At 62.1% G+C, this 49,666-nt stretch carries 48 protein-coding genes; 20 read left to right on the plus strand and 28 right to left on the minus strand.

The genetic code is table 11. The features are described 5' to 3' along the window. Positions 1 to 36: 36 nt before the first annotated feature. The 7 genes from EGN72_RS03490 to EGN72_RS03520 all read right to left on the minus strand — a co-directional run bounded on the left by EGN72_RS03490 (position 37) and on the right by EGN72_RS03520 (position 6,070). Complete coding sequence (locus tag EGN72_RS03490; protein WP_127045263.1) at positions 37 to 1,374, minus strand: glutamine synthetase family protein; 1,338 nt, start codon at positions 1,372 to 1,374, stop codon at positions 37 to 39. Between the two features lie 3 nt (positions 1,375 to 1,377). Further along, positions 1,378 to 2,205, minus strand: a complete 828-nt coding sequence (locus EGN72_RS03495; RefSeq protein WP_127045264.1) for an ABC transporter permease — start codon at positions 2,203 to 2,205, stop codon at positions 1,378 to 1,380. Next, on the minus strand, positions 2,202 to 3,083 hold the full coding sequence (locus tag EGN72_RS03500; protein WP_127045265.1) for an ABC transporter permease: 882 nt from the start codon (positions 3,081 to 3,083) through the stop codon (positions 2,202 to 2,204). The genes EGN72_RS03495 and EGN72_RS03500 overlap by 4 nt, the downstream gene beginning before the upstream one ends. Positions 3,084 to 3,181: 98 nt before the next feature. Then, positions 3,182 to 3,904 carry a transporter substrate-binding domain-containing protein gene (locus EGN72_RS03505; protein ID WP_127045266.1) on the minus strand — a complete coding sequence of 241 codons (723 nt, stop codon included), beginning with the start codon at positions 3,902 to 3,904 and terminating at the stop codon, positions 3,182 to 3,184. Between the two features lie 45 nt (positions 3,905 to 3,949). Further along, the gene (locus tag EGN72_RS03510; protein WP_305000503.1) at positions 3,950 to 4,756 is read right to left on the minus strand and encodes an ABC transporter ATP-binding protein; all 807 of its coding nucleotides are present in this window, start codon (positions 4,754 to 4,756) and stop codon (positions 3,950 to 3,952) included. A gap of 133 nt (positions 4,757 to 4,889) precedes the next feature. Continuing rightward, a complete protein-coding gene (locus EGN72_RS03515) occupies positions 4,890 to 5,636 on the minus strand; it encodes a phosphate/phosphite/phosphonate ABC transporter substrate-binding protein (RefSeq protein ID WP_127045267.1) in 747 nt (248 codons plus the stop codon). Next, entirely contained in the window at positions 5,633 to 6,070 is a 438-nt protein-coding gene (locus EGN72_RS03520) for a TerB family tellurite resistance protein (protein ID WP_127045268.1), read from the minus strand. Before EGN72_RS03520 ends, EGN72_RS03515 begins: the two co-directional genes overlap by 4 nt. Before the next feature lie 158 nt (positions 6,071 to 6,228). Here EGN72_RS03520 and dprA point away from each other — a divergent pair, with 158 nt between their 5' ends. Beyond that, complete coding sequence (gene dprA / locus EGN72_RS03525) at positions 6,229 to 7,398, plus strand: DNA-processing protein DprA (RefSeq protein WP_127045269.1); 1,170 nt, start codon at positions 6,229 to 6,231, stop codon at positions 7,396 to 7,398. Here the strand turns inward: dprA and EGN72_RS03530 are convergent. Continuing rightward, a complete protein-coding gene (locus EGN72_RS03530; RefSeq protein ID WP_127045270.1) occupies positions 7,395 to 7,832 on the minus strand; it encodes a hypothetical protein in 438 nt (145 codons plus the stop codon). The two genes, dprA and EGN72_RS03530, sit on opposite strands and share 4 nt — an antisense overlap. 149 nt (positions 7,833 to 7,981) lie before the next feature. Between EGN72_RS03530 and topA the strand changes: the two genes are divergently transcribed. Then, positions 7,982 to 10,684: a type I DNA topoisomerase gene (gene topA, locus EGN72_RS03535; protein ID WP_127045271.1), complete on the plus strand. Its 2,703-nt coding sequence runs from the start codon at positions 7,982 to 7,984 to the stop codon at positions 10,682 to 10,684. A 141-nt stretch (positions 10,685 to 10,825) separates the two neighbouring features. Here the strand turns inward: topA and choV are convergent, their stop codons facing one another. Genes choV through choX form a run of 3 tightly spaced genes read right to left on the minus strand, consistent with a single transcriptional unit; the run spans position 10,826 to position 13,684 of the window. Further along, a complete protein-coding gene (choV, locus tag EGN72_RS03540) occupies positions 10,826 to 11,851 on the minus strand; it encodes a choline ABC transporter ATP-binding protein (RefSeq protein WP_127045272.1) in 1,026 nt (341 codons plus the stop codon). Beyond that, a complete protein-coding gene (gene choW / locus EGN72_RS03545) occupies positions 11,848 to 12,702 on the minus strand; it encodes a choline ABC transporter permease subunit (protein WP_127045273.1) in 855 nt (284 codons plus the stop codon). Before choW ends, choV begins: the two co-directional genes overlap by 4 nt. Positions 12,703 to 12,751: 49 nt before the next feature. Beyond that, entirely contained in the window at positions 12,752 to 13,684 is a 933-nt protein-coding gene (choX, locus tag EGN72_RS03550; protein WP_127045274.1) for a choline ABC transporter substrate-binding protein, read from the minus strand. A gap of 90 nt (positions 13,685 to 13,774) precedes the next feature. Between choX and betI the strand changes: the two genes are divergently transcribed. The 5 genes from betI (at position 13,775) to EGN72_RS03575 (ending at position 18,579) form a co-directional block, all read left to right on the plus strand. Next, the gene (gene betI / locus EGN72_RS03555) at positions 13,775 to 14,383 is read left to right on the plus strand and encodes a transcriptional regulator BetI (RefSeq protein WP_127045275.1); all 609 of its coding nucleotides are present in this window, start codon (positions 13,775 to 13,777) and stop codon (positions 14,381 to 14,383) included. Further along, a complete protein-coding gene (gene betB / locus EGN72_RS03560) occupies positions 14,380 to 15,822 on the plus strand; it encodes a betaine-aldehyde dehydrogenase (protein WP_127045276.1) in 1,443 nt (480 codons plus the stop codon). Before betI ends, betB begins: the two co-directional genes overlap by 4 nt. A 33-nt stretch (positions 15,823 to 15,855) precedes the next feature. Beyond that, the gene (gene betA, locus EGN72_RS03565; protein WP_127045277.1) at positions 15,856 to 17,502 is read left to right on the plus strand and encodes a choline dehydrogenase; all 1,647 of its coding nucleotides are present in this window, start codon (positions 15,856 to 15,858) and stop codon (positions 17,500 to 17,502) included. Positions 17,503 to 17,596: 94 nt separating this feature from the next. Next, complete coding sequence (locus EGN72_RS03570; RefSeq protein WP_127045278.1) at positions 17,597 to 18,250, plus strand: thermonuclease family protein; 654 nt, start codon at positions 17,597 to 17,599, stop codon at positions 18,248 to 18,250. A gap of 89 nt (positions 18,251 to 18,339) precedes the next feature. Beyond that, the gene (locus EGN72_RS03575) at positions 18,340 to 18,579 is read left to right on the plus strand and encodes a YdcH family protein (protein WP_127045279.1); all 240 of its coding nucleotides are present in this window, start codon (positions 18,340 to 18,342) and stop codon (positions 18,577 to 18,579) included. Here the strand turns inward: EGN72_RS03575 and EGN72_RS03580 are convergent. From EGN72_RS03580 to EGN72_RS03590, 3 genes are all read right to left on the minus strand, one after another. Next, entirely contained in the window at positions 18,576 to 19,979 is a 1,404-nt protein-coding gene (locus EGN72_RS03580; protein ID WP_127045280.1) for a short-chain fatty acyl-CoA regulator family protein, read from the minus strand. The genes EGN72_RS03575 and EGN72_RS03580 overlap by 4 nt on opposite strands. A 60-nt stretch (positions 19,980 to 20,039) precedes the next feature. Further along, positions 20,040 to 21,248, minus strand: a complete 1,209-nt coding sequence (locus EGN72_RS03585; protein WP_127045281.1) for a multidrug effflux MFS transporter — start codon at positions 21,246 to 21,248, stop codon at positions 20,040 to 20,042. Between the two features lie 79 nt (positions 21,249 to 21,327). Further along, entirely contained in the window at positions 21,328 to 21,681 is a 354-nt protein-coding gene (locus EGN72_RS03590) for a DMT family protein (RefSeq protein WP_127045282.1), read from the minus strand. Positions 21,682 to 21,867: 186 nt separating this feature from the next. On the opposite strand from EGN72_RS03590, the gene EGN72_RS03595 reads away from it, so the two are divergent. From EGN72_RS03595 to EGN72_RS03620, 6 genes are all read left to right on the plus strand, one after another. Beyond that, positions 21,868 to 23,394, plus strand: a complete 1,527-nt coding sequence (locus tag EGN72_RS03595; RefSeq protein WP_127045283.1) for an acyl-CoA carboxylase subunit beta — start codon at positions 21,868 to 21,870, stop codon at positions 23,392 to 23,394. 21 nt (positions 23,395 to 23,415) lie between these two features. Beyond that, complete coding sequence (locus EGN72_RS03600) at positions 23,416 to 24,174, plus strand: cyclopropane-fatty-acyl-phospholipid synthase family protein (protein WP_127045284.1); 759 nt, start codon at positions 23,416 to 23,418, stop codon at positions 24,172 to 24,174. After that, the gene (locus EGN72_RS03605) at positions 24,171 to 24,554 is read left to right on the plus strand and encodes a DUF6497 family protein (protein WP_127045285.1); all 384 of its coding nucleotides are present in this window, start codon (positions 24,171 to 24,173) and stop codon (positions 24,552 to 24,554) included. The genes EGN72_RS03600 and EGN72_RS03605 overlap by 4 nt, the downstream gene beginning before the upstream one ends. 463 nt (positions 24,555 to 25,017) lie before the next feature. Continuing rightward, a complete protein-coding gene (locus tag EGN72_RS03610; protein ID WP_127045286.1) occupies positions 25,018 to 25,419 on the plus strand; it encodes a hypothetical protein in 402 nt (133 codons plus the stop codon). Between the two features lie 367 nt (positions 25,420 to 25,786). Then, positions 25,787 to 26,017, plus strand: a complete 231-nt coding sequence (locus EGN72_RS03615; RefSeq protein WP_127045287.1) for a hypothetical protein — start codon at positions 25,787 to 25,789, stop codon at positions 26,015 to 26,017. A gap of 125 nt (positions 26,018 to 26,142) precedes the next feature. Then, positions 26,143 to 28,146: an acetyl/propionyl/methylcrotonyl-CoA carboxylase subunit alpha gene (locus EGN72_RS03620; protein WP_127045288.1), complete on the plus strand. Its 2,004-nt coding sequence runs from the start codon at positions 26,143 to 26,145 to the stop codon at positions 28,144 to 28,146. Between the two features lie 60 nt (positions 28,147 to 28,206). Here the strand turns inward: EGN72_RS03620 and EGN72_RS03625 are convergent, their stop codons facing one another. Beyond that, complete coding sequence (locus EGN72_RS03625) at positions 28,207 to 28,644, minus strand: DUF4174 domain-containing protein (protein ID WP_127045289.1); 438 nt, start codon at positions 28,642 to 28,644, stop codon at positions 28,207 to 28,209. A 95-nt stretch (positions 28,645 to 28,739) separates the two neighbouring features. On the opposite strand from EGN72_RS03625, the gene scpA reads away from it, so the two are divergent. Next, the gene (scpA, locus tag EGN72_RS03630; protein ID WP_127045290.1) at positions 28,740 to 30,869 is read left to right on the plus strand and encodes a methylmalonyl-CoA mutase; all 2,130 of its coding nucleotides are present in this window, start codon (positions 28,740 to 28,742) and stop codon (positions 30,867 to 30,869) included. Between the two features lie 208 nt (positions 30,870 to 31,077). On the opposite strand, the gene EGN72_RS03635 is transcribed toward scpA, so the two are convergent. The 9 genes from EGN72_RS03635 to EGN72_RS03675 form a co-directional block, all read right to left on the minus strand. Then, the gene (locus tag EGN72_RS03635; protein ID WP_127045291.1) at positions 31,078 to 31,452 is read right to left on the minus strand and encodes an AAA+ family ATPase; all 375 of its coding nucleotides are present in this window, start codon (positions 31,450 to 31,452) and stop codon (positions 31,078 to 31,080) included. Positions 31,453 to 31,484: 32 nt separating this feature from the next. Further along, on the minus strand, positions 31,485 to 32,576 hold the full coding sequence (locus EGN72_RS03640; RefSeq protein WP_127045292.1) for an endonuclease/exonuclease/phosphatase family protein: 1,092 nt from the start codon (positions 32,574 to 32,576) through the stop codon (positions 31,485 to 31,487). Further along, positions 32,557 to 33,255, minus strand: a complete 699-nt coding sequence (locus EGN72_RS03645) for a molecular chaperone DjiA (RefSeq protein WP_127045293.1) — start codon at positions 33,253 to 33,255, stop codon at positions 32,557 to 32,559. The genes EGN72_RS03640 and EGN72_RS03645 overlap by 20 nt, the downstream gene beginning before the upstream one ends. Positions 33,256 to 33,286: 31 nt before the next feature. Further along, positions 33,287 to 33,775: a GNAT family N-acetyltransferase gene (locus EGN72_RS03650; protein WP_127045294.1), complete on the minus strand. Its 489-nt coding sequence runs from the start codon at positions 33,773 to 33,775 to the stop codon at positions 33,287 to 33,289. Next, positions 33,772 to 34,386, minus strand: coding sequence for a VOC family protein (locus EGN72_RS03655; RefSeq protein ID WP_127045295.1), 615 nt, complete (start codon positions 34,384 to 34,386; stop codon positions 33,772 to 33,774). Before EGN72_RS03655 ends, EGN72_RS03650 begins: the two co-directional genes overlap by 4 nt. Then, entirely contained in the window at positions 34,373 to 35,947 is a 1,575-nt protein-coding gene (locus EGN72_RS03660) for a Ppx/GppA family phosphatase (RefSeq protein WP_233587020.1), read from the minus strand. The genes EGN72_RS03655 and EGN72_RS03660 overlap by 14 nt, the downstream gene beginning before the upstream one ends. Before the next feature lie 71 nt (positions 35,948 to 36,018). Further along, a complete protein-coding gene (locus EGN72_RS03665) occupies positions 36,019 to 38,205 on the minus strand; it encodes an RNA degradosome polyphosphate kinase (protein WP_127045296.1) in 2,187 nt (728 codons plus the stop codon). 55 nt (positions 38,206 to 38,260) lie between these two features. Beyond that, positions 38,261 to 38,932: a DnaA ATPase domain-containing protein gene (locus tag EGN72_RS03670; RefSeq protein WP_127045297.1), complete on the minus strand. Its 672-nt coding sequence runs from the start codon at positions 38,930 to 38,932 to the stop codon at positions 38,261 to 38,263. Beyond that, positions 38,929 to 40,029: an AI-2E family transporter gene (locus EGN72_RS03675; RefSeq protein WP_127045298.1), complete on the minus strand. Its 1,101-nt coding sequence runs from the start codon at positions 40,027 to 40,029 to the stop codon at positions 38,929 to 38,931. The genes EGN72_RS03670 and EGN72_RS03675 overlap by 4 nt, the downstream gene beginning before the upstream one ends. A 187-nt stretch (positions 40,030 to 40,216) precedes the next feature. Here EGN72_RS03675 and proS point away from each other — a divergent pair, with 187 nt between their 5' ends. The 3 genes from proS to EGN72_RS03690 are packed head-to-tail and all read left to right on the plus strand — an operon-like array spanning position 40,217 to position 43,066. Continuing rightward, positions 40,217 to 41,554, plus strand: coding sequence for a proline--tRNA ligase (gene proS / locus EGN72_RS03680; protein WP_127045299.1), 1,338 nt, complete (start codon positions 40,217 to 40,219; stop codon positions 41,552 to 41,554). Between the two features lie 15 nt (positions 41,555 to 41,569). Beyond that, positions 41,570 to 42,547 carry an SMI1/KNR4 family protein gene (locus EGN72_RS03685; RefSeq protein WP_127045300.1) on the plus strand — a complete coding sequence of 326 codons (978 nt, stop codon included), beginning with the start codon at positions 41,570 to 41,572 and terminating at the stop codon, positions 42,545 to 42,547. A 9-nt stretch (positions 42,548 to 42,556) separates the two neighbouring features. Beyond that, the gene (locus EGN72_RS03690) at positions 42,557 to 43,066 is read left to right on the plus strand and encodes a DUF2937 family protein (RefSeq protein ID WP_127045301.1); all 510 of its coding nucleotides are present in this window, start codon (positions 42,557 to 42,559) and stop codon (positions 43,064 to 43,066) included. On the opposite strand, the gene EGN72_RS03695 is transcribed toward EGN72_RS03690, so the two are convergent. Next, positions 43,036 to 44,697 (minus strand): SDR family oxidoreductase, encoded by a 1,662-nt coding sequence (locus EGN72_RS03695; protein ID WP_127045302.1) that lies wholly within the window; start codon positions 44,695 to 44,697, stop codon positions 43,036 to 43,038. The genes EGN72_RS03690 and EGN72_RS03695 overlap by 31 nt on opposite strands. Before the next feature lie 192 nt (positions 44,698 to 44,889). Here EGN72_RS03695 and EGN72_RS03700 point away from each other — a divergent pair, with 192 nt between their 5' ends. From EGN72_RS03700 to EGN72_RS03710, 3 genes are all read left to right on the plus strand, one after another. Next, positions 44,890 to 46,137 carry a lipoprotein-releasing ABC transporter permease subunit gene (locus EGN72_RS03700; protein ID WP_127045309.1) on the plus strand — a complete coding sequence of 416 codons (1,248 nt, stop codon included), beginning with the start codon at positions 44,890 to 44,892 and terminating at the stop codon, positions 46,135 to 46,137. Beyond that, a complete protein-coding gene (locus EGN72_RS03705; RefSeq protein WP_127045303.1) occupies positions 46,130 to 46,810 on the plus strand; it encodes an ABC transporter ATP-binding protein in 681 nt (226 codons plus the stop codon). Before EGN72_RS03700 ends, EGN72_RS03705 begins: the two co-directional genes overlap by 8 nt. Positions 46,811 to 46,893: 83 nt before the next feature. Beyond that, on the plus strand, positions 46,894 to 47,544 hold the full coding sequence (locus EGN72_RS03710; RefSeq protein WP_127045304.1) for a DUF3047 domain-containing protein: 651 nt from the start codon (positions 46,894 to 46,896) through the stop codon (positions 47,542 to 47,544). On the opposite strand, the gene EGN72_RS03715 is transcribed toward EGN72_RS03710, so the two are convergent. From EGN72_RS03715 to EGN72_RS19565, 3 genes are all read right to left on the minus strand, one after another. Next, complete coding sequence (locus EGN72_RS03715) at positions 47,522 to 47,986, minus strand: DMT family transporter (protein WP_127045305.1); 465 nt, start codon at positions 47,984 to 47,986, stop codon at positions 47,522 to 47,524. The genes EGN72_RS03710 and EGN72_RS03715 overlap by 23 nt on opposite strands. 56 nt (positions 47,987 to 48,042) lie before the next feature. Next, positions 48,043 to 49,041 (minus strand): acyltransferase family protein, encoded by a 999-nt coding sequence (locus EGN72_RS03720; protein WP_233587021.1) that lies wholly within the window; start codon positions 49,039 to 49,041, stop codon positions 48,043 to 48,045. 136 nt (positions 49,042 to 49,177) lie between these two features. Further along, the gene (locus EGN72_RS19565; protein ID WP_255417414.1) at positions 49,178 to 49,309 is read right to left on the minus strand and encodes a hypothetical protein; all 132 of its coding nucleotides are present in this window, start codon (positions 49,307 to 49,309) and stop codon (positions 49,178 to 49,180) included. Positions 49,310 to 49,666 lie beyond the last annotated feature (357 nt).

Below are 49,666 nucleotides of genomic sequence, written 5' to 3' on the forward strand. Positions count from 1 at the left end.
ACGAGGGGGCTGGGGGGGGGGAGGTAGGGTGGGGGGTTAGACGGTGTCGAGATAGAGTTCGAGTTGCTCTTCGATGCTGAGTTCTGCGAGGTAGTGCATTTCCTGCCGTTTTGTCAGCGCATAGTTGCGGATCAGGTCGCGGCTGAAGATGCGAGGCAGGATGGTGGAGTTTTCGAAGGCGTCGATCGCTGCGGCCCAATCGGTCGGGATCTGGTCCAGACCTTCGGTGGCATAGGCATTGCCTGCGATGGGGGCAGGCGGTTCTACCGCGTCCTCGATGCCATTCAGAGCTGCGCCAAGGATGACGGCCAGCATCAGATAGGGGTTCACATCGCCGCCCGCGACGCGGTGTTCGATCCGGCGTGCGGCGGGGCTGCCGGCCGGAATGCGGATTGCGGCGGTGCGATTTTCATAACCCCAGCACACCATGGTCGGGGCATGGGCGTCGGGCACCAGCCGTTCATAGCTGTTGGCATGTGGGGCGAAAAGCAGGGTGGAATCGCTCATCGCGGACAAGCAGCCTGCAACGGCGTGGCGCAGGGCTGCGGTGCCCTTTGGCCCACCGGAATCAAAGATATTGTCGCCTTTTTCATCGAGGATCGAGAAATGCGTGTGCAGGCCAGAGCCGGAATATTCCGGGTAGGGTTTGGCCATGAAAGAGGCCGCAAAACCATGTCTGCGGGCCAGCCCCTTGACCAGCATCTTGAACAGCCATGCATCATCGGCGGCGCGCAGGGCATCGTCGCAATGCATCAGGTTCACCTCAAATTGTCCAAGCCCGGTTTCCGAGGTGGAGGTATCGGCAGGGATATCCATCGCCTCGCAGGCGTCATAGAGATCGGTGAAGAAAGTATCGAACGCGTCCAGCGCCCGGATCGACAGGGTTTCGGCGGCCTTGCGGCGTTTGCCAGAGCGGGGCGAGGCGGGCACCTGCATCTTTTTGCCAGAGTCGTCGATCAGAAAGAATTCCAGTTCCATTGCGCAGACCGGGGTCAGGCCGCGTGCCTTGTAGCGGGCGACCACGGCGGCCAGCGCCTGACGCGGATCGCCATCATAGGGTTGGCCGTTTTCGCGGAACATCCAGATCGGCAGCAAGGCGGTTGGCGCCTCCAGCCAAGGCATCGGCATGAAGCCGCGCTCGGTCGGTTTCAGCACGCCATCGGCATCGCCTTGTTCGAACACCAGCGGGCTGTCGTCGATATCTTCGCCCCAGATGTCAAGGTTCAGCACCGAGAAAGGAAAGCGGATGCCATCCTTGACCGCCTTATCGGCAAAGCGGGACGGGATACGTTTGCCCCGCGCCTGCCCATTCAGGTCGGCCGCTGCGACACGGATCGTGCGGACTTCGGGATGTTTGCGTAGCCAGTCTTTCATAACTCACCTGATGATCTGCGGGCGCAGCTTGACGCGGCTCCGCTCGTTTGAGGGCAAATGCCTGTTCAGTCGTTTGTTGATGGCCCCAAAGACCCAGATCACCGCCAAGGTCAGCAGGATGAAATAGAAGGCAACGATGGGGTAGGGGACGAAGGGGTTGAAGGTTTTGTCGACGAAATAACTGGCGTAATACAGCGCGTCACCTTCCTGCCGGAAGGCCGGAAAGCCGGAAAAGAACACCAGTGTCGTTGCGTGGAACAGAAAGATCGCCTCATTGGTATAGGCGGGCCAGCCCAGCCGCAGCATGGTCGGCCATTGGATACGGCGAAACCGCGCCCAGCCGGTGATGCCATAGGCATCCGCCGCCTCCAGATCGCCCTTGGGGATGGACCGCAGCGCGCCGTAGAAAATCTCGGCGGAATAGGCGGCGGTGTTCAAAAACAGCACGATCAGCGCCCCGGCCCAAGCGCGCGACAGCCAGCTGACCTCGGCGGTGATGCCGAACAGCTCGATCCCGTTGCGCGGCAGCAGCACCAATGCTTCATAGGCCAGAAAGAACTGAATGAACAAAGGCGAGCCGCGGAACACAAAGATGAACCATTCTGCCGGCTTGCGCGCCAGTTTGAAGCGGGACGCCTTGGCCAGCGCCAGCGCATTGGCCAGCACAAAGCCGAACAGCAGCGCCAGCGCGCCGAAATAGATGTTCCAGATCAGGCCAGAGCCGATCAGCGTGAATTGCTGGCACAGGGTGAAATCGGCCTTGGGCAGCAGGCGTTCACCATAACCAAGCGACCGCAAGCCATAATCGGCAATGGTTTGCAGGCAACTCATGTGGCAGCCTTTCTTTGGGCTTCACCCGATGCGGTGGCTTGCCCAAGGCTCAGGCGGTTCTGGATGCGCGTCAGCACCAGTTCTGATACCCGCGTCATGCACAGGTAAAACACCAGCAGGAACAAGAAGTAATACAGCCGCCAATCGGGGTGCGGATAGGCATAGGCGCTGGTTTTCGCGCCGCCCAATTCCCGCGCCCAATAAACGATATCCTGCACCCCCAGCAAGAACAGCAAAGGCGTGGCCTTGATCAAGATCATCCACAGGTTCGACAGGCCGGGCAGGGCATAGACCCACATCTGCGGCACCAGAACCCGGCGGAACACCTGGCGCGCGTTCATGCCATAAGCTTCGGCGGTTTCCAACTGCGCGCGCGGCACAGCCTGCATCGCGCCGTAAATCACATTGGCGGCAAAGGCCCCGAACACCAGCGCGAATGTCACCACCGCCAGCACAAAGCCATAGGCCGAATGCCAGACCTGCGCCGAGGCGTTCTGCGGCACTTTCGCCTCGGGGCAGACCCGGAATTCCAAGCCGTTGCGAATAGGGTCTGTCCAGTCCGGGCAGCGGACCTGATGCATCAACCACTCGATCCCCTGATCCAGCGCGATGACGAAAAACAGAAAGAACACGATATCCGGCACGCCGCGCACCATGGCGGTATAGCCTTTGCCGATGATCCGCAGCGGCAGGATATGCGACCGCGACATCATCGCGCCGCCAAAACCAAAGGCAAGCGCCGTGGGGGCGGTGACCGCCAGCAGCGTCAGCACGGTCAGAAAAGAGAAATAGAAATCAAGATGCTTGCCCGTGGTCAGGTAGCACAAAAGCCAGTTCAGGCCTTGCAGGGTCGAAGGGTCGGCGCAACTGGAAAACATGAATATTCCGTAAGGGCAGCGCGCGTATTTTCCGCGGAAAAGGTTTGGAAAAACCGCGCGCTGCCCAAGAGTGGGTTACCTCGCCAAACTTTGGCGTCTTAGAACGGGGCGACCGTATCGCCGAACCATTTCTTGATCAGCTCATTCAAGGAACCATCGGCCTTCATGGCCGCGATGCCTGCATCGAACTTGTCGCGCAATTCGGTGTCGGATTTGCGCAGGCCCATGCCAACACCACCGCCCAATTGCACATCTTCACCCGCCCAGACGAACTGGCCGTTCGATTCCGCCAGAATCGGTGCCAGATATTCCTTATCCGCGAAAACGGCATCGGCCTCGCCATTGCGCACGGCGGCCACGGTTTCATCCGGGGTGGCGAATTCGATCAAAGTGGCACCGCTGGATTGCACATAGCCTGCCTGAATCGTGCCGGTCTGTGCCGAAACAGCCCCGCCCTTGATATCGGCGCCCGCGTCCAGCGCCATATAGGCCGAGGAGGCCGGCGGCACATAGTTTTGCGTGAAGTCGATGACTTCCTTACGCTCATCCGTGATGCTCATCCCTGCGATGATCACATCATAGTTGCCGGACTGAAGGTTGGGGATGATACCATCCCAATCGGTCGTCACCCATTCACAGGTCAGGCCCGCCATTTCGCACAGCTTGTCGCCCAGTTCGCGCTCAAACCCGTCCACTTCGCCCGCGTCATTGATGAAGTTATAGGGAGGGTAGGCGCCCTCGGTCCCCATGCGCACGGTTTGTGCCAGCGATGCGCTAGCGGTCAGCGCCAGCAGCGCGGTGGTCAGAATCAGCTTTTTCATTTGGTTGCTCCCTATTGCAAAGCTTTTGTGATGGTTCTTTGTGCCTTACCCGCCCGCCGAAAGGAAGCCACGCAAACGCTCTGATTGCGGGTTTCCGAACAACGCGCCGGGGGGGCCTTCTTCTTCGGTGCGGCCTTGGTGCAGGAACACGACGTGATCCGACACATCGGCCGCCAGTTTCATATCATGCGTCACCAAAAGCATGGTGCGCCCTTCTTCGGCCAAGGCCTTGATGACCTTGACAACCTCTTGTTCCAATTCCGGGTCCAGCGCGGATGTCGGTTCATCGAACAACAGCGCGCGGGGTTCCATGCACAGCGCGCGCGCAATCGCCGCGCGTTGCTGCTGGCCGCCCGACAACATCGCAGGCCAAGCGTCGGCCTTGTCGCCAATGCCCACCTTCTCCAGATACTGCCGCGCCTTGGCCTCTACCTCGACCGGATCGCGTTTCAGCACCGTCACCGGTGCCTCCATCACGTTTTGCAGGATGGTCATATGGGACCACAGGTTGAACTGCTGAAACACCATCGACAGATTTGTGCGGATGCGCGTGACCTGCGCGCGGTCGGCGGGGTGGCGGTTCAAACCTTCGCCGCGCCATTGCACCGCCTCGCCTTCGAACTTGATGACCCCTTGCTGGCTGTCCTCCAACAGGTTGCAACAGCGCAGCAGCGTCGATTTGCCCGACCCGGAAGACCCGATCAGCGAGATCACATGCCCCTTGGGCGCAACCATATCAATGCCTTTCAGCACCTCCAGATTGCCATAGCTTTTGTGCAGGTCCCGGATTTCGATGACAGGCACCGCGCTGTCGGTGTCATCGGATCGGAGGGCTTGGGTATTCTGGGTCACGAAGGCTCACTGCGTTGGTGGGGCGTTGGGGTTGTTGCGCAAATTAGGGCGTATAATTTGCCCTATTGCAACGGGCATTATGGCCATTCGTCACGTCACACGGCCATTTTGCGCAAAGGGCCTGCGCCTTTTGTCAGGGCGGTGGCGGATTGGGCACCGCCAGATAATCCGCGGCGGGCAGGCGCACCAGCCCGCGCAAGCCAAGGCTGTATCGCGCGCTGTCGGGCAGGGCTGTGATGGCGGCAGCGGTGATGTCGAACAGCAGCGCCGCCTTGTCCTGCTGCGCCGTGATAAGGGGCAGGCCGGGGGTGGGGGCGGTGCGCGCCACAACCCGCAAGCCATCGCTCACCCGGTCCAGCCGTCGCAAATGCCGCCAAGTCACCGCATCCAGCGCACCCAGATCGGCGCGGCCTTCGGCAATGGCTTGGGCTGTGGCCCGGTGCGCACCTGTCCGCAGCCCTGCGGGGAATCGCAGCCCCAAACGGGCGGCCTCTGTCTGCGGGGCGGCCCAGCCCGATTGCGACATCGGCTCATTATAGGCCAAGGCCGTGCCGTCAAATTCCGCCAGCGTGGCGCGCGGATCATCGGCGCGGGCGACAAAGACGCTGCAATACTGGCCGGGGCCGCAGCCCTCCAGCCCATAATCCGGCGTGCCGACCAAGGCGACCTTGGGGTGCAGCCGCGCCCGGAACGGATAGCCACAGGTCTGCGCCAGCAGCAGGTCAGGGGCCTGCCAAATCTCCCACAGATCGGGGCCGCGCAGCAGGGTCGCTGGGGCCTCCAGCCCGGCCTTGGCGGCCCCTTCGCGGATCAAGTGCCAAAGCGTGTCATTCGCGGCGGTCAGATCGCCGAAGTCATACATCGGCAGCGCGGCGATCATGCTTTGGCGGCCCGTTGCCGTGCCATGGCCGATTGCTGATCGGTCAGCCCCAGCAGGTTCACCACCAGCCGCATAAGCTGATCTTCGGCGGCATCACGGCTGTCATCGGCCAGAACCACAGACCACATCGCCTGCACCACTGCCTCACGATCCTCCAGCGCGGTGGCCTCTTTCAGCGCCCGGGTAAAGCGGACGGTGTCTGGGGCCTCCTGCTCCAACACCTCGGCCTGCGCGCGCAGATCGGCGGCGGCTTGCGGTGTCAGGTGGTGGCGGGTGGCCAGCACGCGGTCAATCCGCGCCATCTCCACGCGGGCATAATCGCCATCGGCGCGGGCCAGCCGCACAAGCAAAGCCGCCAAGGCCAGATCGGCATCCGGTTCAGGCAGGCGGTCAGGGGTCGGGGCCGTCAGGCGGCGCAGCAATGCATCAAACATACCCCCGATATAGGGGCAGTTCCCGCGCCTGCCAATGTCTGAAACGCGCGGCCATTGCATCACGTTCGGGCGATCACATCGGCAAAAGCGCGGATTTCTTCACGAAGCATTAACTTTCCCCGACGAAAGCTAAAACTTGAACAACCCCGAGGCTTGCGATGGATTCGGACCTTTTTGACCCTGAACGCCCCGCCACCGGCCCCTTGCCGGGTGAGGAGGTGGATTGGCTGCGCCTGATCCGCTCTCGCCGGGTGGGGCCGGTGACCTTTCATCGCCTGATCGCTGAACATGGCAGCGCTGCGGCGGCGCTTGCGGCCTTGCCCGGCATCGCCGCCGCGGCAGGGGTGGACCATTACAGCATCTGCCCGATGGAAGTGGCGCAGCACGAAATGTCGCTGGGCCGTGTGGCGGGGGCGAAACTGCTGTGCTGGGGCGGGCCGGACTATCCGGCGGCGCTGTATGATCTGCCCGATGCGCCGCCGGTGCTGTGGGCGCTGGGCGATGTGTCGCTGCTCAACCGGCCTGCGCTGGCGATGGTGGGGGCGCGCAATGCCTCCAGCCTTGGGCTGCGCATGGCAACCCGGCTGGCCGAGACGATGGGCGAAAACGGCTTTGTGATCGTGTCGGGGCTGGCCCGGGGCATTGACGCCGCCGCCCATAAGGCCGCGCTGGCGCTGGGCACGGTTGCGGTGCAGGCGGGCGGGGTCGATGTGATCTATCCCGAAGAAAACACCCTTCTGGCGGGCGAGATTGCCGCGAAAGGCTGCCGCATATCAGAGCAACCCATGGGCCTTGCCCCACAGGCGCGGCATTTTCCCCTGCGCAACCGTCTGGTGTCCGGCCTTGCCCGCGCGGTGGTGGTGGTCGAGGCGGCGGCGCGCTCTGGCAGTCTGATCACCGCGCGCAATGCGCTGGATCAGGGGCGCGATGTGCTGGCGGTGCCGGGCCACCCGTTTGATGCCCGCGCTTCGGGCTGCAACAGTCTGATCCGCGATGGCGCGACCCTTGTGCGCAGCTCCTCTGACGTGATCGAGGCGATTGGCACCGGCCTTGCGCTGCACCGCACAGCGACGCCTGCGCGCCCCGAGCCTGCTGTCCCTACGGCCCCGCCGCTGCCCGGCCCGGTGCCTGCCCGCAGGCCTTTGCACGATATCTCGGCGCTGCACAGTCAGATCCTTGCCCGGCTTGGCCCCAGCCCCTTGGCCGAAGATCAGCTGATCCGCGATCTGGCGATGCCGCCCGCCCATATCACGCCCGAACTTCTGACGCTGGAACTGGAAGGCAAGGTGTTGCGGCAGGCGGGGGGGCTGCTGTCAAGGGCGGATTAACGGCAGAATTCCGCCAGCACCGGGCGATAGGCAGCGCAAAGCTCTGGCGCGGTGAACCAGGCATCGGTGGCACCGATGGCCCAATGCACGGCGACCCAGGTGTCGCCCGATCTTTCAAACAGCGCCTGCATGCTGCTGCCATCCATGAAGTCGATGCCTTCGGGGTCGCGCAGGCCCATGGGCGTTTGTCGCAAGTCAATTTCCGCGCCGCCGGGGCGTTGTGGCCGCAGCATCGCAAAGCCCAGCCGACCATCGACCCGCAGGCTGTCGACCACGAATTCTACCGGCCCGCCCAATTGCCAGACCGCATGCGGTCGCAAGGCATCCAACATCCCCGCCCGATCCGCCGATCCGCGCGCGGGTTCCTGCCATCCAAGGGCCGGCCCTGCGCCAAAAGCGGCCAGACAAGCGCCATATGCAAGGATACGTTTCATGGGGGGCCTCGATTCCTTGTTGCAGTGAAGGCCAAAAAAGGCAATCAGGTCAAACACTTTGCGAATGACATCTGGCTCCATTGACATTTTGCCCCATTCGCACACATCTTGCCCCGCCATCACGGGCATTGTTCGGAAAAGAGGTTTTCATGGCTGTTGTCGTTGTTGAATCGCCTGCCAAGGCCAAGACAATCAACAAATATCTCGGGTCCGACTATACGGTTCTGGCCTCATTCGGGCATGTGCGCGACCTGCCGCCGAAAGATGGGTCCGTCGACCCGGACGATGATTTCGCAATGAAATGGGAAGTGGCGGCGGATAGCAAAAAGCACATCAAAGCCATCACCGAGGCGCTGAAATCCGACAATGAACTGATCCTCGCAACCGACCCTGACCGCGAGGGAGAGGCGATCTCGTGGCACCTGCAAGAGGCGCTGGCGAAAAGCATCAAGAAAGATACCAAGGTCAGCCGCGTGACGTTCAACGCGATCACCAAAGCCGCCGTCAGCGAGGCGATGAAGAACCCGCGCCAGATCGACGTGCCGCTGGTGGATGCCTATCTGGCCCGCCGCGCGCTGGATTATCTGGTGGGCTTCACGCTGTCGCCCGTGCTGTGGCGCAAGTTGCCGGGGGCGAAATCGGCAGGGCGGGTGCAATCGGTCTGTCTGCGCCTGATCGTGGAGCGGGAGATGGAGATCGAAGCCTTCCGCCCGCGTGAATTCTGGGGGGTGAACGCCCGTTTGCAGACGCCGCGAGGGCAGGAATATGATGCCCGCCTGACCGTGTTGGGCGGCAAGAAATTGGACAAATTCGACATTTCCAATGTCGAAGCGGCGGATTTGGCGGTGCAGGCTGTCACTTCTCGAACATTGACGGTGCAATCGGTGGAGGCAAAGCCCGCCGCGCGCAACCCCTCTGCGCCCTTCATGACATCGACCTTGCAGCAAGAGGCCAGCCGCAAATTCGGCATGGGGGCGAAGCAATGTATGGGGGCTGCGCAGCGGCTATATGAGGCCGGGCATATCACCTATATGCGAACCGATGGCATCGACATGGCCCCCGAGGCGGTGACAGCCGCGCGCGCCACGATCGAGGACCGTTACGGCAAGAAATATGTGCCGGAAACGCCGCGCATCTACAAGAACAAGGCCAAGAACGCGCAAGAGGCGCATGAATGTATCCGCCCCACCGATATGGCAAAAGCGGCCGAGGATCTGCGCCTCGATGGTGAGCAGAAAAAGCTCTATGACCTGATCTGGAAGCGCACGATTGCCAGCCAGATGGCCGCCGCGCGGCTGGAACGCACCACGGTCGATGTGGGCAGCAATGATGGGCAGGTGGTGCTGCGGGCCACCGGGCAGGTGGTGCTGTTTGACGGTTTCCTCAAGCTTTATGAAGAAGGCCGCGATGATGAGGATGGCGATGAGGGCCGTCTGCCCCAGATCATGCAGGGTGAGGCTGCGGGCTTTGTGAAGGGCGCCTTTGCCGAAGCCTTTGCCAAGGCTGCCGCTGCGGGTGATGAGGTGATCGAAGGCTCCGCCACGCGGGTCGCCTCGGCCGTTACCAATGCCAGCCAATCGGTGCTGGGCGCGCAGCATTTCACCCAGCCGCCGCCGCGCTATACCGAGGCGACGCTGGTGAAGCGGATGGAAGAATTGGGGATCGGGCGGCCCTCGACCTATGCCTCCATTCTGACCACGATCGTGGACCGCGAATATGTGCGCAAGGATAAAAACCGTTTGTTCCCCGAGGATAAGGGGCGGCTGGTCACGGCCTTTCTGTCCAACTATTTCCGCAAATATGTGGAATATGATTTCACCGCCGATCTGGAAGGCCAGCTTGACGATGTCTCGGCGGGGGATCGGGATTACAAGGAAGTATTGGCCCGGTTCTGGCGCGATTTTTCGGCGGCGATTGCCGAGACAGCCGATCTGCGCATTGGCGAGGTGCTGACCAAGATTGATGAATTCCTTGCGCCGCATCTGTATCCGGCGCGGGCCGATGGCACGGACCCACGGTCCTGCCCGATCTGCGGTGATGGGCGTTTGCATCTGAAAACCGCGCGGTCAGGTGGGGCGTTCATTGGCTGCGGGAATTACCCGGACTGTCGCTATACCCGCCCGATTTCGGTGCCGGGCGGCGAGGAGGGCGCTGCGATTTCGCCCGATGGGCAGGTTCTGGGCGTTGATGAGAATGGCGAGGAGATCAGCCTGCGCACAGGGCGTTTTGGCCCCTATGTGCAGCGCGGCGAGGCCAGCGAAGAGGTGCCGAAACCGCCGCGCGCCAGCCTGCCGAAGGGCTGGTCGCCGGAAACGATGGACCTTGAGCGCGCCTTGACCCTGCTGTCCCTGCCGCGCCAGATTGGCCCGCACCCTGAAGATGGCGAAATGGTCGAGGCTGCGATTGGCCGCTATGGCCCCTATGTGAAGCATAACAAAACCTACGCGAACCTTCCGGATGTGGAGGAGGTGTTCACCATCGGGATGAACCGCGCGGTAGAGGTTCTGGCCAATAAATACAGCAAGGCGCGGGTGGCGGCAGAGCCGATCAAGGATCTGGGCGAGCACCCGGAAGGCGGCGCGATGGCTGTGATGCCGGGGCGCTATGGGCCCTATATCAAATGGGGCAAGATCAACGCGACGGTGCCGAAAGAGATCGAGCCTGCCGAGATTTCGGTCGAGCAGGCCTTGGAACTGCTGGCGGAACGGGCGGCGAAAACCGGGGCGAAAAAGAAAGCCCCGGCCAAGAAGGCAGCGCCCAAGAAAGCCGCAGAGAAGAAACCTGCGGCGAAGAAAACGGCAGCGAAAAAGGCCCCGGCGAAGAAAACAGCCGCAAAGAAAGCGGCGGAATAGGCGACAAGAATCGCGCGCGGACGCTTTCGTAAGTGATTGTTTTTGCGTGATAACGCGATTTTATTTAACTAAGTTTTAACCTGCGCCTTTTGGCGAAGCGTGGGAAGGTTTGGGGCAAGGGGGGCAGGTTGCCCCCCCCGCTTACCCCCGCGGGTCCACCAGCCGCCCCATGACATGTGCGGCGGTCAGGGTGCCGATGCGGGTGCCGTTTTCGGTGACGGCGATTTCGGTGGCACCGTCGCGCATGGCTTGCATGATCTGGATCACCGGGGTTTCGGCGTCCAATGTGTGGCTTGCGGTGCTGGGACCGGCTTGCATTACGTCGCGGGCTGTCAGCACCGAGAGCGGGTTCATATGGGCCACGAAATCGGCCACATAATCGGAGACGGGGTTGGCGATAATCTCGCGCGCGGTGCCGCATTGCACGATGCGCCCGCCGTCCATCAGCGCGATGCGATTGCCGATTTTGAACGCCTCATCAAGGTCATGGCTGACAAAGATGATGCTGCGTTTCAGGCGCTGTTGCAGTTCCAGCAGCTCATCTTGCAGGCGCGCGCGGATCAGCGGATCCAGCGCAGAGAAGGGTTCATCCATCAACAGGATCGGCGCATCGGTGACAAAGGCGCGGGCAAGGCCAACGCGTTGCTGCATACCGCCCGAAAGCTCTCCGACTTTGCGGTCGGCCCATTGGGTCAGGTTGACCAGTGCAAGCTGTTCATCCACCTTGGCGCGGCGCTGGGCGGCGGTTTGGCCCGCAAGTTCCAGCCCAAGACCGACATTTTCGCGCACCGTGCGCCAGGGCAGCAGGCCGAATTGCTGAAACACCATGGCCACACATTCGCGGCGCAGGCGCAACAGGTCGGCTTTGGGCGCGGTGACGACATCGCAGGACCAGCCGTCATCATGGATGGTCACAGCCCCGCGCACCACCGGGTTCAGCCCGTTCACCGCCCGCAACAGCGTGGATTTGCCCGAGCCGGACAAGCCCATGAGCACCAGAATCTCGCCCTCATTCACCGTCAGCGAGCAGTTGTGAACGCCCAGCACCTGCCCGGTGCTGGCCTGTATTTCAGCGCGGCTTTGGCCTGCGTCCATCAGGGGCAGGGCGACCTCTGGCCTGTCGCCAAAGACGATGGAGACATTGTTGAATTCGACGGCAATGCTCATTTCTTGCGCACCTCCAGCATCACGCGCAGCACGGTGGCCAGCGCCACGATGACGAAACCGGATTCAAAGCCAAGGTCGGGTTTCATCCGGTTGAGGCCGTTCAGCACCGGTTGCCCCAGCCCGCCCGCGCCGACCAGCGTGGCGATGACAACCATAGAGAGCGAGAGCATGATGGTCTGGTTCAGCCCGACCATGATCTGCGGAAAGGCCGAAGGCAGTTCGACCTTCAGCAGCCGTTGCATCGGGGTGGCCCCGAAGGCGGTTGCGGCCTCGGTCAATGCGGTGGGGGTGGAGGCGATGCCAAGATAGGTCAGCCGGATTGAGGCGGGCAGCGCAAAGATCACCGTGGCTATCAGCCCCGGCACCGCGCCAAGGCCGAAAAAGATAACGGCGGGAATAAGATAGACGAAGGTGGGCAGGGTTTGCATCAGGTCCAGCACCGGTTCGATTGCGCCGTAAACCCAGCGTTTGCGCGCGGCCAGAATGCCCATCGGCACGCCCACGCCCATGCAGACGATGCAGGACACAAGGATCAGCGACAGGGTTTCAATCGTGCGGTCCCAATAGCCTTGGTTGATGATGAACAGCATGCCAAGCGCCACCACGGCGCATTTCTTGGCGCTGCGTTGCAAAGCGTAGGTCAGCGCCACGAAAAGCAGCGTCATGCCAATCGGGCCGATGGTTTCGATTGTCCAGGTCACCCCGTCAATCAGCCCGTCCAGCAGGTCCGAGATCAGGTCGAACAACCATGAGGCATGGGTCTTGAGCCATGTCACCGCGGCTTGGGCAGCATCGCCGACGGGGATTTTTGCGGCTGTCAGCGCCTCAACGAGGGGGGAGAGAAGGGCCATCTTTGTCCTGTGGGAAAAAGGCCCCGGATTGCGCCGGGGCCTTGCGGGATTACTGGGCGAGGGCTGCGGTGACGGCGGCCATCGCATCGCCACCGTCCTTGGTGGTCACACCGTCCAGCCATGCGCTCAGCGTATCGGGGTTGGCGGCCAACCATGCCTTGGCGGCGGCTTCGGGGGATTGGCCGTCATCCAGAATGGCGCCCATGACCTCATTTTCCAGCTTCAGCGAAAATTCGAGGTTTTGCAGCAGCTTGCCGGTGTTCGGGCATTCCGCGACATAGCCTGCACGGGTGTTGGTGGCCACAATCGCGCCGCCCAGATCGGGGCCAAAGAAATCATCGCCGCCGGGCAGATAGGTCATCTTGATATTGGCGTTCATCGGGTGCGGTTCCCAGCCGAGGAACACGATGGGTTCATTCCGCTCTTCCGACCGGGTTGCCTGTGCGAGCATGCCCTGCTCCGAGGATTCGACCAGTTCAAAGCCTTTCAGGCCAAAGGCATCGCCGTCGATCATATCCATGATCAGGCGGTTGCCGTCATTGCCCGGCTCAATCCCATAGATCTTGTTGTCCAAGGCGTCTTTGGCCTGCGCGATAGAGGCAAAATCGGTGATACCAGCGGCCACGCCTGCGGCATTGGTGGCCAGCGTATATTTCGCGCCGGTCAGGTTGGTGCGCACGGTGTCAACGGTGCCTGCATCGCGGTAGGGGGCGATATCGGCCTCCATCGTGGGCATCCAGTTGCCCAGAAACACGTCGATATTGCCTTCGGCCATGGAGGCATAGGTAACAGGCACCGACAGAACCTTGGTTTCGGTTTCATAGCCAAGCGCTTGCAGCACCAGCGAGGTAACGGCGGTGGTGGCGGTGATATCGGTCCAGCCAACATCCGAGAAGGTCACTTTGTCGCAATTGGCGAAGGCGGGGCCAGCCAGAACAAGGGCGGCGGCGCTGGCCAGAAGACTGTGTTTGAGGGTGGACATAGGGTTTCTCCGTTGGTTAGTTTTTTGTTGATTGACGAGTCAATAAACTTCACGATAGCCCGGATGGCAAGTTATTAGTGGAATCCGGTCATGCCAAAGCTTGGAATGGAGCCTATCCGAAAGACGGCGCTGGTCAAAGCCACGATCCTTGAGATCGGGCGGGCCGGCTCTTTGGACGTGACGGTGGGGCAGATTGCGAAACGGGCGGGGATGTCGACCGCGTTGGCGCATCATTATTTCGGCGGCAAGGAACAGATCTTTCTGGCCGCCATGCGCCATATCCTGTCGCTTTACGGGGCCGAGGTGCGGGGGGCATTGGCTGCGGCCAAGACGCCCGAGGCGCGGCTGGAGGCGATCTTGCTCGCATCGTTCAGTGCAACGAATTTCCGGCGGGAGGTGGTGAGCGCCTGGCTGAATTTCTATGTGCTGGCGCAGACGGTGCCGGGCGCGCGGCGCTTGTTGCACATCTATCAGCGTCGCTTGCATGCCAATCTGACCCATGCGCTGCGCCCGATGCTGGGCGCGCGTGCCGCCCCCGTGGCGCGTGCCTTGGGGGCCTTGATTGATGGGGTTTACCTGCGGGAGGCGCTGAGCGAGCGGCCTTCGGACGGGCGGGCCTCGGTTGCGATGATACAGGCCTATCTGGCCGCCGAATTGAACAGAGAAAAGACCACAGAGTTGAAAGGTGCCGCCCTATGATCGCCCAGCCCGAAGCCAGCCATTTCGTCAATGGGGCCTATTTGGAAGACAGCAAAGGCGCTGTGATCGAGGTTATCAACCCCGCCAATGGCGAGGTGATCGCCAGTCTGCATGAGGCGACGCCTGCGGTGATTGATGCGGCGCTGGCCTCGGCTGCGGCGGCGCAGGCCGAATGGGCCGCGCGCAAACCGGTGGAGCGGGGGCGGATTTTGCGCCGCGCCGCCGATCTGATCCGCGACTATGGCGATAGCCTTGCCCGGCTGGAGACGCTGGATACCGGCAAGCCCTTGCAGGAAACGCTGGTGGCCGATTGGCCCTCGGGCGCGGATGCGTTGGAATATTTCGGCGGTTTGGCCCCCACGGTGACGGGCGAAACCATCCCGCTGGGCGGCGATTTCGCCTATACGCTGCGCGAGGCGTTGGGCGTTTGCGTGGGCATCGGCGCGTGGAATTACCCCAGCCAGATCGCCTGCTGGAAATCCGCGCCTGCCTTGGCGATGGGCAATGCGATGGTGTTCAAACCCTCTGAGGTGACGCCATTGGGCGCGCTGCAACTGGCCGAGATTTTCATCGAGGCGGGGCTGCCTGCGGGGTTGTTCAACGTGGTGCAGGGGCGCGGTGCGGTTGGGGCGTCACTGGTGACGGATGCGCGCGTGTCCAAGGTGTCGCTGACCGGTTCGGTCCCAACGGGGCGCAAGGTTTATGCGGCGGCCGCCGATGGTATCCGGAATGTGACGATGGAACTGGGCGGCAAATCTCCGCTGATCATCTTTGATGACGCCGATCTGGACAGCGCGGTGGGGGCCGCGATGATGGCGAATTTCTATTCGGCGGGGCAGGTGTGCAGCAATGGCACCCGGGTTTTCGTGCAAAAGGGCATCAAGGAGGCGTTTCTGGCACAGCTGAAGGCGCGGGCCGAAAAGATCGTGCTGGGCGACCCGATGGAGATGGCCACCCAGATGGGGCCGCTGGTATCGGCCGCGCAGGTGTCCAAGGTGATGGGCTATGTCGAAGCGGCCAAGGCCGCAGGCGCGCGGCTGGTCACGGGGGGCGCTGCGGCGGGGATGTTCGTGGAACCCACCGTCTTTGCCGATGTCACCGATGAGATGGAACTGGCCTGCGAAGAAGTGTTTGGCCCGGTGATGGCCGTTCTTGAGTTTTCGGATGAAGAAGAGGTTGTAAGCCGCGCAAATAACACGGATTTCGGGCTGGCGGCTGGCGTCTTTACCGCCGATCTGGCGCGGGCGCATCGGGTGATTGGCGCGTTGCAGGCAGGCACTTGCTGGATCAACACCTATAACCTGACGCCGGTAGAAATGCCCTTTGGCGGGGCCAAACTTTCGGGTGTTGGGCGCGAAAACGGCAAGGCGGCGTTGGAGTATTACAGCCAGATCAAATCGGTCTATGTCGGCATGGGGCCGGTTGACGCGCCCTATTGAGGGCGGGTCCGGAACACGAGAAGCGGGACGGATATGCAAGCAGATTATGTGATTGTGGGCGCAGGCTCGGCGGGCTGTTCCATGGCTTACCGCTTGGCCGAGGCGGGGGCCTCGGTCTGTGTGATCGAGTTTGGCGGCACGGATGCGGGGCCGTTCATCCAGATGCCTGCCGCGCTGTCCTATCCGATGAATATGGGCCTCTATGATTGGGGTATGGCGTCGGAGCCAGAGCCGCATCTGGGCGGGCGCAGCCTTGTGACGCCGCGCGGCAAGGTGATCGGCGGGTCCAGCAGTATCAACGGTATGGTTTATGTGCGCGGCCATGCGAAGGATTACGACCATTGGGCCGAGGCGGGCGCGGAGGGTTGGGCCTATGCCGATGTGCTGCCCTATTTCCGCCGGATGGAGCATTGGCACGGCGGCACTTCTGCCTATCGCGGCACCGATGGGCCGTTGCACATTACGCGCGGGCCGCGCGACAACCCGCTGTTTGATGCTTTCATCACGGCAGGGGAACAGGCCGGATACCCGGTGACGCCCGATTACAACGGTGCCGCGCAAGAAGGCTTTGGCCCGATGGAGGCCACGATTTACAAGGGCCAGCGCTGGTCGGCGGCCAATGCCTATCTGAAACCCGCGATGAAATCGGGGCGGGTGCAGCTTGTGCGCGGCCTTGCCCGCAAAGTGGTGATTGAAGGCGGGCGCGCGGTTGGCGTCGAACTGTCGCGCGGTGGTTCGGTGGAGGTGATCCGCGCGGGCAAAGAGGTGATTCTGGCGGCGAGCAGCCTGAACTCGCCCAAGTTGTTGATGCTGTCGGGCATTGGCCCGGCTGCGCATCTGACCGAACATGGCATCGAGGTGCTGGCCGACCGGCCCGGTGTGGGCAGCAATTTGCAGGACCATCTGGAGGTCTATATGCAATTTGCCAGCAAGCAGCCGATCACACTGTATAAATACTGGAACCTGATCGGCAAGGCGCTGATCGGGGCGCAATGGCTGTTCACCCGCAAGGGGCTTGGCGCGTCGAACCAGTTTGAGGCTTGTGGTTTCATCCGTAGTAGGAAAGGCGTGGAATACCCTGATATTCAATATCATTTCCTGCCGATCGCTGTGCGATACGATGGCCGCGCCAGCGCTGAAGGGCATGGGTTTCAGGTGCATACAGGGCCGATGCGCAGCCCGTCGCGCGGGACGGTGCGTCTGCGCTCGGCGGACCCCGCGGCGCATCCGGTCATCCGCTTCAACTATATGTCCGAGGCGCAGGATTGGGAGGATTTCCGCGCCTGTATCCGCCTGACCCGCGAGGTTTTTGCCCAAGCGGCGATGCAGCCCTTTGTGAAACATGAAATCCAGCCGGGGGCAGCGGTGCAAACGGATGCCGAGATTGACGACTTCATCCGCGAACACGCCGAAAGCGCCTATCACCCCTGCGGCACTGCACGCATGGGGCGGCGCGATGACCCGATGGCCGTGGTGGATGCCGAATGTCGGGTGATCGGGGTCGAAGGCTTGCGGCTGGCCGATAGTTCAATTTTTCCGCAGATCACCAATGGCAATCTGAACGGGCCGTCGATCATGGTGGGGGAGAAGGCTGCCGACCATATCCTTGGCCGCGCGCCCTTGGCCCCAATGAATCTGGCGCCAGAGGTCAATGAAAACTGGCGCGCGGCGCAGCGCTAAAAGCCTGTGGTAAGCTTTGGGTAACGTTAACCAATATTAACCAAAGGTTAACAAAATTCTTGATTTTCGCCCGCATAGGGCGGAAAACGAGGGTATGTTAACCTTTCGTTCCGCCCTTGTTCTGTTTCTGCTGGCTGTCACGCCCGCTCAGGCGCTGACCCTTTCGGGGCAGGCAGTGGTGACGGATGGCGACAGCCTGCGCATCGGGGCGGAGCGTATTCGCCTGTTCGGGATCGACGCGCCGGAATTGAAGCAGCGCTGTGACCCTTCGGGGCGGAACTGGGCTTGCGGCAAATGGGCGAAGGACGCGCTGCAACAGATTGTCTCGCAAGGGGTTTTGCGCTGCGAGGCGGTGGAGAAGGATCGCTATGGCCGCACTGTGGCGCGCTGCATGGTCGGGCAACGGGATGTGGCGGCGTTGATGGTGCGGGCGGGGGCGGCGACGGCCTTTACCCGCTATTCCACAGACTATGTGGCGCAGGAACGCGCCGCCAAGGCCGAGGCGCGGGGGCTGTGGTCGGGGGCTATGACCGCGCCGGGGGACTATCGGCAGATCGCCAAACGCGGCAGCACGGCCCCAAGCGGTTGTGTGATCAAGGGCAATATCTCGGCCAAGGGCGCGCGGATTTATCACATGCCGGGGCAGCGCGACTATGCCGCCACCAAAATTTCCCCGTCCAAGGGCGAGGCGTTCTTCTGCTCGGAAGCACAGGCGCGCGCGGCGGGATTTCGCGCCGCGAAACGCTGAATTTTCGACACGGGTTTGATCCCTGTCAAAGCGCCGTTGCCTTGCCTGTTATAGACTTGATCTGTAACAGGAAATAGAAGGAGCGCCTGATGTCCCATACCCCGCATGAACTGGCCGAGGAATTCCCGGCTGAAGTGGAAAAGATGCACAAGCTGAAGCTGGAGAATGCGCATTTCGCCAAGCTTTTCGATGAATACCATGAGGTGAATCGCGCCGTGCATCGGGCGGAAACGCTGGTGGAGCCGACGGATGCGGCGAATGAAACCGCCCTGCGGCAAAAGCGCAGCCATCTGAAAGACGAAATCTGGTCGATCTTGTCGGCGGCCTAAGGGGTGTCGGGGGCGATGCCATAGGGCAGCACCCCGCGCCTGTCGGGATTGACCGTCAGGCGCTTTTCCAGTGGTGGCACCGAGCGTTGGTGACAATCGGGCCGCTCACAAATCCGGCAGGAAATGCCGATGGGTTCAAAGCGGCCGCGCAGGTCCAGCCCATCGGCATAGACCAGCTTGTCGGCATGGCCAATCTCACATCCCAGACAGATCGCGTAGCGGCGCACCGGGGCGCCAAAGGCCCCACCGGATTTTGACACGTCGCGCGCAAGGCAGACATAGCGCACCCCATCCGGGGTTTCCGCCAGTTGCCGCAAAAAACGCCCCGGCATTTCAAAGGCTTGATGCACGTTCCACAAGGGGCAGGCGCCACCGAACCGCGCGAATTGAAAGCGGGTGGCGGAATGGCGCTTGGTCACGGTTCCCGCCTGATCGACGCGGACGAAGAAGAAGGGCACGCCCTTTGCCCCCGGCCGCTGCAAGGTGGACAGCCTGTGCGCGACTTGCTCAATCGAACTGTCGAACAGATCGGCGAGGCGTTCCAGATCATGCCGCTCTCGGTCGGCGGCGTCCAGGAATGCGGTGTAGGGCATCAGGGCCGCCCCGGCAAAGTAATTGGCCAGCCCGATCTTGGCGATGCCGCGCGCCTCGGGGCTTTGGAATTGTGCGAGGTCCAGCGTCGCTTCCAGCAGGTCATTCTGGGTCAGCAGGGCGACCTGATGCAGCAGTTGAAAGCGTCGGGTCGGCCCCGAGGCGCGGCCCGACAGCGCCAGCCGTTTGGCGGTGGCATCAAAGCGGCGGATATCGGCATTGTTCGAAATGTCCAAATCAATGCCAAGCGACTCCAATGTGGCAAGTGCCGTGGTTTCGATAGGAATATCAGGGCCCTTTAGGGTGGCATAGCGTTCCGCTGCGCGGTCGATTGCGTCGATGTAATTGTCGCAATAGTGAAAGAAATCGCGCACCTCCTCCCATGCCGAAGGCGCGAGAGAGGTTTCATTCCGGCCCAATGCCTCATCCAGCGAGGCAAGGCGTTCGTGGCTTTGGCGGTAAGCGCGGTGCAGATCGAGAAAGGCGCGGGCAAGGCCGGGCGCGTTGGAGGCGGCCAGCCGCAGATCGGCCAAAGGGGGCGGCGCGGTAAAGACCGGATCGGCCAGCGCCTCGCGCATATCGGTGACGATGCGTTCGCTGTCGCCGCTGGTCAGCTCGGTCACATCCAGCCCGAATTCCTGTGCCAGTGCCAGCACCACACCCGCCGAGATGGGGCGGTTGTTGTTTTCCATCTGGTTCAGATAGGGCAGGGAGACATCCAGCTTTTGCGCGAAGGCCTTTTGCGTCAGCCGCAAGCGCCCGCGCAATTCGCGCAGCTTGACGCCTGCATAAAGCTTTTGTGTGGCCATATCGCCCTCAAGGGTTTGCAAAGCGCAGGATGACTTTGCAAACTTGCGCCTGTCAAGCGGTCAGATCTGGGTTTCGCGGTGGCGCACCCAAAGGATACAGAGGATGGCAGCACCGGAGGTGGCTGTCATCAGCAGGACCAGAGGCATCGGCCCGGTATCGGGGCCAAGGATGAAGCCTGACAGCGCCGAAAGCGCCGCGCCGCCGCCGATCATGAAGGCCCCGCCAAGCCCGGCGGCAGAGCCTGCCAGATTGGGCCGCACCGACAGCATACCCGCATTGGCATTGGGCATCAGCATGCCGTTGCCAAGGCCCACGCTGATCATCAGGCCAAAGAAGGCCATCGGCCCCGCCACGCCCAGCAGTGTCAGCACCAGCAGCACCAGCATCCCGGCTGTTGACAGCAGCGCCCCTGTCAGGATCATCCAGTTGACGCCATAGCGCACCGAATAGCGCCCCGACAGGAAATTCCCCGCCATATAGCCCAAGGCGGGCGCGCCGAAATAGGCCCCCAAATGCGCGGGGTTCAGGTGGAAATACTGTGTGCCAACATAGGGCGCACCGCCCAGATAGGCGAAAAACGCCCCCGAAGCAAAAGCGGCGGCCAAGCAATAGCCCCAGAACCGCTGCGAGGCGAGCAGGGCCGGATATTGCCGGAATTGGGCGGAAAAGCTGGCGGCGCGGGTGGTTGCGGTTTCGCCCATATCAAACCACATCAGCGCAAACAGCCCCGCCCCCGACAGCGCCAGAATCGCGAAGGAGGCTTGCCAGCCAAAGGCCGCATCCAGCGCGCCGCCGATCACCGGGCCCACCATCGGCACCACTGACATGCCCATCGTCACATAGCCGATCATCGAGGCGGCCTGATCTTGCGGCACCATATCGCGCACCGCCGCGCGGGACAAAGCGAAGCCCGAAGCGATGATCGCCTGCGCCAGACGGCAGGCCATGAACACGGTGAAATTGGGCGCAAACAGCGCCCCCAAGGATGCCAGCGTGAACACCGCCGCGCCAAACAGCATCACCGGGCGGCGGCCAAAACGGTCGGATATCGGGCCGATGGCCAGTTGCAAAAGCGCCGTCGTCGCCAGATAGAGCGAGACGGAAAGCTGCATCAGCGCGTAATCCACGCCGAAATAGGCCGACATCGACGGCAGCGAGGGCAAAAACACGTTCAGCGACAGCGCGGCCACCCCGGCAATCAGCACGAGCGTGGTAATGTGGGGCGGTGTCGTCCGGTCAAGATAGCGGACGGGGGAAAGATTGTTCATCCCTGATCGCTAGACCGAAGCGCGCGGCCTGTCCATCGCGGAATTGTCCGAATGGTAAAAAATCCCTACGGTCTGGCGGTCAGCCCCATTTGTGAAAGATGAAAAACGCACCCAAGGCGATGAAGGCAAAGCCAAGCGCGTGGTTCCAGGACAGCGGCTCTTTCAGAAAGAACACCGAGAACAGCGCAAAGACCATCAGGGTGATGACCTCTTGGATGGTTTTCAGTTCGGCTGCGGAAAAATAGCCGTGGCCGATGCGGTTGGCGGGCACTTGCAGCACATATTCGAATAGCGCGATGCCCCAGCTGACAAGGATCACGGTGATCAACGGGGCGGATTTGTATTTCAGATGGCCATACCACGCGAAGGTCATGAAGACGTTGGAGGCGATAAGCAGGCCGATGGTGATAACGGGGATGGGCAGGCTGGGCATGGCGGGGCTTTCGGGAGAGGGCTATTGCGCCCAGATCAATCATGTTGTGCCGCCGCTGCCAAGGCTTCGCAGATTTGCAATTTGCAGCATTGCCATTGCCAATAGTTTGCAAATTTTCTCAATTCTGCTTCCTGCGCAGGGCCGTTCTGGATAGGGTGCGCGGAATCGTTCACAGGGGGGCCGAAGATGAAAGATATTCTGCAAGAGCTTGAAGATCGCCGCAATGTGGCCCGTATGGGCGGGGGCGAACGCCGTGTTGCTGCCCAGCACGCCAAGGGCAAGCTGACCGCCCGCGAACGGATTGAGCTGTTGCTGGATGAAGGCTCTTTCGAAGAGTTTGACATGTTTGTCGCCCATCGCTGCACCGATTTCGGCATGGAAAAAGACCGCCCCGCAGGTGATGGCGTGGTGACGGGCTGGGGCACGGTGAATGGCCGCATGGTCTATGTGTTCAGTCAGGATTTCACGGTGTTCGGCGGCTCCTTGTCCGAAACTCATGCGCAAAAGATTTGCAAGATCATGGACATGGCGTTGCAAAACGGCGCGCCGGTGATCGGGATGAACGATTCCGGTGGCGCGCGGATTCAGGAAGGGGTGGCCTCGCTTGCCGGCTATGCCGAGGTGTTCCAGCGCAATATCATGGCATCGGGCGTGGTGCCGCAGATCAGCCTGATTATGGGGCCATGTGCCGGGGGCGCGGTGTATTCGCCCGCGATGACCGATTTTATTTTCATGGTCAAAGACAGTTCTTATATGTTCGTGACGGGACCGGATGTGGTGAAAACCGTCACGAACGAGGTCGTCACCGCCGAGGAACTGGGCGGGGCCGTGACGCATACCAAGAAATCATCCGTCGCGGATGGTGCCTATGAAAACGATGTCGAGGCGCTGGCCGAAACCCGGCGTCTGATCGACTTTTTGCCGCTGTCGAACCGTGAAAAGGCCCCGACGCGCCCCTTCTTCGATGATCCGGCGCGGATAGAGGAAAGCCTTGATACGCTGATCCCCGACAACCCGAACCAGCCCTATGACATGAAGGAATTGATCCTTAAGCTGGCGGATGAGGGCGATTTCTTTGAAATTCAGCGCGATTATGCGGGCAATATCATCACCGGTTTCATCCGCATCGAAGGGCAGTCGGTGGGGGTTGTCGCCAATCAGCCGATGGTTTTGGCCGGTTGCCTTGATATTGACAGCAGCCGCAAGGCTGCGCGCTTCGTGCGCTTTTGTGATGCATTTGAAATTCCGATCCTGACGCTGGTTGACGTGCCCGGCTTTTTGCCCGGCACCAGCCAGGAATATGGCGGCGTCATCAAGCATGGCGCGAAACTGCTGTTTGCCTATGGCGAGGCGACGGTGCCGAAGGTGACGGTGATCACCCGCAAAGCCTATGGCGGGGCCTATGACGTGATGGCCTCCAAGCATCTGCGCGGCGATTTCAACTATGCCTGGCCCACGGCGGAAATTGCGGTGATGGGGGCCAAAGGTGCGACCGAGATCATCTATCGCGGCCGCACCGCCGAGGAGATTGCCGAGCGCACAAAGGAATATGAGGACCGTTTCGCCAACCCCTTCGTGGCAGCGGAAAAGGGCTTTGTCGATGAGGTGATCATGCCGCATTCGACCCGCCGCCGCGTGGCGCGGGCCTTTGCCAGCCTGCGCAGCAAGAAGCTTACAAATCCGTGGAAAAAGCACGATAATATCCCGCTGTAACCCCCAACAGTGGAGCGTATGATGCCAACCCCCATCGACATTGCGAAAGAAGCGGCAGATCCGGCGGTTGCCGGGCTGGATCTGTCCTGCTTTGACCGCAACGATTTGATCAACCTGATCTTGCAACGATCCGAGGTCATGTTTGACCGTCCGGCCTCGGGGCAGGTGATCCGGGCCTGGGGCCGTGGCAACAGCGCCCCGATGGAGGCAGAAATTGACCGGCTGGGCATGGCGGTGGCACGGCGGGCCGCAGGGGTTATTCATGCCGAATACCGCGAGATTGCGCCAGTGTTGCGCGCGTTGGCCCCAAAGCGGGTGGCCGATATCGGCTGCGGCTATGCGCTGTTTGATCTGTTTCTGGCGCAGGATCAGGGCTGTGAACTGGTGCTGATTGATCTGGAAAGCAACGAACACCGGCATTTCGGCTTTCAGGCCGAAGGGGCGGCCTATTCCAACCTTGCGCGGGCGCGGCAGATGCTGTGTGCCAACGGGGTTGCGGACAGCCGGATCACCACGCTGAACCCGCGTGATGTCGCGCCCGAAAGCAAGGGGCCGGTGGATCTGGTGGTGTCTTTCCTGTCCTGCGGCTTTCACTATCCGGTGGAAACCTATGTGCCGTTTCTGGAACAGGCGCTGGCCCCCGATGGGGCTGCGATTTTTGACCTCCGCGCGGCGCGGGCGGCCCCGCAGATCGCCACTTTGCAAAAGCTGGGAACGGTGACGGAACTGTCAGCTTCGGGCAATTCGACCCGCGTCTTGTTGCGCAAGGCCGCCGCATGACCGGGGGGGGCGAAAAACTGTGGCAAGTTGCCAATGAGGCCGGGGCGCCGCTGTTCGCGGTGCCGTCCGGCCAAGCTGTGACCTTGCAGGATGTGTTCTGGGAAGAAGGGGACGAACTGATCCTGCGCGCCCGCTTTCTGGCGCCGCAAATCGCGCGGGATGGGGGCAGCGTGGATTACGATACCGCCGCGCAGGATATGCTGCATCTGTGCCAGACCTATATCCTGCCGCAACTGACCGACGGGGCCGATCTGCCGGATCAGGTAATCTTGTCCTTGTCGGACCGAGAGGTGCCTTTTGGGGAAGCAGACCCAGAGGCCACGCAATTTTTTGAGGCCTACCAGATTCAGGATGGTGCCTGCATATGGGAGACATACTGATGACAACACAACATATAGCGGTAAGCGGCAAAAAATGGCCTGCCCGTGATGTAGGCAAGCAACATGCTGCCAACTTGCGCGTTTTGCTGTGTCTTTCGCCTGCGCAACAGGCTATTGTTTCCGAAGGTCGAACCCAAGCGGCCGATACCTCGCATTTGGGACATGCTTCGGGACAATCCGGCGCGTCACCCCAACAAGAAACTAGGAGTAGAGGATGTCCACGAGCACGAAACTCATTCTTTCCCTCTGCACGGCTGCGTTCCTCGCAGCTTGCGGTGGTCCGAAGCAAGAAGAAGTTGTCTATGTTGAAGAACCCGTCTCGCAAGAGCCGGTCTACACGGGCAAATACAAGTAAGACTTCGGGGCGGGCGCAAGGCGCGTTTGGCGCCATGCCCGCCCTCTTTCTATCCCCGCCCCAACACAGGCCTCTGACTGCCGCCTTGCGCGCGATCGGGGGTGCGGCATGATCAAGCATCGTGGCTTTCCGGGGCGACTTCCCTCTACCGATTTTCAGTTTGTCATTCGCCGGGCCAATAAGGCCGGGGCGACCAAGATCATCCGCCGTGAACGCTATCGCGACCGCGCCAATGCGGACCGCTTGGCCGACGAAGGCTTCATGAAGGCGCTTTGGACGCATTTCGGTGAAGAACCGTTTGAGCGGGGCAATCTGGATGCGGGGCGTTTGTCATGGCTGTTTGGCCGCGAGGTGGTGCCCGCTGAAGATCCGTTCGACCCCGCCAGCTATGACGCGCTGCTCAAGATCAACGTCAAGATCGCCGAGGCGTCCTTTCCCAAGGTCTTTGCCCCCGACGCCCCCCCGATGGAGGAGGACGACTGGGCCGATTGGGATGATGAGGACGAATAGGCATGAACCCGCGCATCCCAGTCCCGTTCCGGCAAGGTTTTGCGCAGCCCGTTGCGGCTGGCAAATTAGGCTTTGCCACGCGGGCCCGTGTTGCGCCTAATGCAGGTGGCGCCGCAGGGTGCGGCACTGACCATGACGATGCGTTTACGCGTAACCCTTTCCTGACCTGCCGGCCCGCGCGCCCCCCGCGTGGGCCGGATATCCCCAAAATGGCGGCGCGAACCGTCATGCGGGGTTGCGGCAATGGTTGGGGCAGGGGCGATATGCGGGGCCGCCGTGACGGGCGGGGCCAAATTTTCCCCTTTCTTTTGCGCGCGAATGGCGTAGACTCATGGTCAATAAAAACACGAGCAAGAGGCTTTGCAGTATGCGTATCACCACCCTCCTTCTGGCGGCTGTCACCGCTGTTTCTTTGTCGGGCTGCGTCAGCAACCCCAATTCGCCCACCAATAACGCCGCTGTGCGCACCATTGGCGGTGCCGCTGCTGGCGCTGTCATTGCCGATGCAACCGGCGGCAGCAAAACCAAAGGCGCGCTGGTTGGTGCGTTGGTTGGTGGCGTGTCTTGCGGCGTTCCGGGCCTGCCGGCCTGCTACTGATACCACATCCGGGATAACAGCACCGCGCCCGCGCGGTGACTGCCACACACAAGGCCATTCGGGGGCATTCCCCCGGGTGGCCTTTTTGCATTTTGCGCCAAGGGCGTTACTGAAAAGGGGCTGCTATGTTTAAAAAGATACTTATCGCCAACCGGGGTGAGATTGCCTGCCGGGTCATCAAATCGGCCCGCGCAATGGGTATCAAAACCGTGGCGGTCTATTCCGATGCCGACCGCAATGCGCTGCATGTGCGTATGGCGGATGAGGCGGTGCATATCGGCCCGGCCCCTGCCAACCAATCCTATATCGTGATTGACAAGATCATGGAGGCCATTCGCAAGACAGGTGCCGAAGCCGTGCATCCCGGCTATGGTTTCCTGAGTGAAAACATGAACTTCGCCGCCGCGCTGGAAAAGGAAGGCGTGGTGTTCATCGGCCCGCCCAGCCCGGCGATTGAGGCGATGGGTGACAAGATCACCTCGAAAAAACTGGCGATGGAGGCCGGGGTGTCCACCGTGCCGGGTTATATGGGCCTGATCGCGGATGCCGATGAAGCGGTGAAAATCAGTGGCGAAATCGGCTATCCGGTCATGATCAAGGCCTCGGCGGGGGGCGGCGGCAAGGGGATGCGCATCGCCTGGAGCGAAGCGGAGGTCAAGGAAGGCTTTGAATCCTCCAAGAACGAAGCCGCGAACAGCTTTGGCGATGATCGGATTTTCATCGAAAAATTCGTGACCCAGCCGCGCCATATCGAAATTCAGGTATTGGCCGACAAGCATGGCAATTGCGTTTATCTGCATGAACGCGAATGTTCCATTCAGCGCCGGAACCAAAAGGTGATCGAGGAAGCGCCAAGCCCGTTTCTGGATGAGGCAACCCGCAAGGCGATGGGCGAGCAGGCCTGCGCGCTGGCGCAAGCGGTGGGCTATACATCGGCCGGGACGGTGGAATTCATCGTTGATGGCAATCGCAACTTCTATTTCCTGGAAATGAACACCCGTTTGCAGGTGGAACATCCGGTGACAGAACTGATCACCGGGGTTGATCTGGTGGAACAGATGATCCGTGTGGCGAACGGAGAGCCGCTGCCCTTCAAGCAATCCGACCTGAAGATCAACGGTTGGGCGATGGAAAGCCGGCTTTACGCCGAAGACCCCTATCGCGGCTTCCTGCCCTCGATCGGTCGTCTGACCCGCTATCGCCCGCCAGTGGAAGGCAAGACCAGCGGTGGCGGCATTGTGCGCAATGATACCGGTGTGTTTGAAGGCGGCGAGATCAGCATGTTCTATGACCCGATGATCGCCAAGCTGTGCACTTGGGGGCCAACCCGCGCCGATGCGATTGAGGAAATGCGGCTGGCGCTGGACACGTTCGAGGTGGAGGGGATCGGCCATAACCTGCCGTTCTGTTCGGCCGTGATGGACCACCCGCGCTTTGTGTCGGGGAACATTACCACCGCCTTTATCGCCGAAGAATATCCCGAAGGCTTCGCCGGTGTCACGCTGGATGCAACGCTTGCGCGGCGGGTGGTGGCGGCTGCGGCGGCGATGAACCGCGTGGCCGAAATTCGCCGCACCCGGATCACTGGCACGATGGACAACCACGAACGCAAGGTTGGCACCGTCTGGAACGTGGCCTTGCAGGGCGAAGCGCATGAGGTGACGATTGCCGCCGATCGCGCCGGGTCCACGGTGCGCTTTGCCGATGGGGCCGAAATGCGGGTGGAAAGCGACTGGACACCGGGGCAGCCCTTGGCGCGGCTGACGGTGGACGGCGCGCCTTTGGTGATGAAGGTCGGCAAGGTGCCCTCGGGCTTTCGCCTGCGGTTGCGCGGCGCGGATTTCATCTGCCATGTGCGCACCCCGCGTCAGGCCGAACTGGCGGGCCTGATGCTGGAAAAAGTGGCACCTGATACGTCGAAATTCCTGTTGTGTCCGATGCCGGGGCTGGTGGTGAAGATCAACGTGGCGGAAGGCGACGAGGTGCAGGAAGGCCAAGCCCTTGCCACGGTTGAGGCGATGAAGATGGAAAACATCCTGCGCGCCGAAAAGAAAGGCAAGGTCAAAGCCATCAAGGCCGCTGCGGGCGCCAGCCTGAAGGTGGATGAAGTCATCATGGAGTTTGAATAAGGTGGCAGCCCTTTCCCCAAGATCCCGCGCGCGGCGCGCCGGTTTTGCCGGGGAAGGGACTTACCGCCCGCTTGGGAACCGTTCCAGCAACTCCTGCCGGGCCAGCGGGAATTTGTCGATGGCGCGGGTAATTTCGCGCACATCCCAAGGGCGGGGTTTGCGGATTTCAACCTCGCCATCCTTGTCCATCAGCACCAGCGAAAAGCCGCGGGGCCGCAGCTTTTGCCGGAAAAAGGATTTGCCCGCCGGGTTGGTATCGACGATCACCACGACATCGCGTTCGGCCAAAGCCTGCGGCTGCTCGGCCAGATATTCCAACTGGGTGGCAAAAGACGGATCATTCGGGCTGTCGGCAAACACCACTACCGGGCGCTTGAGCCACAGAAACTCGGCCATCGTTACGCCTTGGGCATCCTGCACGGGCAGCGCGGGGCTGTCTTGGGCTGCGGCGGCGAAGGGTAGAAATACTGCCAGAACAAGAATTTGAAGTCGTTTCATGCGGCCTCCTTTCACCTGATATAGGGTGTCTTGGCCGTAAACCAAAGCAAGATCGTCAAAGGCCGCACCCTTTGACCAAAGTGAAGGAAAAAGCCATGACGGATGCAATCAAAACCTGGGGCGAGTTGGCGGCAAAAGAGCTGAAGGGCCGCGATCCGGCAACCCTGACATGGGACACGCTGGAAGGCATCAAGGTCAAGCCGCTGTATACGCAAGCCGATGTCGCGGGCCTGCCGCATATGGGCGGTGTGCCGGGGGTGGGGCCTTTTACGCGCGGGGTGCGGGCGACGATGTATGCGGGCCGCCCTTGGACCATCCGGCAATATGCGGGCTTTTCCACCGCCGAAGAATCCAACGCCTTTTACCGCAAGGCTCTGGCCGCAGGTCAGCAAGGTGTTTCCGTTGCTTTCGATCTGGCCACCCATCGCGGCTATGACAGCGACCACCCACGGGTTGAGGGCGATGTTGGCAAGGCCGGTGTGGCGATTGACAGTGTCGAGGATATGAAGCTGCTGTTCGATGGCATCCCGCTGGACAAGATCAGCGTGTCGATGACGATGAATGGTGCGGTGATCCCGATCCTTGCCAATTTCATCGTGACCGGAGAGGAACAAGGCGTTGACCGCGCGGCCCTGTCTGGCACCATTCAGAATGACATCCTCAAGGAATTCATGGTGCGCAACACCTATGTTTATCCGCCCGAACCCTCGATGCGGATCATCGCGGATATCATCGAATATACCTCTGCCGAAATGCCGAAATTCAACTCCATCTCTATTTCCGGCTATCACATGCAAGAGGCGGGCGCGAACCTTGTGCAGGAACTGGCCTTCACGCTGGCCGACGGGCGCGAATATGTGCGCACCGCGATTGCGCGCGGCATGGATGTGGATGCCTTTGCGGGGCGTTTGTCATTCTTCTTTGCCATCGGCATGAATTTCTTCATGGAGGCGGCAAAACTGCGCGCCGCCCGCCTGCTCTGGCACCGCATTATGACCGAGTTTGGTGCAAAGAAACCGGGCAGCCTGATGCTGCGCACCCATTGCCAAACAAGCGGTGTGTCCTTGCAGGAACAAGACCCCTATAACAACGTCGTCCGCACCGCCTATGAGGCGATGGCGGCGGCCCTTGGTGGCACCCAATCCCTGCACACCAACGCGCTGGATGAGGCGATTGCCCTGCCAACCGAATTCTCGGCCCGGATTGCCCGCAATACGCAGTTGATCTTGCAAGAAGAAACCGGGGTCACAAAGGTCGTCGACCCGCTGGCCGGCAGCTATTACGTCGAAAGCCTGACGGCGCAACTGGCCGAAGAAGCGTGGAAGCTGATCGAGGAAGTGGAGGAGATGGGCGGCATGACCAAAGCGGTCGCGACCGGCATGCCCAAGCTGCGGATCGAAGAATCCGCCGCCCGCCGCCAAGCCATGATCGACCGGGGCGAAGAGGTGATCGTCGGGGTCAACAAATACAAACTGGCCAAGCAAGACCCGATCGACATTCTGGATATCGACAATGTCGCCGTGCGCGAAAGCCAGATCGCGCGTCTGAACAAAATGCGCAGCACGCGGGACCAGGCCGCCTGTGATGCGGCGCTGAACGAACTCACCCGCCGCGCGGCGGAAGGTGGGAACCTGTTGGAAGCGGCGGTAGATGCCGCCCGTGCCCGCGCCTCAGTCGGAGAAATCAGCATGGCAATGGAAAAGACCTTTGGCCGCCACCGCGCGGAAGTCAAAACCCTCGCCGGTGTCTACGGGGCCGCCTATGAAGGTGATGCAGGCTTTGCCGCGATCCAGAAAGATGTCGAGGATTTCGCCGCCGCCGAAGGCCGCCGCCCGCGTATGCTGGTGGTCAAGATGGGGCAGGATGGCCATGACCGGGGTGCCAAGGTCATCGCTACCGCCTTTGCCGATATCGGTTTTGACGTCGATGTCGGCCCCTTGTTCCAGACGCCCGAGGAAGCGGCGCAGGATGCCATCGACAATGATGTGCATATCATCGGCATCTCCTCTCAGGCGGCTGGCCATAAAACCCTTGCGCCGAAACTGGTGGCCGCGCTGAAGGCGGCAGGGGCAGGCGATATTCTGGTGATCTGCGGCGGCGTCATCCCGCAGCAGGATTACCAGTTCCTCTATGATGCAGGTGTCAAAGCCATTTTCGGCCCCGGCACCAATATCCCCGAGGCCGCCAAGGACATCCTGCGCCTGATCCGCGAGGCGCGGGCCTAGGGCCTTTCGCAGGTCACACCCCTTACCTATCGCGGCCTGAAACCAAAGATTTCAACGCGATAGGTGCGGCTGCAAGCGGCAAGGGAAACACGCAACACCTGCGCCAGCCCTCCCGAAAAGCCACCTGCCATCATCTATTCAAAAATATCCTCAGGGGGTGAGGGGCAAAGCCCCGAGGGGGCGCGAGCGCCCCCTTCTTCTTGCCGGGCTAAAGCTCGATCTGGCCGTCTGGCACTGCGCCTTCGGGCGGTGTGGCCTCCGGCAGGCTCGGCGGTGGCGGCGCGCCGGGTTTGCGGCGGATGATGATATCACCATTGGGCAATTGCTCCGGCGCGTCATAGTTGCGCACATCGCCGATCATCCGCGCCAATTCGCGCGCCATCGGTTCCAGCTCTTTCATGGCCTCGGCCATTTCGCCCAAGGCTGGCTCCATGTCTTTCATCAACTCATCGAAAAGCAGCTTCATGCCGCGTTCCATCAGGCTCAGCCCTTCGGCTTTGCCATCGGGTTCGCTTTGCGCCACAGCCGGAACCGGCGCTTGCAACGCCAGAACCAGCAGCAAAATGGTCAGACCCTGTTTCATCCTTCAGATATGGGCGCGCAGGGGGCGCTTGTCTAGCCCCCCACCCGCGCCTTTGCCATTCCGGGCAGGTCCACCGTCACCGGAAAATGGTCCGACGCCGTCAGCAGCGCATCGTGCAGTTCCGGGATGGCAAGGCAGGCCGGGTCATCCATCGGGTGCCAGATCCGCCAATGCGGGGCCAGTTGCGCCAGATCGGGCGACAGCAGGATGAAATCCAGCAGCGCCTCAAAATAGCGTTTCTTGGCGGTGTCATAAAACCGGGCCGAGGTGGGGCCAGCCGCCAGTTTGCTGGCCAGAACCATCTGGGCATGTGGGTCCATCATCTGCAATTCGGGCGCGCTTTCGGTTCCCATCACAATCTCGATCCCCGATTTGCCGAACAGCTTTTCATATTCATCAAGGCCGGGGCCGTCGTTGAAATCGCCCATCACGATCAGGCTGTCGCCTGCGGTCAGATGTTCTTCGACCCGCGCGCGCAGCCATTGGCATTGCGCCAATTGCTTGCGGCGGTTTTCGATTGCGATGCGGAACACTTCGGCGGGTTTGCGCGCGCCGTGTGGGGCCTTGGATTTGGCATGCACCCCAATCAGCCGCAGCGCGCGGCCCGAGGCCAGATCTGTCACCGCCAGTTCCAGCGGTGGTTTGGAAAAACTGATCCGCTCGGGGTGGGCATCGAAATTTAGGTCATGCCAGAATACCCCGTCAAAGCGGGGCACGGCATTGGGGTCGGCATGCAGCGGCGGCGCGCCCAGCGGCATATGCATCGCCGACAGCCGGTCAGGATCATAGAGAAAGGCGATTTCCTGCTCTGTCTCGCTGACAAAGCCCATCACCGCGCGTCGCGCCCGCAGGTCATATTTCCGCGCAAAATTTTCCAGCGCGCGGGTGGTGGACCGCCGCGACCCGGTATCCGGGGCCTCGATAATCATCACCCCGTCGGCATCCATCGCGGTGAACACGATGCCCAAGGCTGTCAGTTGTTCAGCGCGGCTGATCTTGTAGCGGGCAGAGCCTTCGTTATCTTCCAGCAGCCGCCCTTCATCATCAAACAAGCCATTGAACCATTCGACATTATAGGTCGCCAGCCGCAGGCCGCGCGGCGGGTCAGGCTGCGCGTTTGCCATTGATCTCTTCCCAGGCGGCGTTGATGTCGATCATCCGGCGACTGGCGAGTTCCACCGCCTCGGGCGGGACGCCGCGCGCGATCAAGCGGTCGGGGTGGCTGTCGCGCACGGCTTGTTTCCAGGCGCTGCGCACCTCGTCAAGGCTGGCACCGGGGGGCACACCCAGCACATCATAGGGGTCACGCGGCGCGCCTTCGACATAGCGCGCGCGCAGGCTGCGAAAGCATGGCTCCCCCAGCCCGAAAATCCGTGCCACCTCGGCCAGAAACGCATCTTCGTTGGGGTGGTATTCACCATCTGCCATGGCGATGGAAAACAAGCCTTCCATCAGGTCGATCAGCGTTTGCCGTCCCTCATCGGGGAACATGGCGGCGATCTTGCGGGCATAGGCGTCAAACCCCGCCACATCCTGCCGCGCAAGGTTAAAGACGCGGGCGGCGTTGGCCTCTTCTTCCGGGGCGATGGTGAACAGGCGGCGAAAGGCGGCCACCTCATTGCGGGTCACTTGCCCATCGGCTTTGGCCATTTTCGCCCCCAGCGCGATGATGGCGATGGTAAACCCGACCGAGCGTTCGGGAGAGGCCATGCGCGAGCCGGTCAGCCGATCCAGAATGGCCGAAAGCCCTTCGCCTGCGGCAAGGGCGGCCAAAGCGTCATTGATGCGGGTCCAGATCGACATGGGGGCAGCATACTCCGTAGGGCGGGGCCTGTCAGGTCAGGATTTTCTGCAACAGGTGAAGGTCTATCCAGCGGCCAAATTTGTGGCCGACGGCGGGCAGGGTGGCGATTTCGGCATAGCCCATGGCAAGGTGAAAGCGGCGGCCATCGGGGTTTTCGGCGCTGACACCTGCGAAAATGGAATGGGCACCACCGGCGCGGGCGTGATCTTCGATCGCGGTCATCAGCGCGCGGCCAAGCCCGCGCCCCCGCGCCTGCGGGCCAAGCACGATGGTGTGTTCCATCGTGTGGGCATAGCCGATACCTGCGCGAAATTGTCCATAGCTGGCAAAGCCTTGCACGCGCCCGTCCTGTTCGGCCACCAGAAATCCGTGGCCTGCGGCGGCTTTATCCGCGATCATTTGCGCCACATCGGCGGCGGTTTTTTCCACCGAATTGAAGGTGACTGCGGTGTCGCGTATGATCGGGTTCCATATTTCCAGCAGGGCCGGGCTATCGGCCGGGGTCGCGGGGCGGATCATTCGATCACACGCGGCCCGTGCGGGGTGCTGAAACGGGCGCGCAGTTCAACGCCCGGGCCGGAGATGATCTGCACGCGCGGGTCGGCAAAGCGGCCGCGCAGCGTATCGGCAAGGGCTTCAGCGTCGGGCGTGGCGATTTCCAGCAGCTCCAGCCGCACACCGGCATCGGGCAGGCGCTGCGCCGGATGCGCCGCCCCTTGCCATTGGATCAGGGCCGGGTGGGCGTTGCGAAAAGGCAGCTTGCCATCGGCAGGCACGGCCATGCGCCAGCGCAGATCGCCGCGGGCAAGGTCATGGGGCACGCCCACGCCGGGGGGCAGGCCCGCAAGCGCTGCATCCAGATCATCGCAAGCGACGATCCAGTTGGTCAGGCGCGGGCGGCCCGAAAAATGATCCAGATCGAACCAGCGCGGATGCGCCGGGGTGGGGGCATCGGGATCAATCGCGATCACCTCCAGATAGATATCGCCAAGGCCCAGCAGCTTGTTATGCGTGCTCATCAAGGCGTGCTGGCCACCGGGGGCCAGACGGGTGCCAAGCGCGGCTTCGACCGCCTCTACCACTTGTTCCAAAGGGCTGGCGGAAATCGCCAGATGGTCAAGCCTCAGCATTTTCGGCCCCTTCCTTGACCACCGGGGTCGCGCGCAGCGCCGCGGCAAGGGATTTGAAGCGCGATTGCGACACCTCGCCGAACAGGTCCTTGCCCAAAGACGTCAGCGTCAGTTCCAGCAGCTTTTTGCGCGGGTTCCACGCAAGGCTGCCCGCATCCTCGGGGCCGCTGGCGGCAAACATCGCGCCAAAGCGCATGGCCTTGCCCAGAACCTCGGCCTTTTGCATCTGTTCTTCGGTCAGCAGGCGGAACAGGGGTTCCAGCCGCGACCCCGCCCGACTGTTTTTGTAGCGGTGCAACAGCGCCAGCCCCAGAAACACCCGGCCCGGATGGTCCAGCCCGCCCAGATTGGCGCGGGTGGCGTTGTCGAAACAGACTTCGGCGCGGTAATCGGGATGCGCGCGCCATGTCGTATCATGCAGCAGGCAGGCGGCCTTGATCAGGCGCATTTCCTCGGGCGTGGCGGATTTGAAGATCGGCAGCAGGAAGGCGAAAAGCTTTTTGCCAAAGCCCGGCAGGCGGGCCGAGGTGATCTCGGTCGCGCGGGCGGCTTCGATCAGCGGGTCGCGGGCGCGCAGCTTTTCGTGCATCTGTTCATAAAGCAGCCCCTCGCGGATGCCGTAAGAGGAAACGTCGATTTCCTTGGGCTTGAAGATGCGGATCAATTCGCGCAGCACCTCGCAGGCCAAGGGCACCAGCGCCATGCGTTCGGCCCCGGTTCCGGTGCGCGCGCGCAAGACCGCCGGGTCATTGGCGGCGATCCAGTCAATCGTATCAAGCACGGATTCAGGCGTCATGCGGTATTCGTGCAGAACCGTCAGCGGGTAGTTACGGCGTTCCATGTCCAGACGCGCGATCACGCGCCACGACCCACCGACAAGGTAAATCCGGTCATTATCCGGCTCGATCTTGGCTTTCAGCTTTTTCAGCACGCGGTCGATCAGGGCCTTGCGCTTTTCCACACCCCCTTCAACCTGTTGCAGCCGGAACGGCCCCAGCGGAGAGGTGGCGCGCTTGCCCACCTTGCCCCCCGCGATGCGCGCAAGTTCCATGGAGTTGCCGCCGATATCGCAAACGATGCCCTTCGCCTCGGGCCAGCCCAGCAGCACGCCTTGCGCGGATAGCCGGGCTTCCTCCTCGCCGTCGATCACCCAAAGTTTCAGCCCGGTTTCCGCCTCTACCTGTGCGGCAAAGGCGGGGCCGTCACTGGCATCGCGCACGGCAGCGGTGGCCACGCAGGTCAGGGGGGAAATGCCCATCCCCTTGGCCAGAATCGCAAAGCGTTTCAAGGCGATCAGCGCGCGGGTCTTGCCTTCGGGGTTCAACATTCCGGTTTCGGCCAAGCCCCGGCCAAGGCCCGCCATCAGCTTTTCGTTGTAGAAATAGGCAGGCGACCGCGCCGCACCATCAAACACCACCATCCGAACCGAGTTGGAGCCGACATCGACCACGCCAACCCGGCTGAGCGCGCGCACCGAAGGGTCATCCAGCAGCGATCGGCCAAAGGGGCCGCCTTCCTCTGCCATTTGGGTCGTGGCATTGGATTTCTTTTTTTCGGCCATGGGATTTCTCGCGTTGCTGCGTGTGGACCTTGCCGCGTTGCAGCGCCAAGGTCAACGAAAAGCAGGGGGGATCAAGCGGTTGTTTCGTCGCGACTATGGGTCAGTTTTGGCACATCCTTGGCCCCCGCCGATCCGCGACCGGACAGCGACGGGTTTTCCATGAAAAAGCGGTGGCAACTGAAAAGCTGCCCGTCCGATGCATCCAGCGTGCGGGTATATTCGCCATTCGGGGCCAGCAACCAGCTTTGCGCCTCATCCGCCATATTGGCGGCCATGATCTGGCTGACGATCTGCGCCTTGACCGTGGGGTTATTCGCCTCGATCAGGGTTTCGACCCGGCGCGACAGGTTGCGCCCCATCCAATCGGCCGAGGAAAAGAACACCCGCGCCTTTTTTGATGGCAGCCCGTGGCCATTGCCAAAGCAGACGATGCGCGAATGTTCCAAAAACCGCCCGACGATGGATTTGACGCGGATATTCTCGCTCAGGCCTTTGATGCCGGGGCGCAGGGCGCAGATGCCGCGCACGATCAGGCTGATTTTCACGCCCGCGCCTGATGCGGCATAAAGCGCGTCGATGATATCGGGTTCGACAAGCGAGTTGATCTTGACCCAGATTTCCGCCGGGCGGCCTGCCTTTGCGTGATCTGCCTCGGCGGCGATAAGGTCCAGCAGGCGCGGTTTCATGCCGCTGGGGGCAATGGCAAGATTCTCCAGCCCTTCGGGTTGCACATAACCCGACAGGTAGTTGAACACCTTTGTCGCATCGCGGCCAAGGGCGGCATCGCAGGTGAAAAAGGACAGATCGGTGTAAATCCGCGCGGTGATCGGGTGGTAATTGCCGGTGCCGTAATGGGTATAGGTGACAAGGTTATCGCCTTCGCGCCGCACGACAGTGCTGATTTTTGCGTGGGTTTTCAGGGTCATGAAACCATAAACCACATGCGCGCCCGCGCGTTCCAGCCGCCGGGACTGGCGGATATTGGCGGCCTCGTCAAAGCGGGCTTTCAACTCCACCAGCGCCGTCACCGATTTGCCAGCCTCGGCGGCTTCGCACAACGCGCTGACCACGGGGCTTTCATGGCTGGTGCGGTAAAGCGTTTGCTTGATCGCCAGCACATTGGGATCGCGCGCGGCCTGTTCCAGAAACCGGATCACCATGTCAAAGGTTTCATAGGGGTGGTGCAGCAGCATGTCCTTTTGCCGGATGGCGGCGAACATATCGCCTTCATGGTCCTGCACCCGTTCCGGCACGCGGGGGGTGAATTTGGGCCATTGCAGGTCTTTGCGGCTGTCCAGCACCAGTTCCTTGAGGTCGGCCACGCCCAGCAGGCCGCGCACCTCTACCACATCATCATTGGTGACGTGGAGTTCCTCCATGATCAGGGCGCGCAGGTCTTCGGGGGCGCCTGCGCTGATTTTCAGGCGGATCACCTCGCCGCGCCGCCGCCGTTTCAGCGCAGTTTCAAATTCGCGCACAAGGTCTTCGGCCTCGTCCTCTACCTCCAGATCGCTGTCGCGCAGCACGCGGAAGGTGCAATGGCCCCGGTCGGCATAGCCGGGGAACAACATGCCCAGATGCAGCAGCAACAACTCTTCCAGCGGCAAAAAGCGGTGTTCGCCGTCCTTGGCGGGCAAGGCGACAAAGCGCGCGATTTGCTGCGGGATGGGCAGCAGCGCTTGCAGCGCGCGGCGGTCGCTGGCGCGTTCCAGTTCCAGCGCAAGGCAAAAGCCGGTGTTGGGGATGAAGGGGAAGGGATGCGCCGGGTCAATCGCCAGCGGTGACAGCACCGGGAACACCTTGTTGACGAAGTGATCTTCCAGATGTTTCAGATCCCGCGTTGTCAGCTTGGAGCGGTTGACGATGGTGATGCCCGTCGCATCCATTTCCTTTTTCAGCTTGTTGAACACCGCTTGCTGGGTCTGCAACAGGCGGCGGGCATCATCATTGATCAGCACAAGCTGTTCTGCCGCCGTGCGCCCATCTTCGGAAACGGCAGTTTTGCCGCCACGTTTCAGCGCGCGCAGGCCCGCCACGCGGACGGTATAGAATTCATCCAGATTGGTGGCCGAGATCGACAGAAAGCGCAGCCGTTCCAGCAAGGGCACCGCAGGGTTTGACGCCTCATCCAGCACGCGCCAGTTGAAGGCCAGCCAGCTAAGCTCTCGGTTGAAAAAGCGGCGGGGGCCGGTGATATCGGCCCCGGTCAGTTTGATGGCCGGGGGGAAGGGGGATTTGAGGAAATCTGCCTGGGTCATATCAGCGCTTATCGGGGTAAAATGTGAAGCCTATATGACAGTTGTCGCCCGTTGTTCAGTCATTGTCCAGCAGGCTTGCGGCAAGGCTGCGCGTCACGGCACAGCCCCGCGCCAAGGCTTCGGCGTCCAGACGGGCCACCAGCGCGCGGGCGGCATCAAAGCTGCGCTCCATCCGGGGCAGAAGATAGGCGACCAGCGCCGGGTTGACGCTGATCTGACGATCGGAAAACAGCTTGATCAGCACCGCAGACAGCAGCGCATCATCCGGCGGGTCCAGCCGGGTGATGGCGGCGGCCTGCATGCGGCTGGCAAGGTCGGGCAGGGTCAGGCCCCAGTCGCGCACCGGGCTGCTGGCTGTCAGCAGCAAGGGGGCGTGATGGGCGGCCAGCATGTTATGCAGGTGAAACAATGCCTCTTGTCCGGCGGGGCTGTGGGCAAGGTCGGTGCAATCTTCGACCACCAGCGCGGGCAGGGCGGCAAGTGCTGCCAGATCGGCCCCGGCAAGGGTGGCGGCGGGGGCCATTCCAGCCCCTGTCATTTCGGCCCAGACATGGGCCAGATGGGTTTTCCCCGATCCGGGCGGGCCAATCAGCAGCATCTTGCCGCGCGGCCAGTCGCGCCAGCCATCCAGCGCGGCCAAGGCCTGCGCATTGGTGGCCGAGACGAAAAAGTCCTCGCGCCCCAGCGCGGTGCGCAAGGGCAGATCAAACGCAAGTTGGCGGGTCACGATGCGTCCTGCGCGCTTTGCTCTGCCTTTGCCTCGGCCTCGGCCCGCGACAGACCGCGATACAGCAGGCTTTCCTGATACCGCTCAATCGCGAAGCGGGTCAGAACGCCAAGCGCTGCGGCCACCGGCACGGCCACCAGCATGCCGACAAAGCCAAAGGCAGACCCGAAAGCCGACAGCGCAAACAGCAGCCAGACCGGGTGCAGCCCGACCGAATTGCCGACAAGGCGCGGCGTGATGACATTGCCTTCCAGAAATTGGCCCAAGGCAAAGATACCCGCGACAATCCCGATAGACACCCAGTCGCCCCAGAATTGAAACAGCGCAAGGCCGATGGCCAAAGCGCCACCCACCAACGCCCCGACATAGGGGATAAACGTGATCGCCCCGGCAATCGCGCCGACCAGCAGGCCGAAATCAAGTCCTGCAAGCATCAGCGCGGCCGAGTAAAACACACCCAGCACGATGCAAACGCTGATCTGCCCACGCACAAAGGCGGCCAGCACGCCATCAATCCGGCGGGCCAGATCACGCACCACCGGGGCATGATCGCGCGGCAACAAGGCATCGACCCGCGCCACCATCTTGTCCCAGTCCAGCAGCAGGTAAAACGCCACCACCGGCACCACGACCAGAAACAGGATCGCGTTCAATACCCCCAGCGCGCTGGTGAACAGCGTTTTGGCGGCCTGCGTGCCCCAGTCTTTCAAACTGTCCCCCACGGACAGGATCGACTGGCGGATCACGCTGTTTTCATCCAGCAAGTCGGGGAAACGCTCGGTCAGAAAGGCTTGCAGGCGGGCGAAAATCTTGGGCGTCGCCTCGACCAGCCCGCTGAGCTGCGCGGCGAGGGACGGGATCACGGCCAGCACCAGCAAAACCGCGATCAAAAGCGCCGAAAGCGATATCACCGTGGTCGCGGCGACCCGGCTCAGGCCCCAGCGTTCCAGCCTGTCGGCCACCGGATCGAGGAAATAGGCAATTGCCCCGCCCACCAGAAACGGTGCCAGAACCTGCCCCAAGGACCACAGCAGCGCCAGAAAGACCACCGCCGCGATGCCCCAATAGGTCAGTTGTTGTTTTACCGGCAATGCCATGCGGCCCCCAATCGTTGCCCTAGACACATTGCCCATCAGTCCCGGCAATTCAAGGGCTTCGGTTTTCGGGGGCTTACGATTTTTCGACGATAATTCTGATTTTTCGTTGAAAAATCGGCGCGCCCTTGCTTGCAGGCGTGGATTTGCCTAAACCACAGCGCAAATCCTCTTGTCCAAAGGTGCCCCCATGCGGTTGACGCGCTACTTCCTTCCCGTTCTGAAAGAAAACCCGGCCGAGGCGCAGATCGTCAGCCATCGCTACATGTTGCGCGCGGGCATGATCAAGCAGCAGGCGGCGGGCATCTATTCGTGGTTGCCGCTGGGCTATAAGGTTTTGAAACGGATCGAACAGATCGTGCATGAAGAACAGGTGCGCGCGGGCCATATCCCGTTGTTGATGCCCACCTTGCAGCCTGCCGATCTGTGGCGCGAATCCGGTCGCTATGATGATTACGGGCAGGAAATGCTGCGCATCAAGGATCGTCAGGGCCGGGATATGCTTTACGGCCCCACGAATGAGGAAATGATCACCGACATCTTCCGCGCCCATGTCGGCAGCTACAAAGACCTGCCGCTGACGCTGTATCACATCCAGTGGAAATTCCGCGATGAGATGCGCCCGCGTTTCGGCGTGATGCGGGGGCGCGAGTTCCTGATGAAAGACGGCTATAACTTCGATTTGACCAAAGAAGACGCGCTGCACGCCTATAACCGCCATCTGGTCAGCTATCTGCGCACCTATGAACGCATGGGGTTGCAGGCCATTCCGATGCGCGCGGATTCCGGCCCCATCGGCGGCGATGATACGCATGAATTCCTCGTTCTGGCCGAAACCGGCGAATCCGAAGTGTTCTATGACAGCGCCGTGACCGATATCCGCCTTGGCGCACGCGACATCGACTATGACGACAAGGCCCAGTGCCAAGCCGTGATGGAGGAGTTTACCTCGCTTTACGCGCGCACCGATGAAACCCATGACGAAGCCGCCTTCAACGCCATCCCCGAAGCGCGCCGCAAATCCGCGCGGGGCATCGAGGTGGGGCAGATTTTCTTCTTCGGCACCAAATATTCCGAGGCGATGGGGGCCACGGTTGTCACCCCCGATGGCAGCAAGGTTCCGGTGCAGATGGGCAGCCATGGCATTGGCGTGTCGCGCCTGCTGGGCGCGATCATCGAGGCCAGCCATGACGACAAGGGCATCATCTGGCCCGAAGGTGTCACCCCGTTCCATTGCGGGATTGTGAACCTGAAACAAGGCGATGCCGATACGGATGCGGCCTGTGAGGCCATCTACAAGGCGCTGCAACTGGCCGGGCTTGACCCGCTGTATGACGACCGGGATGACCGGGCCGGGGCCAAGTTTGCCACGATGGACCTGATCGGCTTGCCATGGCGCATCACCGTGGGGCCGCGCGGCTTGAAAAACGGCGTGGTGGAACTGACCAGCCGCCGCAGCGGCGTTTCCGAAGAAATGACCGCCGAGGATGCCGTGGCCCGGATTGGCCAGATTTACGCGGGCCTCTGACCAAAGGTCGAAACCATGCGGGTGGGAATGCGGATTTTTCTGGGGCTGGTTCTGGTTTTGGCCGGGGTCGGCTTTGGCGCTGCCGCACGATCACCCGTGGTCATCGCGCCTTTGTCGGTGATTTTTACGCTTAGTTTTGCGCTGGGGCGTTGGCGGGCGTGGCGCGCGGCTTTGCAGGCGGGGGCGTTGCTGCCTGCCTTGCGCGCGCAATGGTCGACGGCTCTGGTGCAGGTGTTGCTGGTGGTGTTGCTTTACCTGCTGGGCCGGGGGTTTGGCGCAATGACGGGCCTTGCTGCCCCGGCGGCCTTTGGGTCTGTCGATGCGCTGGCGCTTTGGGGCGTTGCGATTGTGGTGCTGTGCGGCGGGGCGGGCTTGGCCTTGCTGGAGGCGCAAGGCCCCGTGGCGCAGGCGGCAGCAGAACCCGCCGCCCCGCAGGCATTTGCCGCCGTAACCGAGACCAGCTTTTTCACGGGTCATCACTACAGCAATACCGCCAATTCCGTCCCGGACCCTGCTTTGGCCTTTCTGACCGAGGCGCAGATCACCGAGGCAGAGGCGCGGCTCGGGGTTGTTTTGCCGCAGCCGTTGCGCGCGCTTTATCTGCGCCAGAACGGTGGGCCTGTGGGGGGCTTGGTCAGCCCGCGCGTGCCAAACCCCAGCGCCGAGGAAGATTGGATCACCCCGTTTTCCGGCTATGATGATCTGTCGCCCTTGCGCTTTGTGCGCAGCTTGCAATCCAGTATTGAAGATTACGCCGACCCACAGACACAGCCCGAAATGTTCCCCGCGGGCGCGGATCGCATGATCGCGCTGGCGCAATGGTATCGTGAAACGCTGTTTCTGGATTACCGGACCGGCGGCGCCCCGCGCGTTGGCTTTTTCGACTTTGACAGATCAGAGGATTTGCGCGACGCTGAATGGCAAGATCGGGCAGTCTGGTGGTCGGATTTCGACGCGTTTTTTGCCAGCCTGCGCAGACCGGCGGAGACATGAGAGGCAGCAATGATCGGCAAGGTTCTGGCGCTGGCGGGCGGCGTGGCGGGGGCGGCGGCTTGTTCGCAATACCCTGAGTTTTCACAGCAATATATGCAGCGCTTGGCCGGGCAAGTGGATGCGCTGACGGCGATTGTCAGCGATTTTGACCGCAGCGCCGGGGCGAATGGCCTGACCCGCGATGAGGCTTTGGCGCAGTTGCAGGGCACAGGCTTTCTGGCCGCGCGCCGCGCCGATATGCAAAACGCCTTTACCCGGCAAGAGCGGTTGACCAAAGACCTGACCTTTCTGCGCCTTGCCACCCCGATGGAACGGATGGTGATGCCGCAGCGCCTTGCCGACCCCGAGACGTTCCGCGCCACTTGGGCCGATTTTCGCCCCGCCGTCCCGCTGAGTGTTGAGGGCGGCGTGGCGGCAGGGCTTGGGTTTCTGGGCGGTTGGGCCGTGGTGGCGGGCGTGCTTGGCCTGATGCTCTGGCCATTCCGGCGCTATTCTGCGCGGCGCAACCAGCCGTCATAGCAAACGACATTGCCGATCAGCGGCAGGTCAATCTCGACGTGAAAGCAAAAGCGATCCTCCTCTTGCCGCTCATGGCTGTTGCCGCGCGGCATCAAAGCGCTGGGCAGCGGCAGGCCGAGGAAAGACCAGCGGCGCGGGATCAGGCGCAGGCGGTCGCCGTCCTGAACCAGCGCCAGACCAAAGCGCAGGGGGCCAAACCGTTCGTCCATCAGATGGGTGTTGCGGGCTTGGCCCAGCCGTTGCGTGGACCGCATGACGCGCCCGCCGAAATTGCGTTCCCATGTTTCCACGCCTTTGGCATCGGTGGCAAAGGTCACTGTCACCGGCACATCGGCACCGGCACGCGGAAAGCCGAACAGTGCGGCCACCACGCGGGGCAACAGGCCCTTGCCGCGTGTCACCTGTGCGCGGCCTGCCCATTGGCTGCGGGGGCCGGGGCGGTGCAAGGCTTGCACCAAGGGGGGCAGGGCCTCAAAGGCCGCGCCCAGCAGGCGGGGATAAAGCGGGCCTGCCGCGCTATCTTCGCGCCAGCCGGTGCGGATGCGGCGCTTTGCGAACAAGGCGTCGTAATCGGCCAGCGTCAACGCGCCCACCGCGCTGCGGGCACCGGGGGCAGGGGCCGCGCCCGCGTGCAGCTTGCGGATGATCGCCTCTATCGCCATCGACGGGATCAGCGGGCCGTCATCGGCTTCGGCCAGCAAATGCCAGCTACGGGTGACGGGCTTGCCATTGGCCGCGCCCGCCGCTTCCAGAAACATGCCGCCGCGATGCTCGCCAAAGGTGCAGGCGTTCAGCACGCGGTAGCAAAGCGGGGCCAGAGGGGCGAGGTTGGGCAGATGCAGCGCGGAACGGGCGCGGGCCAGAAGGTTGAGCATGCGGTGCAAAACCTCGGGCACCGGGCCTGCCCCCATCCACAGGCTTTGCACCGAAGGCATAAGCGCCGGGATCAGCCGCAGATCGGGCACATCAACCAAGGAAAACCGGATGTTGCGCAGGGGCAGTGCGCCGGGCACCGCCACGGTATAGCGCAGACTTTCGCCCAGCCCGATCCCGGTGCTGTCTGCCCCTTTGCGGCGCAGGCGCACGGGCTGGCCCGCATAGCCCAGCACGGCGCGCATCACATTCATGCCCACGCCCGCATAGGGGGAGGGCGCAATGCCGCCCCGCACATCTGCAATCGTCATGGTTTGCGCCATCTCGGCCAGCACGGCGGCTGTCAGCACCGGAAAGCTGCTGACACCTGACAGCACGAAAAGGCCCTTGTCGCGGGCTGCGGCGTCAAAGCGGGCAATGCCTTGCACGAAATCCGACCCATCCGCGAAATCGAGGTAGCTGACACCATGGGCAATCGCCGCCTCGACCACGCCATAGGGGTTCGGCCCGTAATCCTGAAACGGGCCAGAGGCATCGACGATCAGATCGGGGGCCTCGGCGGCCAGCAGGGCTGCAATTGCGTCCCGTTCGGCCCGAACCGGGCGCAGCCGTGCGGCCCCCGTCCAGCGGTCGCAAAAGGCTTTGGCGGCTGCAAGGTTGCGCCCGGCGATCAGGATATCCAAATTCGGCATATCGGCCAAAAGCTGTGCCAAGCGCCCGCCGAACACGCCGTAACCGCCTAAAATCAACAGCTTCATCACCAATACCCAACCCGCCACCTTGCCCCCGCAGCAAAGCCCATCGGCGGCTTTCCCGCAAGCCTGCCCGTTGACGCAGGCGTGGCTTGACCTCTGCCCGCATTTCCCGCAGGTTCCGCGCCAAATTACGCCGCCAAGAACCCCCGAGGAGCAACACCCGTGAGCACCCCCCCGTTTGCGCCGTTTGAATGGATGATCGCCTGGCGCTATTTGCGGGCCAAGCGGGCCGAAGGCGGTGTGTCGGTGATGACATGGATCAGCCTGATCGGCATCACTCTGGCGGTGTTTGCGCTGATTGCGACGCTGTCGGTGCGGGCAGGCTTTCGCGCGGAATTTGTCGATACGATTTTGGGCGCCAATGCCCATGTGACGATTTATGCCGCCCAACACCAAGCCGCCGATGGCCGCACCATCCGCAGCTTTGAAAACTATGACGAGATTGCCAATGAGGTGGTGCGCGTGCCTTTCGTCACCCGTGCCGCGCCGATGGTGCGCGCGCAGGTCATGGCCAATGCGGGCGACCGCAGTTCCGGCGTTGAAGTGTTCGGGATGCGAGGCGCGGATGTGCGGTCCATCCCGCGCGTGGGCGAAGGGGCGGATGCTTACGGCGACCTGACCCGCTATGATGAAGGTATCGCGATCGGGTCGGGTGTGGCGCGGGAATTGGGCGTGACGGTGGGCGACCGTATCCGGCTGATTTCCCCCAACGGCGTGAAAACCGCCTTTGGCACCAGCCCGCGCGTATCGGCCTATGAGGTTGTCTATGTCTTTACCGCTGGCCGCTATGACATTGATCGCACACGGGTTTACATGCCACTGGCCGCCGCGCAGGACTATTTCAACCGCGAGGGCCTCGCCGATGAAATCGAGGTGATGGTGACCAAGCCAGAGGAGGTGGACAGCATCGCGCTGGACCTGATGAAAGCGGGGGGCCAATACGCCAATGTCTGGACATGGCGCGACAGTTCTGGCGGGTTTCTGCGCGCCTTGGAAATTGAGGACAATGTGATGTTTGTCATCATGTCGGTGCTGGTGCTGATTGCGGCGATGAATATCGTGTCTGGCCTGATCATGCTGGTCAAGAACAAGGGCCGCGATATCGGCATCTTGCGCACCATGGGGCTGACAGAAGGGTCCATCTTGCGGGTGTTTTTCATCTGCGGCGCGTTTACGGGCATCATCGGCACGGCGCTGGGCGTGGCTTTGGGTTGCCTGTTCGCGATCTATATCGACCCGATTTTCAGCTTTGTGAATTATGTGGCGGGTGGCGGGGTTTGGGACCCGTCGATCCGGGGGATTTACGCGCTGCCCGCCAAGCTGCAATTGGGCGATGTGATGTCGGCTGTCATTCTGTCGCTTGGGTTGTCGTTCATCGTCACCATCTTTCCCGCGCGCCGTGCCGCCCGGATGAACCCGGTAGAGGCGCTGCGCTATGAGTGAGGTGATGCTGTCGCTGGAAGGCGTGACCAAGGCCTATAACAAGGGCAAACCCGCCGAGGTGCAAGTGCTGCGCGGCGCGTCCCTGTCGGTGGCCAAGGGCGAAGTTGTGGCGCTGGTGGCCCCGTCCGGTGCGGGCAAATCCACCTTGCTGCATATCGCGGGCCTGCTGGACAGCGCCGATGCCGGGCAGATGCGGCTGGGCGGTGTGGATATGGCGGGCCTGTCCGACCGCGCCCGGACCGAGGCGCGGCGGCGCGATGTGGGCTTCATCTATCAGTTCCACCACCTGCTGCCCGAGTTTTCGGCGCTGGAAAACATCACCCTGCCGCAGCTTGCCAATGGCACAGGCCGTAAAACGGCCGAGGCGCGCGCCCGCGCTTTGCTGGATAAGGTGGGCGTGGGGCACCGCGCCGATCACCGCCCCGCCGCCCTTTCGGGGGGGGAGCAGCAACGCGTCGCCTTTTGCCGCGCGCTGGCCAATGGCCCGCGCCTGCTGTTGGCGGATGAACCGACGGGCAACCTTGACCCTGCGACCTCCGATCAGGTCTTTGGCGCGCTGATGGATCTGGTGCGCGAAACCGGGCTTTCGGCGCTGATCGCGACGCATAACATGGAACTGGCCGCGCGGATGGACCGCGTTGTGCGGCTTGAGGCGGGGCAGGTGGTGCGCTGACCGCTCACGCCGCGTTCAAGCAGTTGTGTGCCCGGTTACAGCCTAATGATGCTAGGCAGGGGGAAACCAGTTTGTGAGGTCCCATGTCCCGTTCCGCTTTGTTCGCCGCCCTGATCGCGGCCACGCTTGCCCCCGCCGCCCATGCCGAAAGCGTGGCCTTTGACAAAAGCTGGACCACCCAGCGCTTTTCACTGTTTTCATCCAATAAATACGGGTTTCAGGGCAATGCGATGTCGATCGCGTCTGATGGGTCTGTCTCGCTTGCCTATACCCGCGTGAAAGAGGCGCTGTGGGGCGCGAAATCAGCGAAATGGTCGTGGTCGGTCAGCCAATCCGTGCCTGCCACCGATCTGGCGAAAAAGGGCGGCGATGACCGCAACGCCTCGCTTTACTTCGTGTTCTTGCCCGAGGCCGAGGCGAAAGCCTTGGGGGCAAAGGCCGATGTGCGCAAGCTGCTGACCAGCCAATCGGCGCGGGTTCTGGTTTACGTCTGGGGCGATAATCGCGGGCGCGGGACGGCGCTGTCCAGCCCTTACCTTGGCAACCGGGGCAAGACGATTTTGCTGCGCGCGGCGGGCACGGGGAAGTTTTCCGAAAGCGTGAACCTTGCCGCCGATTACAAGCGTGCCTTTGGCGGGCAGGCGGGCGCATTGGTCGGGCTTGCCGTCTCGGCGGATTCGGATGATACGAAAACCGCCATCCGCGCCTCGATCACGGGGCTGGCCTTGAACTAAGCTGGATCAGCGCGACCCCGGCCATCATCAGCGCGATGCCTGCGCCGCGCGGCCATGTCATCGGTTTGACGCGCGCGCCGAACAGCCCGAAATGGTCGATCAGGCCTGCCGCGACCATCTGCCCGATCAGCACGAAAAACACCGCATTGCCGACGCCGAATTTCGGTGCGACCGTGGTGATGGAGATGACGTAGAATGCCACGCAAAGCCCGGCCAGAAACAAATGTTTCGGCTGGGCCGGGGCAGAGGGAAGCGCCGAAAACCCACCCATGACCGCCGTGGTAAGCGTGGCGGCAAGGAAGGCTACCACAAACAAGATCATCGCAGCCGCCGAGGGGCTGCCGATCCGCGCACCAAGCTGCGCGTTCAAAGCAGCCAGAACCGGGATGCCGATGCCCGCCGCAAGCATAAGGGCCGCGTAGCGCAGGGTTTCTGGGGTCATGTTTGGCCTTTCTGACAACGGGGATGCCCGCACCAAAGGCGAAAGGCGGCGGCGGGTCAAGCGGCCTTTGCGCGGCCGCCTGCGGTCCCTGCGGGCGGTTCAAACCCGATAAGGCGCGAGACGCCTGCGCGCCGCGCCGCCCAGATCAGCAGCGCAGGCCCCGCCAGCCCCGCCAGCGTGCCAAGCAGCAGATGCGGCCAGAGTGTCTCCACCCCGGCGTGCCGCAGCACGATCCGGGTGGCGGCGGAAAAGATCACATGGGTCAGGTAAATCGGCATGGTTTGCTGGCCCAGCCTTTCCAGCCAGCGGCGGGCTGTCTGGCCCAAAGGCAGATTGGCGAAAAAGGCGATGAATCCCAGCATGGCCAGCCCCATCGCCAGCGTGGACCGCCCCGGCAGATCCGGCGCGAAAAGCAGGGCCTGCCCCAGCAAGAAGGCAGCCGCCGCCGGCAGCACCCAGAATTGCCGCAGCAAGGCCCCCGGCCCCGCCAGCATCGCAAAAGCGATCCCGGCAAAGAAGGGCGGCAGATAGATCACGGTATTCCACAGGCTGTCAAACGGGGCGACATTGATCCAGCCCGCCCGCGCGGCAACCGCAAGGGCGGCCATGGCGACCAGCATCACAGAGCGGGGCAGGCGCATCAGCCCCCATGCGATCACATGCAGGATAAACAGCGTGTAAAGAAACCAGAAAATCCCCACCGGGGGCAGCACCGACAGGGCCACCTCGGCCAATGAAAGCACCTGCCCCTTGATCGGCACCCCCGCAAGCGTTTTCAGTCCCGCATCAATCCAGCCCCAAAGGATCATCGGCCAGAGAAGCAGCAACGCCCGGTTGCGCAGAAAATCCGGCAGCGGGCGGCGGGCCGAGAAAAACAGCCCCGACAGAAAGAAAAACACCGGCATGTGAAACAGGTAAATCGCGCTGTCGATGCGGGCGAAAAGCTGGGTGTCGGGGATCATCCCGGCAGAGTTCAGCCCGCGCCAGACATGGCCGATCACGACGAAGATGATGGCCACCGCCTTCACCACATCAAACCCGGTCAATCTTTGCACCATACTCGCCTCAGGGATACGCGTTATCCTTGGGTTCATGGCTGGCGCGGGGGGCTGTTGTCAAAGGGAATTATCGCGCCCCTGCGTCACGTTTCGCGGGCAAGGCCGGGGCGGGCCCCCGGCCTTCGCAAGCCCGCTACTTGATCTTTTTCCCCGCGATGGTGGTGCTGTCCTTGCCCGCGTTGGAGTTGGCGGTGGCCAGCACTTTGGGGGCCTCTTTCTTTGGCTTCTTGGCTTCTTTATTGCCTTTGTTCTTCTCTTTGGACATGGGGTGATCTTTCGAGCCGGAGGACCGCCGGGCGGTTGCCGGGGCGGTTAATCGCTCAAGGGGCTGTAACCCGGTGGGCAGCAGGGGCTGGCCCCTGTGTGGGGGAAGGGTAGGCCTGTTGGGGGTGGGGCGCAAGGACGATCAGGGGGGGCGGTGATGTGGCCAGGATGCGCTGCGGAATCGCGCGCGGAATGTTTGGTAATATGTTGAAATTGCTTGATATTGCGGATAAAATTTACCGGTTGTTAGGGTCAGGACCCATTGATTTGCTTGAGGCTGCCGTCGCTGCGTGATTCAAGGCCCCTAGCTACGGGGGTGATCATGAGCAATCTATTCTGGCTGACGGACGAGCAGATG

This window comes from Pseudorhodobacter sp. E13 (genome assembly GCF_003991405.1).
Classification (GTDB): Bacteria; Pseudomonadota; Alphaproteobacteria; order Rhodobacterales; family Rhodobacteraceae; genus Pseudorhodobacter.

What these genes read in the sequence shown, in the direction of transcription:
- EGN72_RS03490 (WP_127045263.1), bottom strand. Translation starts at nt 1,374, where the DNA reads ATGAAAGACTGGCTACGCAAACATCCCGAAGTCCGCACGATCCGTGTC.
- EGN72_RS03495 (WP_127045264.1), bottom strand. Translation starts at nt 2,205, where the DNA reads ATGAGTTGCCTGCAAACCATTGCCGATTATGGCTTGCGGTCGCTTGGT.
- EGN72_RS03500 (WP_127045265.1), bottom strand. Translation starts at nt 3,083, where the DNA reads ATGTTTTCCAGTTGCGCCGACCCTTCGACCCTGCAAGGCCTGAACTGG.
- EGN72_RS03505 (WP_127045266.1), bottom strand. Translation starts at nt 3,904, where the DNA reads ATGAAAAAGCTGATTCTGACCACCGCGCTGCTGGCGCTGACCGCTAGC.
- EGN72_RS03515 (WP_127045267.1), bottom strand. Translation starts at nt 5,636, where the DNA reads ATGATCGCCGCGCTGCCGATGTATGACTTCGGCGATCTGACCGCCGCG.
- EGN72_RS03520 (WP_127045268.1), bottom strand. Translation starts at nt 6,070, where the DNA reads ATGTTTGATGCATTGCTGCGCCGCCTGACGGCCCCGACCCCTGACCGC.
- dprA (WP_127045269.1), top strand. Translation starts at nt 6,229, where the DNA reads ATGGATTCGGACCTTTTTGACCCTGAACGCCCCGCCACCGGCCCCTTG.
- EGN72_RS03530 (WP_127045270.1), bottom strand. Translation starts at nt 7,832, where the DNA reads ATGAAACGTATCCTTGCATATGGCGCTTGTCTGGCCGCTTTTGGCGCA.
- topA (WP_127045271.1), top strand. Translation starts at nt 7,982, where the DNA reads ATGGCTGTTGTCGTTGTTGAATCGCCTGCCAAGGCCAAGACAATCAAC.
- choV (WP_127045272.1), bottom strand. Translation starts at nt 11,851, where the DNA reads ATGAGCATTGCCGTCGAATTCAACAATGTCTCCATCGTCTTTGGCGAC.
- choW (WP_127045273.1), bottom strand. Translation starts at nt 12,702, where the DNA reads ATGGCCCTTCTCTCCCCCCTCGTTGAGGCGCTGACAGCCGCAAAAATC.
- choX (WP_127045274.1), bottom strand. Translation starts at nt 13,684, where the DNA reads ATGTCCACCCTCAAACACAGTCTTCTGGCCAGCGCCGCCGCCCTTGTT.
- betI (WP_127045275.1), top strand. Translation starts at nt 13,775, where the DNA reads ATGCCAAAGCTTGGAATGGAGCCTATCCGAAAGACGGCGCTGGTCAAA.
- betB (WP_127045276.1), top strand. Translation starts at nt 14,380, where the DNA reads ATGATCGCCCAGCCCGAAGCCAGCCATTTCGTCAATGGGGCCTATTTG.
- betA (WP_127045277.1), top strand. Translation starts at nt 15,856, where the DNA reads ATGCAAGCAGATTATGTGATTGTGGGCGCAGGCTCGGCGGGCTGTTCC.
- EGN72_RS03570 (WP_127045278.1), top strand. Translation starts at nt 17,597, where the DNA reads ATGTTAACCTTTCGTTCCGCCCTTGTTCTGTTTCTGCTGGCTGTCACG.
- EGN72_RS03575 (WP_127045279.1), top strand. Translation starts at nt 18,340, where the DNA reads ATGTCCCATACCCCGCATGAACTGGCCGAGGAATTCCCGGCTGAAGTG.
- EGN72_RS03580 (WP_127045280.1), bottom strand. Translation starts at nt 19,979, where the DNA reads ATGGCCACACAAAAGCTTTATGCAGGCGTCAAGCTGCGCGAATTGCGC.
- EGN72_RS03585 (WP_127045281.1), bottom strand. Translation starts at nt 21,248, where the DNA reads ATGAACAATCTTTCCCCCGTCCGCTATCTTGACCGGACGACACCGCCC.
- EGN72_RS03590 (WP_127045282.1), bottom strand. Translation starts at nt 21,681, where the DNA reads ATGCCCAGCCTGCCCATCCCCGTTATCACCATCGGCCTGCTTATCGCC.
- EGN72_RS03595 (WP_127045283.1), top strand. Translation starts at nt 21,868, where the DNA reads ATGAAAGATATTCTGCAAGAGCTTGAAGATCGCCGCAATGTGGCCCGT.
- EGN72_RS03600 (WP_127045284.1), top strand. Translation starts at nt 23,416, where the DNA reads ATGCCAACCCCCATCGACATTGCGAAAGAAGCGGCAGATCCGGCGGTT.
- EGN72_RS03605 (WP_127045285.1), top strand. Translation starts at nt 24,171, where the DNA reads ATGACCGGGGGGGGCGAAAAACTGTGGCAAGTTGCCAATGAGGCCGGG.
- EGN72_RS03610 (WP_127045286.1), top strand. Translation starts at nt 25,018, where the DNA reads ATGATCAAGCATCGTGGCTTTCCGGGGCGACTTCCCTCTACCGATTTT.
- EGN72_RS03615 (WP_127045287.1), top strand. Translation starts at nt 25,787, where the DNA reads ATGCGTATCACCACCCTCCTTCTGGCGGCTGTCACCGCTGTTTCTTTG.
- EGN72_RS03620 (WP_127045288.1), top strand. Translation starts at nt 26,143, where the DNA reads ATGTTTAAAAAGATACTTATCGCCAACCGGGGTGAGATTGCCTGCCGG.
- EGN72_RS03625 (WP_127045289.1), bottom strand. Translation starts at nt 28,644, where the DNA reads ATGAAACGACTTCAAATTCTTGTTCTGGCAGTATTTCTACCCTTCGCC.
- scpA (WP_127045290.1), top strand. Translation starts at nt 28,740, where the DNA reads ATGACGGATGCAATCAAAACCTGGGGCGAGTTGGCGGCAAAAGAGCTG.
- EGN72_RS03635 (WP_127045291.1), bottom strand. Translation starts at nt 31,452, where the DNA reads ATGAAACAGGGTCTGACCATTTTGCTGCTGGTTCTGGCGTTGCAAGCG.
- EGN72_RS03640 (WP_127045292.1), bottom strand. Translation starts at nt 32,576, where the DNA reads ATGGCAAACGCGCAGCCTGACCCGCCGCGCGGCCTGCGGCTGGCGACC.
- EGN72_RS03645 (WP_127045293.1), bottom strand. Translation starts at nt 33,255, where the DNA reads ATGTCGATCTGGACCCGCATCAATGACGCTTTGGCCGCCCTTGCCGCA.
- EGN72_RS03650 (WP_127045294.1), bottom strand. Translation starts at nt 33,775, where the DNA reads ATGATCCGCCCCGCGACCCCGGCCGATAGCCCGGCCCTGCTGGAAATA.
- EGN72_RS03655 (WP_127045295.1), bottom strand. Translation starts at nt 34,386, where the DNA reads ATGCTGAGGCTTGACCATCTGGCGATTTCCGCCAGCCCTTTGGAACAA.
- EGN72_RS03660 (WP_233587020.1), bottom strand. Translation starts at nt 35,947, where the DNA reads ATGGCCGAAAAAAAGAAATCCAATGCCACGACCCAAATGGCAGAGGAA.
- EGN72_RS03665 (WP_127045296.1), bottom strand. Translation starts at nt 38,205, where the DNA reads ATGACCCAGGCAGATTTCCTCAAATCCCCCTTCCCCCCGGCCATCAAA.
- EGN72_RS03675 (WP_127045298.1), bottom strand. Translation starts at nt 40,029, where the DNA reads ATGGCATTGCCGGTAAAACAACAACTGACCTATTGGGGCATCGCGGCG.
- proS (WP_127045299.1), top strand. Translation starts at nt 40,217, where the DNA reads ATGCGGTTGACGCGCTACTTCCTTCCCGTTCTGAAAGAAAACCCGGCC.
- EGN72_RS03685 (WP_127045300.1), top strand. Translation starts at nt 41,570, where the DNA reads ATGCGGGTGGGAATGCGGATTTTTCTGGGGCTGGTTCTGGTTTTGGCC.
- EGN72_RS03690 (WP_127045301.1), top strand. Translation starts at nt 42,557, where the DNA reads ATGATCGGCAAGGTTCTGGCGCTGGCGGGCGGCGTGGCGGGGGCGGCG.
- EGN72_RS03695 (WP_127045302.1), bottom strand. Translation starts at nt 44,697, where the DNA reads ATGAAGCTGTTGATTTTAGGCGGTTACGGCGTGTTCGGCGGGCGCTTG.
- EGN72_RS03700 (WP_127045309.1), top strand. Translation starts at nt 44,890, where the DNA reads ATGATCGCCTGGCGCTATTTGCGGGCCAAGCGGGCCGAAGGCGGTGTG.
- EGN72_RS03705 (WP_127045303.1), top strand. Translation starts at nt 46,130, where the DNA reads ATGAGTGAGGTGATGCTGTCGCTGGAAGGCGTGACCAAGGCCTATAAC.
- EGN72_RS03710 (WP_127045304.1), top strand. Translation starts at nt 46,894, where the DNA reads ATGTCCCGTTCCGCTTTGTTCGCCGCCCTGATCGCGGCCACGCTTGCC.
- EGN72_RS03715 (WP_127045305.1), bottom strand. Translation starts at nt 47,986, where the DNA reads ATGACCCCAGAAACCCTGCGCTACGCGGCCCTTATGCTTGCGGCGGGC.
- EGN72_RS19565 (WP_255417414.1), bottom strand. Translation starts at nt 49,309, where the DNA reads ATGTCCAAAGAGAAGAACAAAGGCAATAAAGAAGCCAAGAAGCCAAAG.